This is a genomic window from Mesorhizobium sp. ArgA1, assembly GCF_053714375.1.
The window spans coordinates 1-52,000 of sequence record NZ_JBSKBQ010000023.1 but is presented as its reverse complement, the minus strand read 5'-3'; the positions used below and the strand labels follow the sequence as shown (position 1 = coordinate 52,000).

General features: G+C 58.1%; 39 protein-coding genes and 4 pseudogenes. 24 read left to right on the top strand and 19 right to left on the bottom strand.

The window, feature by feature from the left end; translation table 11 throughout:
* Positions 1-127: 127 nt before the first annotated feature.
* Positions 128-835 carry a class I SAM-dependent DNA methyltransferase gene (locus ACWGTI_RS29050; RefSeq protein WP_454590222.1) on the bottom strand — a complete coding sequence of 236 codons (708 nt, stop codon included), beginning with the start codon at positions 833-835 and terminating at the stop codon, positions 128-130.
* 976 nt (positions 836-1,811) lie between these two features.
* On the opposite strand from ACWGTI_RS29050, the gene ACWGTI_RS29045 reads away from it, so the two are divergent.
* The 7 genes and pseudogenes from ACWGTI_RS29045 to ACWGTI_RS29015 all read left to right on the top strand — a co-directional run bounded on the left by ACWGTI_RS29045 (position 1,812) and on the right by ACWGTI_RS29015 (position 9,416).
* Entirely contained in the window at positions 1,812-2,576 is a 765-nt protein-coding gene (locus tag ACWGTI_RS29045; RefSeq protein ID WP_454590221.1) for an SDR family NAD(P)-dependent oxidoreductase, read from the top strand.
* Between the two features lie 116 nt (positions 2,577-2,692).
* Entirely contained in the window at positions 2,693-3,499 is an 807-nt protein-coding gene (locus ACWGTI_RS29040) for an SDR family NAD(P)-dependent oxidoreductase (RefSeq protein ID WP_454590220.1), read from the top strand.
* A 46-nt stretch (positions 3,500-3,545) separates the two neighbouring features.
* Positions 3,546-4,568, top strand: coding sequence for a hypothetical protein (locus ACWGTI_RS29035; RefSeq protein WP_454590219.1), 1,023 nt, complete (start codon positions 3,546-3,548; stop codon positions 4,566-4,568).
* 337 nt (positions 4,569-4,905) lie between these two features.
* Positions 4,906-6,810 (top strand): HAD-IA family hydrolase, encoded by a 1,905-nt coding sequence (locus ACWGTI_RS29030; RefSeq protein WP_454590218.1) that lies wholly within the window; start codon positions 4,906-4,908, stop codon positions 6,808-6,810.
* Positions 6,801-7,516: pseudogene (locus ACWGTI_RS29025) on the top strand (SDR family NAD(P)-dependent oxidoreductase). Before ACWGTI_RS29030 ends, ACWGTI_RS29025 begins: the two are co-directional and overlap by 10 nt.
* Before the next feature lie 145 nt (positions 7,517-7,661).
* Entirely contained in the window at positions 7,662-8,474 is an 813-nt protein-coding gene (locus tag ACWGTI_RS29020) for an SDR family NAD(P)-dependent oxidoreductase (protein ID WP_454590217.1), read from the top strand.
* A 141-nt stretch (positions 8,475-8,615) separates the two neighbouring features.
* Positions 8,616-9,416, top strand: a complete 801-nt coding sequence (locus ACWGTI_RS29015; protein WP_454590216.1) for an NAD(P)H-binding protein — start codon at positions 8,616-8,618, stop codon at positions 9,414-9,416.
* Positions 9,417-9,661: 245 nt separating this feature from the next.
* On the opposite strand, the pseudogene ACWGTI_RS29010 reads toward ACWGTI_RS29015, so the two are convergent.
* Both ACWGTI_RS29010 and gabT (ACWGTI_RS29005) read right to left on the bottom strand, forming a co-directional pair.
* Positions 9,662-9,891 (bottom strand): annotated as a pseudogene (locus ACWGTI_RS29010) (integrase core domain-containing protein); the annotation flags it as partial.
* A 176-nt stretch (positions 9,892-10,067) separates the two neighbouring features.
* Positions 10,068-11,381, bottom strand: a complete 1,314-nt coding sequence (gene gabT, locus ACWGTI_RS29005; protein WP_454590215.1) for a 4-aminobutyrate--2-oxoglutarate transaminase — start codon at positions 11,379-11,381, stop codon at positions 10,068-10,070.
* A gap of 712 nt (positions 11,382-12,093) precedes the next feature.
* On the opposite strand from gabT (ACWGTI_RS29005), the gene ACWGTI_RS29000 reads away from it, so the two are divergent.
* Positions 12,094-12,333 carry a hypothetical protein gene (locus ACWGTI_RS29000; protein ID WP_454590214.1) on the top strand — a complete coding sequence of 80 codons (240 nt, stop codon included), beginning with the start codon at positions 12,094-12,096 and terminating at the stop codon, positions 12,331-12,333.
* A 181-nt stretch (positions 12,334-12,514) separates the two neighbouring features.
* On the top strand, positions 12,515-12,964 hold the full coding sequence (locus tag ACWGTI_RS28995; RefSeq protein WP_454590213.1) for an N-acetyltransferase family protein: 450 nt from the start codon (positions 12,515-12,517) through the stop codon (positions 12,962-12,964).
* A gap of 254 nt (positions 12,965-13,218) precedes the next feature.
* Here the strand turns inward: ACWGTI_RS28995 and ACWGTI_RS28990 are convergent, their stop codons facing one another.
* From ACWGTI_RS28990 to ACWGTI_RS28970, 5 genes are all read right to left on the bottom strand, one after another.
* Positions 13,219-14,871, bottom strand: a complete 1,653-nt coding sequence (locus ACWGTI_RS28990; RefSeq protein ID WP_454590212.1) for an ABC transporter substrate-binding protein — start codon at positions 14,869-14,871, stop codon at positions 13,219-13,221.
* 529 nt (positions 14,872-15,400) lie between these two features.
* Complete coding sequence (locus ACWGTI_RS28985; RefSeq protein WP_454590211.1) at positions 15,401-15,898, bottom strand: hypothetical protein; 498 nt, start codon at positions 15,896-15,898, stop codon at positions 15,401-15,403.
* A gap of 63 nt (positions 15,899-15,961) precedes the next feature.
* Positions 15,962-17,266, bottom strand: coding sequence for an amidohydrolase family protein (locus ACWGTI_RS28980; RefSeq protein ID WP_454590210.1), 1,305 nt, complete (start codon positions 17,264-17,266; stop codon positions 15,962-15,964).
* 125 nt (positions 17,267-17,391) lie between these two features.
* The gene (locus tag ACWGTI_RS28975) at positions 17,392-17,574 is read right to left on the bottom strand and encodes a tautomerase family protein (RefSeq protein ID WP_454590209.1); all 183 of its coding nucleotides are present in this window, start codon (positions 17,572-17,574) and stop codon (positions 17,392-17,394) included.
* Between the two features lie 45 nt (positions 17,575-17,619).
* Positions 17,620-18,723 carry a mandelate racemase/muconate lactonizing enzyme family protein gene (locus ACWGTI_RS28970; protein ID WP_454590208.1) on the bottom strand — a complete coding sequence of 368 codons (1,104 nt, stop codon included), beginning with the start codon at positions 18,721-18,723 and terminating at the stop codon, positions 17,620-17,622.
* Positions 18,724-19,041: 318 nt separating this feature from the next.
* On the opposite strand from ACWGTI_RS28970, the gene ACWGTI_RS28965 reads away from it, so the two are divergent.
* The 3 genes and pseudogenes from ACWGTI_RS28965 (at position 19,042) to ACWGTI_RS28955 (ending at position 22,745) form a co-directional block, all read left to right on the top strand.
* The gene (locus ACWGTI_RS28965; protein ID WP_454590207.1) at positions 19,042-19,803 is read left to right on the top strand and encodes an SDR family NAD(P)-dependent oxidoreductase; all 762 of its coding nucleotides are present in this window, start codon (positions 19,042-19,044) and stop codon (positions 19,801-19,803) included.
* Between the two features lie 9 nt (positions 19,804-19,812).
* Positions 19,813-20,643, top strand: a complete 831-nt coding sequence (locus tag ACWGTI_RS28960; protein ID WP_454590206.1) for an SDR family NAD(P)-dependent oxidoreductase — start codon at positions 19,813-19,815, stop codon at positions 20,641-20,643.
* 60 nt (positions 20,644-20,703) lie between these two features.
* Positions 20,704-22,745 (top strand): annotated as a pseudogene (locus tag ACWGTI_RS28955) (hydantoinase/oxoprolinase N-terminal domain-containing protein).
* A gap of 38 nt (positions 22,746-22,783) precedes the next feature.
* Here the strand turns inward: ACWGTI_RS28955 and ACWGTI_RS28950 are convergent.
* The 7 genes from ACWGTI_RS28950 to ACWGTI_RS28920 all read right to left on the bottom strand — a co-directional run bounded on the left by ACWGTI_RS28950 (position 22,784) and on the right by ACWGTI_RS28920 (position 30,990).
* Positions 22,784-23,839 carry a GlxA family transcriptional regulator gene (locus tag ACWGTI_RS28950; protein ID WP_454590205.1) on the bottom strand — a complete coding sequence of 352 codons (1,056 nt, stop codon included), beginning with the start codon at positions 23,837-23,839 and terminating at the stop codon, positions 22,784-22,786.
* Positions 23,840-24,042: 203 nt separating this feature from the next.
* Positions 24,043-25,563, bottom strand: coding sequence for a trimethylamine methyltransferase family protein (locus ACWGTI_RS28945; protein WP_454590204.1), 1,521 nt, complete (start codon positions 25,561-25,563; stop codon positions 24,043-24,045).
* A 139-nt stretch (positions 25,564-25,702) separates the two neighbouring features.
* Positions 25,703-26,467 carry an SDR family NAD(P)-dependent oxidoreductase gene (locus ACWGTI_RS28940; RefSeq protein ID WP_454590203.1) on the bottom strand — a complete coding sequence of 255 codons (765 nt, stop codon included), beginning with the start codon at positions 26,465-26,467 and terminating at the stop codon, positions 25,703-25,705.
* A gap of 72 nt (positions 26,468-26,539) precedes the next feature.
* Positions 26,540-27,592: a quaternary amine ABC transporter ATP-binding protein gene (locus tag ACWGTI_RS28935; RefSeq protein WP_454590202.1), complete on the bottom strand. Its 1,053-nt coding sequence runs from the start codon at positions 27,590-27,592 to the stop codon at positions 26,540-26,542.
* Positions 27,593-27,663: 71 nt separating this feature from the next.
* A complete protein-coding gene (gene proX / locus ACWGTI_RS28930; protein ID WP_454590201.1) occupies positions 27,664-28,689 on the bottom strand; it encodes a glycine betaine/L-proline ABC transporter substrate-binding protein ProX in 1,026 nt (341 codons plus the stop codon).
* Between the two features lie 18 nt (positions 28,690-28,707).
* Entirely contained in the window at positions 28,708-29,685 is a 978-nt protein-coding gene (locus ACWGTI_RS28925; RefSeq protein WP_454590200.1) for an ABC transporter permease, read from the bottom strand.
* Between the two features lie 309 nt (positions 29,686-29,994).
* On the bottom strand, positions 29,995-30,990 hold the full coding sequence (locus ACWGTI_RS28920) for a LysR substrate-binding domain-containing protein (protein ID WP_454590199.1): 996 nt from the start codon (positions 30,988-30,990) through the stop codon (positions 29,995-29,997).
* Between the two features lie 334 nt (positions 30,991-31,324).
* Between ACWGTI_RS28920 and ACWGTI_RS28915 the strand changes: the two genes are divergently transcribed.
* The 8 genes from ACWGTI_RS28915 (at position 31,325) to proX (ACWGTI_RS28880) (ending at position 43,257) form a co-directional block, all read left to right on the top strand.
* Positions 31,325-32,812 carry an aldehyde dehydrogenase family protein gene (locus ACWGTI_RS28915; RefSeq protein WP_454590198.1) on the top strand — a complete coding sequence of 496 codons (1,488 nt, stop codon included), beginning with the start codon at positions 31,325-31,327 and terminating at the stop codon, positions 32,810-32,812.
* A 1-nt stretch (position 32,813) separates the two neighbouring features.
* Positions 32,814-33,704: a dihydrodipicolinate synthase family protein gene (locus tag ACWGTI_RS28910; protein ID WP_454590197.1), complete on the top strand. Its 891-nt coding sequence runs from the start codon at positions 32,814-32,816 to the stop codon at positions 33,702-33,704.
* Positions 33,701-35,038 carry an NAD(P)/FAD-dependent oxidoreductase gene (locus tag ACWGTI_RS28905; protein ID WP_454590196.1) on the top strand — a complete coding sequence of 446 codons (1,338 nt, stop codon included), beginning with the start codon at positions 33,701-33,703 and terminating at the stop codon, positions 35,036-35,038. The genes ACWGTI_RS28910 and ACWGTI_RS28905 overlap by 4 nt, the downstream gene beginning before the upstream one ends.
* A gap of 103 nt (positions 35,039-35,141) precedes the next feature.
* A complete protein-coding gene (locus ACWGTI_RS28900) occupies positions 35,142-36,038 on the top strand; it encodes a DMT family transporter (RefSeq protein ID WP_454590195.1) in 897 nt (298 codons plus the stop codon).
* Positions 36,039-36,930: 892 nt separating this feature from the next.
* Complete coding sequence (gene gabT, locus ACWGTI_RS28895; protein ID WP_454590194.1) at positions 36,931-38,250, top strand: 4-aminobutyrate--2-oxoglutarate transaminase; 1,320 nt, start codon at positions 36,931-36,933, stop codon at positions 38,248-38,250.
* A 329-nt stretch (positions 38,251-38,579) separates the two neighbouring features.
* The gene (locus ACWGTI_RS28890; protein ID WP_454590193.1) at positions 38,580-40,847 is read left to right on the top strand and encodes a N,N-dimethylformamidase beta subunit family domain-containing protein; all 2,268 of its coding nucleotides are present in this window, start codon (positions 38,580-38,582) and stop codon (positions 40,845-40,847) included.
* A gap of 78 nt (positions 40,848-40,925) precedes the next feature.
* Positions 40,926-41,861, top strand: coding sequence for a LysR substrate-binding domain-containing protein (locus ACWGTI_RS28885; protein ID WP_454590192.1), 936 nt, complete (start codon positions 40,926-40,928; stop codon positions 41,859-41,861).
* Positions 41,862-42,267: 406 nt separating this feature from the next.
* Positions 42,268-43,257 (top strand): glycine betaine/L-proline ABC transporter substrate-binding protein ProX, encoded by a 990-nt coding sequence (gene proX / locus ACWGTI_RS28880; protein ID WP_454590191.1) that lies wholly within the window; start codon positions 42,268-42,270, stop codon positions 43,255-43,257.
* 26 nt (positions 43,258-43,283) lie between these two features.
* Here proX (ACWGTI_RS28880) and ACWGTI_RS28875 read toward each other — a convergent pair whose 3' ends face one another.
* Positions 43,284-43,541, bottom strand: coding sequence for an IS3 family transposase (locus ACWGTI_RS28875; RefSeq protein WP_454590224.1), 258 nt, complete (start codon positions 43,539-43,541; stop codon positions 43,284-43,286).
* A gap of 209 nt (positions 43,542-43,750) precedes the next feature.
* Here ACWGTI_RS28875 and ACWGTI_RS28870 point away from each other — a divergent pair, with 209 nt between their 5' ends.
* Positions 43,751-43,960 (top strand): hypothetical protein, encoded by a 210-nt coding sequence (locus ACWGTI_RS28870; RefSeq protein ID WP_454590190.1) that lies wholly within the window; start codon positions 43,751-43,753, stop codon positions 43,958-43,960.
* A gap of 183 nt (positions 43,961-44,143) precedes the next feature.
* Here ACWGTI_RS28870 and ACWGTI_RS28865 read toward each other — a convergent pair whose 3' ends face one another.
* A complete protein-coding gene (locus ACWGTI_RS28865; RefSeq protein ID WP_454590189.1) occupies positions 44,144-44,317 on the bottom strand; it encodes a hypothetical protein in 174 nt (57 codons plus the stop codon).
* Between the two features lie 436 nt (positions 44,318-44,753).
* On the opposite strand from ACWGTI_RS28865, the gene ACWGTI_RS28860 reads away from it, so the two are divergent.
* The 3 genes and pseudogenes from ACWGTI_RS28860 to ACWGTI_RS28850 all read left to right on the top strand — a co-directional run.
* Positions 44,754-45,959, top strand: coding sequence for an ATP-grasp domain-containing protein (locus ACWGTI_RS28860; RefSeq protein ID WP_454590188.1), 1,206 nt, complete (start codon positions 44,754-44,756; stop codon positions 45,957-45,959).
* Positions 45,960-46,196: 237 nt separating this feature from the next.
* Positions 46,197-47,369: a M24 family metallopeptidase gene (locus ACWGTI_RS28855; RefSeq protein WP_454590187.1), complete on the top strand. Its 1,173-nt coding sequence runs from the start codon at positions 46,197-46,199 to the stop codon at positions 47,367-47,369.
* Positions 47,370-48,006: 637 nt separating this feature from the next.
* A pseudogene (locus ACWGTI_RS28850) lies at positions 48,007-48,333 on the top strand (SDR family NAD(P)-dependent oxidoreductase); the annotation flags it as partial.
* On the opposite strand, the gene ACWGTI_RS28845 reads toward ACWGTI_RS28850, so the two are convergent.
* Positions 48,295-50,367, bottom strand: a complete 2,073-nt coding sequence (locus ACWGTI_RS28845) for a WD40/YVTN/BNR-like repeat-containing protein (protein ID WP_454590223.1) — start codon at positions 50,365-50,367, stop codon at positions 48,295-48,297. The pseudogene ACWGTI_RS28850 and the gene ACWGTI_RS28845 overlap by 39 nt on opposite strands.
* 520 nt (positions 50,368-50,887) lie before the next feature.
* Complete coding sequence (locus ACWGTI_RS28840) at positions 50,888-51,661, bottom strand: HpcH/HpaI aldolase family protein (protein WP_454590186.1); 774 nt, start codon at positions 51,659-51,661, stop codon at positions 50,888-50,890.
* Positions 51,662-52,000: the final 339 nt, after the last annotated feature.

Here is a 52,000-nt window from a genome sequence, read left to right as displayed (position 1 = left end):
CCTTTCAACCGGTAAACACCAGATGCGCCATCGTCAGACATGGCGCCCACGCTAACCCATGGCGGACGGCACCCCCACCTTTTTCATGCTCCCCAGTTCGTCGTCGGCGAGGTTTGCGGTATCGTGGTCATAGCAGCTTGTCCGTCGGTGCGCTCACCTTCTCGGGCACCTGGAAGACCCAATAGTGTGCGTCTTCCTCGGCGACGTATCTCCCATTCCTTAGACACTGTGCCGGTATAAGAACGCCTTCATCCTGCATAGACCGCACCTGGTCTTCAAAGGATGTAGTCTCCACATAGCTCTTCCGCGTGCTTGCAATGATGAAGCCGTTCGGGCGGGTGACGCGAGCCAGCTCGCGCAATCCATCCGGTCGGACGTGTCCGAGCGTTAGGACGCCGCAACAGACGGTCAAGTCATAACTCGCACGTGAGTAGTCGGAGAGCTGCCCGTTAAGATCGACATCTCCTCGGGCCTGGCGGTAGACACCGGTTTGCCGGGCCTTTTCAGCCATCTCTTCGGAGAGATCGAACCCGTCAATCAACCGGAAGCCGAGGCGTTTCAGTTCCACTCCGACGAGCCCTGTTCCGCAGCCAGCGTCCAGGATTGCGATGGTATTTCGCTCTCTAGCCAAGTAGGCCGTCTGCACGGCCCCTGCCAGCTCCGCCACGATCATCGGGCCGCAGTACCCGACCCGGCCCTGATCCAGATCGAAGGCACTCGCCCATCCGCGATATAAGTCGGCCAAGCGACCGGCGTCGCCGTCGAGGTCATGGGATCCTTTCATGCGCTTCCGTGCGGCTTCCTCCGGTGTTGTCTGCTGATCCAAGGTCTTCATTTGGTTTCTCCGTGTAAGGGCAGATGAGTGCGGCACTGCATTATTATTTGGCGCGCAATGACCATTATTCAACCACGAATGTTTCTTTTCCACTATGCGAAGCATGGTGTTTGACTATGCGAATACTTCAGAACACAAGGATTCACGCCGAGATAACACTAGCGGAGACGACATACGTTCATCCGGCTTGACCCACCCGGCGGGGTTGGCCAGCAATTTTTGAGCTGGTTGCTGCCGGTCCTATCGACGCTATCCACGATAGGAAATCGACATTCCCAAGACAGTTAGCAGAAAGAGTCGATCTGTTTATCAAGAGTGACTGTAACAGCGGATGCAGGAACAAGCTGGTAATTTCTGAGAATTTTATATTACGTTAAGTTACAACGTCGAAATATAGGTACATAATGTTCATCTTCCGCAGGAAACGGTGCGGTGACCGGGTTGCACCTCGTTAATATGACGATACGCGCGCATGTCCACCCACAAAACCTTTTTGTCCGAAACTAGACAAGAGTGCTGTAAGCCCGACAAAAAGCAGGCCGGGCTAGACTGTCTGGTTGGACGAGCGATGTGATTCACAACAGTGCAGTAGTCGGCACGTAACTTGCTCGCTCAAAGCTGACAGCCCCGCAATGATGTCAGGGAGGCCAAGAGTAGGTAATCAGCCTCTCAACTTGAACCCATGCAGCCTGGTGAACGGTGGTCAGGAAGTGCGCATAAACGGCGCCGGCAAGGAGAGGCAGGTTTCCGCGAGAAGCGCATAATTCGCCTCGGCAAAAATTCAAGCTGCTTACCCCAACGCTGTCTTCAGCGGAAGCCGTATCGGCGTGCATGCGACACAAATGTAGGAAAGCCGACGTAAGAGCAAAACCGATGTTCTTTCGGCAGGGCTATCATACTGTTTTCGCATGTTTTTCTTTTTGGCACGGCACATGCTTGGCTATCTGCAACGGTGCCAAGAAGAGAGGAGGAGAAAATGAATTTAGGGCTTGACGGCAAGGTGGCACTAGTCGCGGCCGCCTCCAGCGGCCTAGGTTTGGCTACAGCCGAGGAACTGGCTAGCGAAGGCTGCCGCTTGTCGATCTGTGGGCGGAATTCGGGGCGGCTAGAAAGAGCAGTGGATCGATTGCGCGGCGCAGGCGCCGAAGTGCTGGCGCGCGCGACCGATGTAACCGACTGCGCGGATGCGGCAGCTTGGGTTGCCGAAACAGCAGAGCATTTTCGGGGTATCGACATCTTGGTGACGAATTGCGGCGGCGTTTCTGCTGGGCCACCCTCGGCCATGACGCCTAAGGATTTCGAGGATGCGTTTTACCGAGTGCTTTTACCTTCGATAAATCTAGTTACGGCTGCTTTGCCTCATCTGCGGCGCTCGCGGGGGGGGCGAATTTTGATGCTCGCTTCCGAGGCTATAGTACGGACGCCGGTACATTTCGCGTTGTCGGGTGTCGCACGAGCAGGGCTAGTGCCCTACTGCCACGCGCTCGTACAAGAGTTGTCGGGGGAGAGCATCACGGTAAACGTGCTGGCACCTGGAGCACACAGCACCGCGATTCACGAAGCCAATCGCCTCGGCGACCACGCTGAAGCCATCCGTGCGCTTGAGGATAGGACCCCGGCCCGGCGCCTTGGCGATCCCTCGGAATTCGCGGCAGTTGCTGCATTCCTGGCCAGCGCTCGCGCCGCCTATGTCAGCGGCGCCCTGATCGTCATCGATGGTGGGCTGAGTGCAACCGTTTGAACAACTCGTCGCACCAGAAACCGTCGCATGAACGAAGTCAACGCAAACAGAGCCGTCATTGATCTCGACCGTTCAATTGGACACGGCTGTATTCATAGCTGGATTGGGTAATCTCTATGTCAGATACAGCTCATAGTTCGGCGACTGCTGCAAAAGGATACCAAGAGCTCTTCGGAGTTGATGGCAAGGTGGTCTGCATTTCAGGCTCTAGCCGCGGGCTAGGGAAGGCGCTCGCTACCTGTTTTGGACGGTTGGGTGCCAAGATAGTCCTTTCGTCGCACAATATTGAAGAGCTGACTGAAGCAGAGGCCGAACTTGGGGGCCAGGGAATCAACGTGGCAGCCATCCGTTCTGATGTGCGGTCGCACGACGATTGTAAGGCGCTCATCAGCGGCACGGTCGACCGGTTTGGGCAGATCGATGTGATGGTCTGCAACGCAGGCACCGACGTCATTAAGCCAGCACATTCATTCGAAGAGGCGGAATGGGACGAAATTGTCGACACCAATCTGCGTGGCTACTACTATTGTGCGAAGTTTTCCGCCCAAGCAATGTTCGATCGAGGCGGCGGCAGCATCATCATGACATCGTCAGTCGCCAGTTCGCTCGGCATACCGGGCCTGACTGTCTATGCTGCGACTAAAGGAGGTGTCAATCAACTGACGCGTACCATGGCGGTAGAATGGGCCGACAAGGGCATTCGCGTAAATGCCGTCGCACCTGGATTCATCAACAACTTCATGGATGGGGTCCATCCTAACCTCGACACCCCTTACCAGCGCCGGGCAATGGACCTCACTCCAATGCGGCGCCGGGGCAATTTGTCCGAATATTTCGGGCCTTACATTTTCCTCGCAAGTCCAGCTGCATCGTTTGTGACCGGCGAGATTCTCTATGTCGATGGGGGCTACGCCGCAAGCTGATCCAAGACGGCCAGATGTGGTGCTGGCGTCAGAAGGAAGTAGGATAATGTTTAGCACGATACCGGATGAAGTTAACCTCCTAGACTGCACCCTGCGTGACGGCGGCTACTACACGGATTGGGATTTTGCACCAGGATTGGTCTCGGACTACATCGCTACCATCAACGCTCTCCCGGTACGCATGGTCGAGTTGGGGCTAGCAGGAAAGCCTGAGAGCCGCGGATACTTCGCCAGTATGACGAGCTCTAAGGCCGAACAGGTCGCCGCTGATCTCTCGGTCGACGCATGCGTGATGATCGATGCCAAGGATGTGTATGCGGGCGAACTGCCCATATCTCTTGCCGTGGACCACCTAATAGAAGGACTACTGCCAGGGCGGATCACGACCATACGCTTAGCGGCGCATTACAGCAAATTGGATGCCTGTAGGGACATTTGCGCTGAGTTGTCTCAAAGGGGCTTCCGTGTGTTTTTGAACCTCATGCAGATCGATGCAGCCGATGCAGCAGAACTTGAGACGTGCCTGAAAGAGTTAGAGCAGATCGACACCTTTGACGTGCTTTACATCGCTGACTCGTTCGGCTCGATGAAGCCAAGCCGCGTCCAGGAATTTATCGGCCGGTTTGCGGGTCGGCTTAAGAGTGACGTTGGATTTCACGGCCATGACAACCGGGGCTACGCACTGATCAATTCAGTTGCAGCCGCGATGGCGGGAGCGAGATGGATAGACTGCACCATGGGCGGCATGGGCCGCGGGGCCGGAAACACAGCTAGCGAGCAGCTCCTGCCGATTCTCGGTCACCTCGATACACCCGTCGAAAAGGTGCTTCTGGATCACGTCCGGCGTCACTTCGATCCACTTCGCAAACAGTATGGCTGGGGAAGCAGCGCGGCATATCAGTTCGCGGGCTCAAACTTCATCCATCCTTCCTATGTACAAAAGCTGCGCGAAGAGGGGGCCTTGTCTGATGCCGCGATTATCGACCTCCTTTCGAATCTCAGCGCCGATCAACGGCTAAGTTTTGCCGACGACAAACTCTCGGAGCTAATGGCGCAGAAGATCGCCTGACCACAGTTGGCTCCGCCCGTTTCCCAATTTGGAGGTAGCCATGGCTCTACGAAATGCGGCTGTGAAACCATCCGTCCTCCCGTCCGATCCGCGGTTTTCATCAGGCCCTTGCCGGAAACATCCTGGTTGGAGCGTGCCCCCAACCATGCTCCGATATGTTGGACGAAGCCACCGGAGTCCCGAGGGAGCAGAAAGGCTGAAAGGGGTAATCAGGCGCATGGCCTCTTTGCTAGAGCTGCCTGATAGTTGGCTGTGCGGAATCGTGCCCGGTTCGGGCACTGGGGCTTGCAGCATGGCCCTACAAAATCTGCTAGGCCCGTTCCCAGTCGAAACATTCGTGTCAGATAGCTTCTCGCGGTATTGGGCAAATGAGATCGACACGTTAGGGCTAGCCTCCCAGAGGCGCCACGTCTGTGCTTTCGGGGAATTCCCGGACACCAGCGGGATCGATCCCAATCACGACATTGTTCTGGTATTAAACGGCACCAACAGCGGCGTCTGTCCTCCTGATCTTGATTGGATTTTTCCGGACCGTGCCGGGATCGTGATCGCAGATGCCGTCTCGGCAGCTTTTACCAGGCGCATCGACTACGATCGAACCGACGTTCTGTGCTGGTCATGGCAGAAGGCACTTGGCGGCGAAGGCGGCCATGGCATGATCGCGCTCTCGCCTCGGGCCCAGGCACGGCTGAAAGTCAGCAGGGTTAAGCCCGTAGCCAGGCTCATGAAACTCCACAATGCCGATGGGTCTGTGAACGAAGCATTCTTTGGCGGCCGCACGATTTCGACACCCAGCATGTTCGCCGTCGAGGATATCCATTCTGCGCTCGACTGGGCCGAAGCGTGCGGTGGACTACCCGCGCTTCTGAACAGGGTTGTCGATAACTACGCTGTCATGGCGGACTGGGTCGACTCCACTCCCTGGATCGATTGGACTTGCCCCGATCCCGCTTCACGCTCGGCCTGTTCAATCACCCTCCGGCTTTCAACAGAGCGACGAGCTGCCGGAGAGACGGAGAACGATGGCAAAATCGCCGGGCGGATGAGCCATCTGCTCGAAGCGGAGGGCGCGGCTTTTGACATTTGGAGCTACGGTGACGCGCCCCCGGGATTTCGGATATGGGCGGGCCCCACTGTCGAGTCAGAAGATCTTTCGATATTATGCGAATGGCTGGCCTGGGCTTATGGCGACGCGTGCCAGGGCGGCATACCACCCGAAGCGAGCATCTTGCGTCACGGCTGTTTTCCGTCCTCTGAGGCGCGCACATTTCAGCCAAGCACGGATTCGGCTTGTCTCCCCACCGCCGCTCCCGAACGCCCACCTCCCCAGACGCTGGCAGATTGCTATGACGCGATACTTTTCGACGCGACGGGAGTCCTGATCATTGGAGATGACGCCCTCCCAGGCGCTGCTGAAATCTTGGCCCGGCTTAATAAGTCTGGTCAGCCATACTACATTGTGACGAATATTAGCAGTGGATCGGATAAAACCATACTCGCACGTCTCCGCGGTGCCGGACTTCCGATTCCGGCGGTGGACCAGATCGTGTCGGCCGGAGGTGTCGCACGACGTCGCGTGCTCCAAGATCTGGCAGCCGGACGGCTACTCTCGTATGTGGGCAGTTCACACGCTGCGCATGACATTTTCGGAAAGCATCCGAACCTTCGTGGCGCTGAGACAGCCGAGACATTCGACACGCTCGTGGTGCTCGACGACGAAGGTTTCGACTTCAAAAGAGTTGCCGACCGCATTCTGTCGGTCTTTCACCGACGGCTGATTGAGACCGGCGAAATGCCCGGTATGATCGCGGCAAATGCGGACATCATTTATCCCAGCAATGACGGCTCGTTGATCTTTGGACCAGGCATAATAGGGCCAATGCTTGACGCCGGACTAGCACCGTTTGGAGCTCCTCCGATCCCGGCGGAGTTTATGGGCAAGCCAGGAAAAGCGATTTTCGAAGAGTGCATCGCTCGGGCAGGTAGCGAGCGTCTTTTGATGGTTGGCGACCAGATTGATACCGACATCAAGGGCGCAAAGGCTGCCGGGCTCGACTCACTTCTCCTGTCCACTGGCTTCAACGACTGCCGTGAGTTGCGTCAAGGCGAGAACGACGCTCCCGATTATGTAGCAAAGGACCTTTGTCAAATCTTTGATGGCAGTTTGTCTCCACACCTTCGATCAGTAGCTTGCACAGGCGGGCACCAGAGCGGCAGAACGGTTGATGGGAGATGGCGATGATTGTTTGGATTATTTCGGCCGAAGGTTGTGACGGTGAGAGGTGCGCCACGACTAACCCAAGCGTTTGTAAAACTGACACCGCGTTCGGCATCTTGCTGACCAGCCTTCAACCCCTAGACCTCATTATTTCTAATGGGCAATCATTACCATGCCTGCATTCCAAGAAAGTAGTTATCGTTACGGGGGCAAGGTGGGGGATAGGGGGAGGCTGTCGTAGAGGCCTTCGCCGCGGCAGAGGCGTCACTGGTTTGGTCGGCCGCTTGATGCAAGGCGATGTGGCTGACTCCTCCTTCGCCGGCCAGGTGATTAATTCCAGCGTAGAGCGGTTCGGAAAGGTTAGCGTGTTGGTGAACAGCGCTGGGATTATCCGGCGTAGGAGCGTCCCCGATACCACGGACGATGATTGGCGTCAGACATTCGACGCCAATGTCAGCGGTGTTTTCTACTTCAGCCGCGCTGCCGTGAAGGCTATGAGGAAAACGGCGGCAGCAGCATTGTTAACATCGTCTCGAATGTGGGGTTGGTTGGCGTCCCGGGCTGGCTGTCTATTGTGCGTCAAAGGGGTGCCGTCGTTCTGTTCACAAAAGCGATGGCGCTCGATCATGCCAAAGAGCAAATCAGTGTCAACGCGGCCTGCCCGGTGCTGGCCCCATGCTTGTTTCTGCCCATAACAATACAGTTAGCATTGACGAGGTCCTCCAGATGAACATTGATTCAACCCTCAGGGTTCGCGTTGCTTACTGCGAATGAATCGTAGGTCTGACGATCTACCTCGCGAGCGAGGAAGCTAGGCACATCACAGGGATTGCTATTCCAATAGATGACAGTGTCACGCACGATAGGAGGAATTTTTGGGTAATCGGCTAACAGGCAAAGTTGCCATTGTCACCGGTGGTAATCGGGGCATTGGGCGGGCGATCGCAGAAAGGCTCGCTGATGAAGGCGCCGCGGTTGTCGTCGGCGACTTGCGTGACCATCGCGCCGTACATTCCGGCGGCGTCGAGAGGCTCACGTTCATATCTCTTGACGTCACAGAAGAGGTCTCGGTTCGGACATTCGTTGACGAGGTCCTCGAGAAGTTTGGCAGGATCGATGTACTGATCAACAATGCCGGCACCGTCATTCATAAGTCGATCGACGAACAGACCGCCGAGGATTGGGACAGGCTAATGGCGGTCAATCTCCGTGGCCCGTTTTTAATGGCCAAGTATGTGGTCCCGGAGATGAGACTCGTGGGCTCAGGCACGATCGTCAACATCGGGTCCGTAGAGGCCTATATGGTCAACCCATGGCATACTGCCTACGCGGCCACGAAGGCCGGCGTCCATGGCCTTACACTAGGACTGGCCGTTGATCTCGGGCCTGATGGGATCCGTTGCAATACCGTATGCCCCGGCTGGATCGATACCGATCTGAACCGTGCGTACGTCGAGATGCACCCGGACCCAAGCTTGATCGAGAGGGAGTTGGTTCAACTTCATCCGGTCGGACGAATCGGAGCTCCAAAGGAGATAGCCAATGCGGTCCTGTGGTTGGCCAGTGAGGATTCCAGTTTCGTCAGCGGTGAAATCATCTCTGTCGACGGAGCGCGAACCAAAAAGATATCCCTCCCCGCCATTTTGGATGAAGAGTATCGGGCCAAGCTGACGAAGACCCTTCTATAGTGGTGCGTTGGCAACCTCGAACGGGTGGATCGGGGTTGTCGACTGGAGCGGGTAAGTTCGGCGGGACCGTGAAAATGACCTGGGCCCTCATCGACAAAGCTTGGAGCGCCTTAAGTGCCTCCATCCATGGAAGGAAGAGCCATGATCCTCATCACCGGAGCCTCAGGGCAGTTGGCATCGCAGATCGTAAGACGGGCGCGGCAGCAGGGCATTGCCGTTCTGACCGCCAGCAGAGCCGCCGGTGCTGACCGGAACATTGACTTCGACAGACCTGATACGCTTGACTTCGCCGGCGCCGAGACCGTGCTCCTAACCTCGGCCGGCTCTGCCGAAGACGATTGCATAATGCGTCGACACGGTGCCGTTCTCGCTGCTGCCCGCGCGCAGGGCGTGAAGCAAGTCGTTTACACGAGCGTTACCTGTGCGAGCGATCATCTCGGCTTTGCCTTGGCCCACCGCTGGACCGAACGCGAGCTTCAGGCAAGCGGCATGGCTTGGACCATCCTCCGCAACGGTCTCTACGCAGAACTGATCGGCTCTCTCGCCGCGCCGCGCGACGGGGTGATTTTCACCCCTTTTGGCGAGGGTCGGATTTCCGCGGTTGCAAGAGCGGATCTGGCCGAAGCCGCGCTTGCGGTGCTCGGCGATCCGGCTAGGCATGCCGGCCGCTGCTACGAGCTGTCGGGAGCTAGCGCCTTTTCCATCGCGGACCTCGCGCAAAGGATAGCAATCCCTTATCAGCCGAGCAGCTTTGAGGAGGAACGCGCGCGGCTTTCGGCTCTGCCTCTGTTCCCTTTCCAACCTCCTATGCTGATGTCCATTTCGTCGGCGGCAGCGGCCGGGTTTTTGGAAACTGATGCAACAGACCTCGCGGCGTTGGTGCCTACTCCACTTGATGCTCTAGAGATTGCCTGCGCCGCCGCTCGACAAGCGGCACAATAGCTTCTGGTTCACACGAGAAGCCTGACAAGTCGTCTCTCGCTTGTGGTCCACGAACGTCCCTCGCACTCAGCATGACAAGTAGACGCCGGCATCCCAACCGGCTTGCGGGATCGCCTTCATGCGCGCGCGAAGCTTGCGGTCGTTGGGGCCTCCTGGTCTCGTCGCGAGTTGTCATGCGGCGACAGGACATCGCTTGTTACGCTCAGCGGTCGCGGAGAGCGGACAGTGACGTTGCCCCCCAGTTTTTATCCAATTTTGGGTTCGTTTCCGGCGTGGGTTGTGTAGTGCTGGGCGGGTGAAGTGACGGGCGCTGGCGCGGAGCCTTTGAATAGCCCAGAGCGAGCGACCGTCGCGGATTGAAGGTGGTGGCGAACTCGGCCGGTGTCTGCTAGGCGAGGGAGTGCGGCCGCGCGGTGTTGTAGTCGGCGCGCCACAGGGTGATGGCTACGCGCGCCTGAGCCAGCGAGATAAACAGCATGACCTCGTGATTGGCAGCCGACGCCAAAGGATCCCGCGGTTCTTCTCAGCTCTCTCGCGGCAACCGGCTGTCGGAGACAGGGCTAGCTCGTCAACTGTGGGAGAGAATCGGCGTCAAAAGAGCTGCTGTGGTTGTGGCGCGCAAGCTGGCGGTGATAATGCATACGACCGAGCCTAAGCGGCCGCTGGGTTTTCGGGCGCAAGATTATCGACCACAGCATCAATTGAATCTTCGATGATACTCAAAGCTTCGTCAATTAATGCATCAGATAGGGTTAACGGGGCAAGGAGGCGGATCACGTTGAAGTGTCGGCCGGCCGATACGAGTAGCAAGCCGCGATTGGCCGCTTCCTTGATCACTTTGGCGACCAGGGAGCGGGCGGGTTTGCGGGTCCTTTGATCTTCGACAAATTCCACGCCGATCATCGCGCCCAGGCCGCGGATGTCGCCAATCAGCGTACGATTCTTCTTCTGGATACGCTGAAAACCAGCGATGAACCTGGCACCGATCTCCCGAGCACGCTCAAGCAGATTTTCATTGTCCAACACGTCCAGAACTGCCAATGCGGCGGCGCATGCCAGCGGATTGGCGGCATATGTCCCGCCAAGGCCGCCGATCCCGACGGAATCCATCATCTCCGCTTTTCCGACCACTGCGGAAATGGGCAGACCGGCTCCTAGGCTTTTGCCCATGGCGATCAAGTCAGGCTCAATGCCGGTATGTTCAACCGCAAACAGACGACCGGTTCTCCCGAAGCCAGATTGAACCTCGTCGACTACGAGGACGATACCATGCCGGTCGCAAAGCCGCCGGATACCTTCCATGAACTCAACGGGTGCGGGAACAAAACCACCTTCCCCTTGAAGCGCCTCGATCACGAAAGTGGCGACCGCACTTGGCTCAATCTCGGTTTCAAAAATCGTGTCCAACGCTGATAAGCAGTGCTCGACCTCGACGCCCCGATACAGATCGGGGAAGGGCGCGCGATAGATGCCCCCAGGAAAGGGCCCGAATGACTCTTTGTATGGATTTACCTTTCCCGTCATCGCCATCGTCAACAGCGTGCGACCATGAAATGCGCCGCCGAATACAACGATTCCATGCCGATTGGTGTAGGCGCGGGCAATTTTGACAGCGTTTTCGACCGCCTCCGCACCGGTCGTGACGAGCAAAGTCTTGGCCCGCCCGCCCACCTTGCAACGCTCGTTCAAGCGCTCCGCGAGGGCAATGTAGGTCTCATAAGGAATAGTCCCGAAATACGTGTGGCTGAACCTATTAAGTTGAGCCTGTACGGCAGCGAGAATGTTCGGATGCGAGTGTCCGACCGCGAGTGCCCCTGCTCCACCTACGAAATCAATGTATCGTCGTCCTTCGACATCCCAAAGCTCTGCATTCTGACCTCGCTCAATGTATATTGTATTGTCGCAAGATACTCCTGTAGGAAGAGCTGCTTTACGACGCTTGTCCAAATTACCGTTAGATTTCACTATAATAAACTCCTGTTGATATAAGGTTTATATTGAATAGAAACTCACGCTGATCTTCCGAAAACTCACACCCTATGGAACGTTCGCTCCGCCTTCTGGGGGAGACTGCTTAGAGTTTCGTATTGGCCCGAAGGGCACATTCCAAGTCGCTTAAATACGGTCCGCCATGCCGGCCTCTTCGATCCTCCATATCTGCTCGGCAAACGAAGACGACAATGGCGACTGTATCCAGAGCAAGCGCCGTGCCAATTGACGTATGGCTATGCAATCACACTTGCTTTTGCGGCGACGAGAGGGGGCTGAACAATTGCGCAACCCTTTTTGTTCGAAGTTGGACAAGAATGTCGGAGGCCCGACCAAAATAACGCAGGAATTTGGCCGCGGCGACGGACAAGCGACGTGACCTACCCTGAAGTGCCCCTAGGTCTGCTCTTTAGGCAGCATGTGCCACTCGGCGTGTCTCGATCGCCTGCAGCGCTCAGTTGGCACGAGTTTTGAACTTCCTCGTAGCGAGGCAACAGGAGCTGCTGGTGACGGATGGCAGAAGACACCTCGCGTATTTGTCAAAACTTGGGGCCAGAGGAAGCCTAATGAATGAGAGAATGTCCTGCGCGTCGAACGGCAAAACTCAGGCGGGACGCGCAGATCTGGGGGAATGCATCACACGATGCGCTGAACTGGTTGATACGATGCCTGTTCGGCGAGGATCTTCTTGGACGAGACGGAATGCTGTGGGCGTCCGTTGGCCACCAAGCCTGGCTTCCTCTTTGGACGCGTCGCCCGGTCCTGCGTTTCACTGACCTATGTCGAGCCCCTGCCGGAACCCGCCTTCTTTCCGAAATTCGTCCAGCGCTACGCCGACATTGAACAGACGAGTCTCGGCTCCTGCATCGGCTGCACCAACCCCACCCTGCATTCCGGACATGCGGTCGATGATATTGAGGGACATTAAACCTGCAGCCCTTACGCCATCCTATCGCGCTTTGCATATGGCGAGGGGTTGAAAGCGCAAGGCGGCATACTTGCAGATGGGGGACAGTTGAGCTGATCGGCACAGTCGCCGGTAATAACCCAAACCCCAGGGAAGCCATCAGGTCGAAGGTGTTTCCCGTTCTTTCATTTGAGGGATCGCCATGGCGCTTGAAATCACGGATGCACGACCGGACCACGAACGCGCTTGGCGGAAACTTTGGGACCGCCACGTCCACTTCTCTAGGATGACGCTCCGTCCCGAGGTAACCGCGTCAACATGGAAGAGCATCCTCGATCCCGCCTCGCCGGTCAACATGCGTGTCGCCGAGCAGGACGGTACGCTTGCAGGCTTCGCTATCCATCTGTCCCACCCTTCATCTTGGGTCATGAGCAACGACTGCTATCTCGAAGATCTTTATGTTGACGAGCATTTCCGCCGCTCTGGCATTGGCCGGTCGCTCGTCGACGATCTCGTCGTAGTCTGCAAAAAGAACGGCTGGGAGCGTCTCTACTGGCACGCCCACGAACGCAATATCCGCGCCCGCAAACTCTACGATTCTTATGTCGAGCATGATGGGCACGTGCGTTACCGTATTCGCATCTCGAAGTAAGACGGCAACGTCCCGTTGCCTTCACTGTTCGGACGTGGGTTATGCTGGCAAAATTCCGCTGTGTCTCGTCGGAATTAAGCCAGGCACGGCCTACCCGTGGATCCGCAAGGTACAGCTGTTGTACGCCCACAGTTCGCCTGATGCCACCCGCATCGCCTCCAGGAACACTGCGGTGATCGCGTCCGGGAGGGGGGACGCGCAATTCTGAGCGCGAACCTGACAAAGGTCAAGGACGACCGAAATTTTGGCCGATCTCATGCGGTCCCGTCGAGCCACACCTTGCCAAGATCAATCTCGAACGTCGGGTGCATTGCATAGCCCCTGACGTGCTTTGTCGCGTGGTTAAACAAAGATAGCCAATAAGGCTGGATGATAATGCCTGACTCTTGCAGAAGCATTTCAATATCCTGCATTAGAGCTTTGCGCTTCTTGGGATCCGGCAATGTCAATGCCGCGTCCACTTTTTGGTCGAATTCCGGGTTGGCCCATCCCGTCTCGTTCCATGCTGCTCCACTGCGGTAGGCAAGCACCATCGTCTGTATTCCTAACGGCCGATGATTCCAGTCTGTTATCGAAAGAGGGTATTTCAACCAATCGTTATAAAAAGTGCTAATTGGTACAAGCGTACGCTTCACCTTGAATCCGGCCTCGCGCCACTGTGCGGCAATCGCGTCACCCGTGTTCTTGTGCCAATCCTCGTCACTACTAATAATATCGTGTTCGAAATTCATCAGGCCAGCTTCGGCCATAAGCCGCTTAGCTGCTTCGAGGTCCCGTTTCTTTTCCGGGACGGGATAAAAATCGGGTTGCAATGGTGCAACATGATAATTCGCGGCGACGGTGCCGTCGCCATTGACGGCAAGTTTCAACACAGCACCATTGTCGACCGCCAACTGCAGGGCATTGCGCACACGCTGATCGTCGTAGGGTTTAGCAGCGACGTGAGTGCGGCACACTACCGTGCTCGCCGTTTGAGATTCAGACTTCACCAAACCAAGGCCATCAAATATGGAGACATAATCCGCGTACGTTTGATAGTTTGCATCAACTTCGCCTGATTCGAAAGCACTCGTAAGAGCGGAGGGATCGCTGCCATAGTCGATGAATTGCACTTCGTCCAAATACACTTCACCGCCCCACCAGCTACCGTTTGTTCGACGCTTCAGGACGGCCTTTTGGCCCACCGCCCATGAAACCAGTTCGAACGGTCCTGTGCCCACAGGATGCACAACAATGTCGGACCCGTTTTTTTCGTAGTCGCGATGAACGATGAGCGCGGGATAATCAGCAAGCCCGGGAATGATAGTAATGTCGGGTTTCGGCAGCTTCAGTTTAATGGTGTAGTCGTCAACCTTTATGATGGTGCCATCGCTTGCCTTGCCTGTCTTTTGATCGATAAGCGTGGCCATTCGTCCGGCCATTGAGTTTCCAGGCACGTCTCTTTCACACCAGCGCAATAGGTTGAACATCACATCATCTGCAGTGAAGTCGTCACCACTGTTCCACTTCACGCCTTTTCGCAAGTGAAGAACGTATTCGGTCGCCTCATCATTTGTATCCCAACTTTCCAGAAGCTTGGGTTCAAATGTATATTCCGGGGTGTACTTAACCAACGGCTCCAAGAATTGGCGATGGATATTTGCTATCTCAGAATAATCATTTACGCGCGGATCCTTCGCACCATAAATCACCATGGCAATTCGCAGAATCCCACCTTTCCGGGGAGTTTCTTCCGCCTGCGCAGCCGGCATCGCACCCAGCATCGAATAGGCCATCGCAGTCGACGCACCAAAGATTGAAGCGAGTGCTAGGAATTCGCGCCGATCCATCCCGCCCTTATTTACATCGTCGGAGAGGCCGTCGAAGAGCTTGGGCATAGCCTTGCCATGCCTATTGAAATATCCCATCTGAACCTCCAAAGAGTTATTAAGAGACCGCAGCTTGAACCAGCACGGGTAGCCCGTTTCGGCAGCGTCAAACCGCTCAAATGTTCATTTCGAACAACAGCCGCTGGCTACCCGAAAAGTACAGGTAAACTTCCTGGCCGACTGGATGGTTAGGGCAGTTGAAGAGTTCCAACTCTTCTTATTTCGGAACGCTAGCGACGAGGGAGTAACAAAACAACCGGACAAAAAGTCATGCCTCGCAGGACTAAATGTTATAGGAAGATAGTGGCTATTTAGCGCTACGGATGTGTCGTAGCCGCGCGGAGCCCAGACGTATTTTGCAGCCGCCGCCGGCGGGGACGGAGAGGTCTGTGGCTTCGTGATTAAGGCGGAACCGGTCAGAATAGTTTCTTTCTGGGCCTTACGCGGCTCGGATACATCCTCAGGCACCTTCCGGAGTCATTGGTTTCTGTTGGAGTAACGCTGAGCCGCCTTGGGAATATGGTCGTTGACTTTGACGTAGCCGGAGCGGAGCTTCGGACGTGCCTGGCTATCGAGGGAGATCTCGGCCATCCGACCGCCCCCTGGAGGCATAGGGGGAAACCGAGTGGACGTTCCTGTCGACTTCGATTGGTGGTTGGGATGGGCGTCCGGTGCCAAGGCGCCGGTTCGATAGATCTTGAATCGAAATGGTCAGAGTGTCGCGCGATGGATGACCTGTGCCAATAAACCCCAGCAAGCGGGGAAGTTGGTCGATCATGTCCGATTTGAGCATGCGGGGAATTTGAGCGAAGACTTCGGGGATATCAAAACTATTTGCTGACAGCGCGAACGCGAACGGGATTTTTCGCCGCAGGAGGTGTTCTGCCACGACGAAGCATTCTTCGCCATGGATGCAGACGCTCAGGATGGCCGCACCGATTGCTGAGTACATCACCGCATCGAGCGCATCCTCAAGGGTCGCGGCGGGATGGTAGACATCCGCTGCTGCGGCGACCGAGGCGTCACTCAGCGAAAATCCAAACGACAGGTCGGCGGCGGCGATCAAAATTTTTGGCGTCGATGCCGGGCGCGTCTGGGGGTTCGCGGGCGCGTCGCACCCGACAGGTGTTTAAGTGTTCCGCGCATTGGGAAACAATTCCTCGGCGTTTCCATGCATGAGGCGTCGGATCAGGTCCAGGACGCCACCCCGATCAATCCAGCCATGGCCGACAACCTGCGCAAGGGCCGCTGTAATTCCTTGGCGGGCGATTACGCTATGACCGACAATGTTTTCGACGATAGAATAATCACCGCCGAACGTGAGAACCTTGTGGCAAGGAACGGAAACCAGGAATTCGGCAAGGAAACGAACACAGGCCTGGGGATTGATGATCCATGCCCAGCACATGTCGACGTACGCGTTCTTGTAGTGTTTGCAAAGGGCGAGATATTCGTCTTGGTAAGGATAGCCGATGTGCATGAGCACGAAGCGTATCCCCGGATAGGCCTGTAGCAGTTTGCAGATGTCACTTGCGTTCTTGTGCACCTGCGCAAGCGGCATGAAGTCGGAACCGGCCTGATACCCGGTGTGAATTTTCACAGGTAGTCCGTACTCCTGCGCTTTCCCGAGGCAGTAGTGCACGAGATAATCCTCAAGCGCCTGATAACCGTCGGTACCAATAAAGGGCCGGTCGGAGATCATCGTTGCGAAGAAGCGCTCGGCGGCGTGTCGACTGACATGTCCGAAGTTCAGCCGCCGGTAATAGGCGCCGACATACTTGACCGACACGGCTTGCCGGCCAAACCGTTCGAAATACTGATCAATCGCCGCGAGCCATTCTGTCAGGTTGCCGATCTCAACGTCGAGTTCTTGTTGCACCTTCCGGATATCGGTCAGGCTGCAGCGGCTCAACTCCATGATACTGATGTCATTCTGGAGCAGTTGGGGCTGCTCTGTTTCCATGTAGACCTTTTCAAGGGAGTTCACATGGCATTGCGAGAGACGGCATACGTCTTTCAAAATGTGGGCATAGAAGCCTGGGCGTCGCATTTCTTGATAACGAGCGGACAATTGCTCGACATTGTGTGGGCTGAAGGCATCAATGCCGTAGAGTTCGCGAAGGGTGAGACTGAGCGCCCTGGCGTAACCAGTGTGTTGTACAGTAGCCCAGTAGGGGCGCACTATCGTAAACTTCGTCTGCGCCGGGGTATCGGGATCGTAGAACCTTTGGCTCTCGGCGGTCGTCATGCCGGCGCAGGAAAGATCGTCTTGTAGGTAGTTTTTGAACAGCAGCGACCAGTCATCGCAAGGCAATATGCCATCAAAATGCGGGCTTGTGCGCCGCGACTCCTCGACGAGGTGCTCATGGGTGTCGGCAAGAACGGTGTGCTTGACCTGTTCCCCAATCCAGCCGGATACTTCCGTTTCATTCAAGATCACCTCCGAGAAAAGCATTGGGCGGAAGGAAGCCCGCGCTGGGCAGGCTCGATCCGCATGTTAAATACAGGTTATGCAACCGTCGGTCAGGCCCGGCAGCGGCCGTCATAGCGCTCGGTGTGCTACATCCGTGACCAAAGCTTGCCGCCGGTGGCCCAATTGTTGGGCGTATACTCGTCAAAAACGACGTGGATCTGCTCCGGCCGAAGGTTCATCTTCTGAACGAAGAGGCTGGTGATTTCGGCAGCGATTTCCGTCTTTTTGTCATCGTCCGTTTTGAAAGTCTCTATATGAATAACGGGCATGGGCCTGTCCTCTGCGTGAGTTTGTCGTGGCTATCTCCACAAGTCCTAGAATGCGGCGATCGGATCGCCGAACAGACTGGGATCGATCGTCAATCCCAGCCCGGGACCTTTGGAAACCGGGATATGTCCATCAATGACTTGTAACGGATTTTGCGGATCATAATGGCTGTCTTCCGAGATGGTTTGCACCCAACTGCACCCCTCAAAAAGGTCGGGTCGGACGGTTGCTCCGAGATGGGTGCAAGCGGATCCAATGATGTCGCCGCCCCACGCATCATCGCTTGTGTGCGGAAGCGAACGAGCCTCGCAGATATCTCTGAAAGTCGCCATCGGCTTCAGGCCGCCGATGCGAGTGACCTTCATCCCAAAGCCGTCGCACAAACCGCTTCCGATGGCCTGAATGACGGTGTTGAGGTCCACGCCGCTTTCATCAAGATAAATGGGGTGCCGAACCTTCGATCGGATCACGCCGATTTCCTCCAGCGTGTTGCAAGGCTGCTCAAGCACGAACTGCAGGTCTTCACACTTCTGACTGAGAAAAATGGCGTCCCTCGTGGTGAGGTTCCGGTTGCCGTCAACCGCCCAGCGCATACCCTTGGGTAGGACCTCGCCCACCTTGCGTAAGACCTCAAGATCTTCTTCGATTGGCCGGCCCCCGATCTTGGTCTGGATCCGCACGTAGCCGCCGGCTCCGGCTTCCTTTGCCAGACGCACGGCTTCGTCAGAGCTCATGATTCCGATGAAAAAATAAAATGGCACCCGCTCGGTCGCGATGCCGCCGAGCAGCTCGGCCACACGCTTTCCGGTTTTCTTTCCAAGCAGGTCATGCGCGGCAATATCGACGGCTGCCTTTGCATAGGAGTGTCCGGTGAGTAGTGCATCCATCTGACGGTGGAGCAAGACGGGCTCAAGCGACGCCCCAATCAGACCCGGGCCCATTTCGGTCAGGGCAGCACGAGCGCCTAGCGAATGACTTGCCGAATAGATCGGGCCAATCGGGCAGGTTTCACCCCATCCGGTTAGGCCGTCATCCGAAGTGAGCTCAACGATGGTTGAATCTACGTCGGAGATAGTAGCCTTTCCAACCTTGTATTTCCCTCCGAGTATGGAAAACCGCTTATGGAAGACCCGCAAACGCTTTATCTTCATAAAATCCCTCTTGATAAAGAGCCGGGCTCGGATCCTCGGCAGGTGACGAAGCCGGGAAGACCCTAGGCGTGACCTATAAGGAACCGCGAATTCCACTTCAAATGAGTATTGATGCGCCTGCCCGATGACCTAAAGTTATGATCGTATAGAACGCGGCGAACTGTTTCGGTTCAAGTGTCCAACCCGAAGTGACCATGACTCTAGTTTGTTGCGCCCATGACTTTTTAGGAGCTTGCGGCCCGGCAAGATGCGGTCCTAGATCAAGCCAGTGCCGATCCGATTGGTGACGGCGACACCGATATAATAGGCAATTGAAGAATGAAGCATGCGGGGAAAGTTGTTGTTATCACGGGGGCCACCTCCGGCATCGGCGAAGCGGTCGTTAAAGCATTTGCCGAAGCCGGTGCCTCGCTGGTCCTGGTGGGTCGTGACCAGGCCCGCGGTGAGGCGGCCCGGACTGTTGCACAGAGTTTCGACCGTCCGGCGGAGTTGTTGCTCGGTGACGTTGCAGATCCGGCATTTGCAGAACAGGTCATCGCGGCAACAGTGGAGAGGTTTGGGAAGGTCGATGTGCTGGTCAACAGCGCCGGCATTATTCGCCGTGGCGACGCAGTCCAGACCTCGAATGAGGACTGGCGGGATACGTTCAAGGCCAACGTTGATGGCGTGTTTTATTTCAGCCGCGCTGCCGTCAAAGCCATGCGTAGGACCGGGGGGGGGAGCATCGTCAACATCGCCTCTAATGTCGGTCTTGTCGGGTGCACCGGCTTGGCCGCCTATTGCGCATCAAAGGGAGCGGTTGTTCTGCTGACACAGGCAATGGCTCTCGACCATGCCAAGGAAGGCATTACCATCAACGCAATTTGCCCCGGGGCAGTCGATACTCCGATGCTGGTCTCGGCACATTCCAAGCCGGTTTCGGCTCAAGAAGTGCTCCAACGGAACCGCGATTCCACGCCTCAGGGGCGTGTCGCCAAGCCATCAGAAGTCGCAAGCCTTGCGGTATTTCTATCGAGTGAGGATGCGGGGCACATTACCGGCGTCGCAATACCCATCGATGGCGGCTTCACAGCAGGATAGGAGACACCAGTGGTTCATCGGCTGTCGAATAAGGTCGCTATCGTTACCGGGGGCAACCGGGGTATTGGTCGGGCTATCGCGGAGATGTTGGCCGCCGAAGGTGCCAACGTTGTGGTAGGCGATCTCCCCAATCCGAAATCGACACCTACCGTGGCGGAACGAATTCTGTCGTTGCCCCTTGATGTCACGGACGAATACTCGATCCGCGCATTTGTCGACGAGGTGATCGAGCGGTATGGCAAGATCGATATCCTCGTGAACAATGCTGGCATGGTCATTCACAAATCAATTGATGACCAAACCGCTGAGGATTGGGACCGGCTTATGGCCGTTAACCTGCGCGGGCCCTTCCTGATGGCGAAGTACATTGCCCCGGAAATGAGGCGTAACGGATCGGGCTCGATCGTCAATATCGGCTCTGTTGAGGGCCATATGGTCAATCCCTGGCATACGGCTTACGCCGCTACCAAGGCGGGCGTCCACGGGCTAACTCTTGGCTTGGCGGTGGATCTCGGTCCCGACGGAATCAGGTGCAATACGGTTTGTCCGGGCTGGATTGATACGGATCTCAACCGAGCCTACGTCGACATGCACCCCGACCGCACACTCATCGAGCGCGAGTTGGGAGAATTGCATCCGGTCGGCCGGATTGGTGCCCCGCGGGAGATAGCCCAGGCGGTTTTATGGCTGGCAAGCGATGATTCCAGCTTCGTCAGTGGCGAAAGAATCTCGGTCGACGGTGCCAGGACCAAAAAAATCCCCCTTCCCGCAATTTTGGACGAAGAGTATCGCGCCAAACTTACTAAGCCGGTGGCGGCTGCATCGGCGGCCGAACTCTAGCCGCCGAAAGCCGGGTGAATTCTGCACCAGAGCAGCCGCCAAGACGCGGAATGGTGATTGATGACCTCTGACGGCAACGGCCTCTTCCTCGGCATCGACACCGGCGGCACCTACACCGATGCCGTGCTGTGGTCCGAGACCGAAGGTCCCCAGCCGGGGCCGAACAAGGGCAAGGTGCTGGCCAAGGCCAAGGCGCTGACCACGCGGCATGATCTGGCCGTCGGCATTTCGGGCGCCGTCGATGCGGTGCTAGAAAAGGCGGGTACCGATCCGGCTGACATCAAACTGGTCTCGATGTCGACGACGCTCGCCACCAATGCGCTGGTCGAGGGCCAGGGCGGCCGCGTGGCGCTGGTCATGATCGGCTTTTCCGAGGCCGATCTTGCCCGTGATGGGCTGAAGACGGCCCTTGCCACCGATCCGGTGGTGTTTTGTCCGGGCGGGCATGATGTGCACGGCAATGCGGCAAAGCTCGACCTGTCCGGACTGGAGGCGATGCTGCCGGAACTCGGCGCTTCGGTGTCCGGCTTTGCCGTCTGCGCCTATTTCGCCACCCGCAATCCCGCGCACGAGATCGCAGCCCGCGAGCTGATCCGCGACAGAACCGGCCTGCCGGTCACATCGAGCCATGAGCTGTCGGCCAAACTCGGCGGTCCGCGCCGGGCGCTGACCACGCTGCTCAACGCCAGGCTGATCTCGATGATCGACCGGCTGGTGGCGGCGACCGAGGGGTTCCTTCAGGCGCGCAACATCGCCGCGCCCCTGATGGTGGTGCGCGGCGATGGCGCGCTGGTTTCGGCGGCTTTTGCCCGCCAGCGGCCGATCGAGACGATCCTCTCGGGTCCCGCCGCCAGCCTCGTCGGCGCCCGCCACATGACCGGGCTCGACAACGCGGTGGTGTCCGACATTGGCGGCACCACCACCGACGTCGCCGTGCTCGATGGCGGCCGGCCGCGGCTCGATCCGGAAGGCGCGACCGTTGGCGGTTTCCGCACCATGGTCGAGGCGGTGGCCATGCGCACTTTCGGCCTTGGCGGCGATTCCGAGGTGACGCTGGAGGATGGCGCGCTCAACCCGAAGATCCTGCTCGGGCCGCGCCGCCTGGTGCCCTTGGCGCTGGCCGGCATGGCGCATGGCGAGGCGGTGACGGCGGAACTCGAACGCCAGTTGCGCGCCCCCAACACCGGCCGCATGGACGGCCGGTTCGCGGTTCGCACCGGCGTGCCGGATCGGCTCGCCGCGGGGCTGACCGCACCGGAGGCAAAGCTCTACGAGGCGATCGGGGCGACGCCGCTTGCTCTCGACAGGCTACTGACCTCGAATGCCCAGAATGCCACCTTGAACAGGCTGGTTTCGCGCGGGCTGGTGCACATCTCAGGCTTCACCCGTCGGACGCCGCGCATGTGCTCGGCAAGCAGGCGACCTGGGATGCCGCCGCCGCCCGCCTCGGCGCCGAACTGTTCGCCCGCAGGCGCGATGGCCGTGGCCAGTCGATCGCGGCTTCGCCGGAAGCGATCTCGGAGCGGGTGCTGGTGACGCTGACGCGCTGGTCGGCCGAATACATCCTGGAAACCGCCTTTGCCGAGGACGGGCTCGATGGCGCCGCCACCGTCGCCCATGCGCTGGTGCAGCGCGCAGTCGACGCCCATCCCGGCATCGCACGCCTCAGCGTCGCGCTCGACCGCCCGGTCATCGGCCTCGGCGCTTCGGCGCCGCTGCATTATGCCGGCATGGCCGAGCTGGTCGGCAATGAGTGCGTGGTGCCGGAAGATACCGACGTCGCCAACGCGCTTGGCGCCGTCGTAGGCCAGGTGCGGGTGTCGGCGGAAGCCCTAATCAATCAACCCAAAGAAGGGCTTTATCGGTTAACCGCCGGCGGCCGTGTTCGCGATTTTATGGACGAGGATGCGGCTATCGTGGCTGCAGAAGCAAGCCTCAGGGAAGTCGTTACCGAGGAGGCCAAAAAGGCCGGGACTGACGATGCAGAGGTTCAGATCCACAGGGAGTTCAAGGTCTCGATTATTGAGGACCAACGCCTGTTCGTTGAAGCGCATATTGTAGCGGTGGCGTCAGGCCGTCCGCGGATCGCATCCGTTTCTTAAGTCTGCCTCGAGCGCAGATCCACTGAAGGTTTGCGATCTCAACCAAGACCGGGACCCACCCATGCCGGTACTGAAATCCGGCATTGCTGCGGTGTAATCCCGTACACACTCCGGAAGCATTTCGCAAAGTGCGAGGGTGAAATAAAACCACAGGCGACGGCAATGTCGATAATCGGCATGCGCGTGCCTTCAATAAGTCGTTTGGCGTGGTCAACGCGGATCCGCAGGTAATGGCGCAAGGGGGGATGCCCGACGTGGATGCAAAACAAGCGTTCCAGCTGCCGGCGAGAGACACCCGTCTGTTCAGCGATCAGTCTCATGCTGAGGGGCGTTTCGACGTTGGCTTCCATGATTCGCATGGCCATCAGAAGCTTGTCACTTACGCCTGCAAACGCAAGACCGGAAGGACCTGTCTGTCGATTAGATCCCGACCTCTGCCCTTCCACGGTCGCGTGTCGGCAGACCTCATGGGCGATGAAGCCGCCAGCCGTGTTTGCGATCAGGTCGACGGCAAGGTCAAAGGCTGACAGTTCACCGGCACAGGTTGAGAACTGTCCGTCCTTGACAAAGAGCGAGTCCCGCACTTGAGGCTGGCTAAACACTTCCGAAAAAGCCGCTAGGCGAGACCAGTGGATGGTGCACTGCGAATTGGCCAGGAGGCCTGTCTGCGCCAGTAGCCAAGTGGCGGTCCCAACCGCGGAGATCGGTATCGACCTGCGTACTAGCGCGCGCATGAAGGTGTTGAATTGAGGTGGAACCTGTTGCGCCACGGGTTCGCCGGCGATAACGGCGAGGTGGTCAGGCTTGCGGCCTCCCGAAAGGAGCGTTGGATCTCCGATCGTCAAGTCGACATCGATCGCAATGCCATTCGCACCTTCCACGCGGCCGTCGTGGAGCCCAGCAATCCGCCACCGGAACATCGTGGGGCGGGAAACGGTGTTTGCGATCCGGAATGGCTCAAGGAACGCGTGCAGGGCAAGGTGCGAGAATCCTGGTAAGACCAAGACTACGACCTCAAACGGCGTTCCCACCGAAAACGCCGTTTCGGGCAGGCTTAGGACCCGAGCCGCGTTGATGTAAGGAGGTGCATTCATCGAAACCCGTCCATGCATTCGCAAGTGGTGAAGCCGAGCGTGCCCGAACCTAAAACAGATCCATGCGGTATCCGGTGCCAACGAACTTTAGTTCGGATCGTCCTCAATATCAGGCCCGACACCCGCCGGTCGGGCCGATCTGGATTGCGCGCCTTGGCAGAAGGCCGCGTTAAACGTTCGCACAAGCCTAAGGCTGCGAGCGGTCACAGGACAGCGTCGCCGATCTCGAGTTCACGACGTTTGATGAAATCGAGCAATGCTTCATCAAGAGCCTCGTCAATGGGCGGCGCCTGGTAATCCTGCAGGGCCCTCACGGCCGCATCGAGCCCGCGCATATTGGCATCCTTTGCCCCGGCTACCGACCATTGCTCGAAGCTATCGTGGTTCATCAGGTCCGGGACGAAGAAAGCCTTTTCGAAATTTTTGAGCGTGTGTTCCGTCCCCAAGTAGTGGCTGCCCGGCTCGCTCTGGCGCATCGCGCCGAGCGTCTCGTCGAATTCATTCAAGTTAATGCCTTGGCCGAGCCTGTGGAACATGATCATCTGCTCTGAATCGAGCATGAACTTGCTGTAGCTCTGGGTGAGAGCTGCTTCGAGGTAACCGGTCGACGACAACACGAAATTTGCTCCCGCAATGAGGGCGCCATACATGTTCCTGGCAGCCTCGTAGCCCGCCTGCGCATCCACCAGCTTGGAACTGGTATTGCTGCCACTGCAGCGCCAAGGCAATTTGTAATGCCTCGCCAATTGACCGACGAGCATGTTCATGTGGCAGATCTCCGGCGTTCCAGCCATGGGAGCGCCACTCTTCATGGAAACCGTCGCCAGCCACTGGCCATAGATGCAAGGGGCTCCAACCCGGACCAGCTGCGCGAACGCGACACCTGCCAGGGCTTCGGCATTTAGCTGGGCCACGGCGCCCACGGTACTTGCCGGGGTGCTTGCACCGCCCAGCACGAACGGCGCCAGGATCATCGCTTGGTTGTTGGCCGCGTATACCTTGACGGCATCGAGCATCGTCGCATCCCAGACCAACGGCGAGTTACAGTTAGCTAGAGAGATGATCACGGTGTTGTTCTGGATGAATTCCTCACCGAAAACGATTTTCGCCATCTCGATGGTGTCTTCCGCCCGTTCGCGGGAGGTCACGGCACCCATGAACGGCTTGTCGGAGTAGCGAATGAGGCTGTAGTTCATGTGCAAATGGCGCCGCGGCACAGCGATGTCCATCGGCTCACAGAGCACGCCGCCGGTCATGTGCATCGCCGGAGATTGGTAGGCCAGTTTCGCGAAGTTTACGAAGTCGGCGATCGTCGCGTTACGGCGCTTGCCCTCCAGGTCGAGCACGTTCGGTGAGCCATAAGCCGGCGTGAAGATCGTCTTCCGCCCCCCCAATGTTACCGTCTTAGCGGGATTACGGGCGTGAACGGTGATCGTCTCCGGTGCCTTGGACACCAGGTCCATGAGAAGCCCACGGTCGACCCGTACACGTTGCCCGGTAACATCTGCGCCCGCCTTGCGCCAAAGGTCGATCGCCTCGTCGTCGCGGAACTCGATTCCAATCTCCTCAAGTATCTGCATGGAAATGTCATGCAGATGAAGCAGCTTATCTGGACTTAGTACATCCATGTAAGGAAGGCCACGTTCAAGGACAGGCAACAAGGTCACTGTTCTGTCATTGCGTAACTTCTGGCGAGCCTCTCGCCCGCCTGATCTTGACGACATTTCAATCATACCCTTGATGTTTTACAAGAATATATAGGAAAATGTACTCACCAACCAATAATAAAAGATGATGCAAGTTATGCCTTCAGGTCATGACCGGATGTTTGGCCGCTCGGCCCCCTCAGGACACTGACTTCGGTCAGTAGACGGCTTTAGCGCCGGCCACCTCAAGGGTGGTCCCCGCGATGAATCTGGCCTCCGGGGAGCTGAGAAAATAGACCGCATCGGCGATATCCTCTGGGTCACCCAGATGGCCAAGCGGATTGGATTTGCTAAGCTCCGCAACCGCGGTATCCGGATCAAAACCGCGATGAATGAAGCCTGAGCGGAGCATGGGAGTGTCGATCTCTCCGGGGCAAACGGCGTTTACCCTGATGCCGCTACCGGCATGGTCCCTTCCGAGGCACCTCGAGAATGTTGCGACCGCGGCTTTGCTGGCGCAATAAGCCGCATGGCTGGGACCCGGATAGATTCCCCAGGTGGAAGAGATGTTGACGATCGATCCGCCCCCATTGGAGCTCATGAACGCTATCGATCTCCGGCAGGTGTAGAAAATCGCCTTGAGGTTGATGTCGAAGGTCCTGTCCCAGTCGTCGTCACTGGTATCGAGAATGGTGCCGCGTGTGATAATGCCTGCATTGTTGACAAGCGCGTCAAGGCGGCCGGTGGATTCAATGGCCGTGGCGACGAGGTCCTCGCAGTAGCCTTTGCTGCGGAGGTCTCCCGCTTTGGCGAGGACGTTCTGTCCGTCGCGATTGAGGACCTCCGCCGTGGTCGCTAGGCGATCCTCGTTGGTATCCCCCGCCACAACATAATAGCCATTGGCAACGAATTTCCGGCAGATGGCCTGCCCCATACCGCCAGCAGCGCCAGTTACAACAACGGTTTTCTTTTTGGCGGTCATGAGCGTAGAGCCATTGCTTGAGGAGGGAACCCTGCGGATTATGCAGAGCGGGGAAAGGGCACGCGCGAGGGGTCAGATCCTCTCGTGAATGCCGCGTAGGATCATGGATCCGGTGATGATCCCAACATCCGCGCCATTTGCGTCGACCACAACCAGCGGTCCGTTTGAGTGTTGGGTGGTGAGGCCGAGCATGTCCTTGAGGGCTGTTTCCACGCCAATCCGCGGAGCATTGTCCAGATTCAGGGTACCGCCGACGCCCGCGAATTCGCTTATGGGTACCATAACCGATTCAGCTTTAAGCAAGCCGAGGCGGCTGCTTCCCTGCACGAACCTCTCGACATACGGGTCTTTTGGGTTGCCGATGATCTCGTCTGCAGAGCCAATCTGGAGCATCTTGCCGTCCTTCATCACGCCGATGTGGTGGCCGAGGCGCACGGCCTCCTCCAAATCATGCGTAATGAACAAAGTCGTCTTCCCGAGTTTGGTCGACAGCTCCTTGAACTGGTCTTGGAGATCGCGGCGGATCAGCGGATCGAGGGCCGAGAACGGCTCGTCCATCAATAGGATTGCCGGGTCCGCGGCAAGGGCGCGCGCCAGCCCGACACGCTGCTTCATGCCACCGGAGAGTTGGTCCGGGTACCGGTCACCCCATCCTGAAAGCTGGACCAGTTCAAGCTTTTCTTCTGCAACCTCGTGGCGTTGCTTCAGCGGAGCGTTGCGCAATTCGAGGCTCAACGCGACGTTGTCGCGCACCGTACGGTGGGGCAGGAGGGCCACGTTTTGGAATACCATGCCCATGGTTCGGGCGCGAAGCTCGCGCATCTCGTTTTCGGACTTGAGGTTGATGTCTTCGCCGCCGATGATGACTTGGCCCGCGCTGGGCTTGATCAAGCGGTTGACGTGGCGCACGAGGGTGGATTTGCCGCTACCCGAAAGACCCATCACGCAGAAGATTTCTCCCGCTTCGACGCGAAACGAAACGCCGGCAACGGCTGCTACACACCCATGCTTCTGGAGCAGGGTTTCTTTTGACAGGTTTTGGCGTTGGACCGTGGTGAAATCAAGCTTGGAGCCGGTCCCGAAAACCTTCCAGACGTCCTTAAATTCAATGGCGTGCGCTTTCACCGGGAGCTCCAAACTGTGAGGTGGCGCCCGGCTAAGAAGGCCGGCCGGGCGCGTAACTTGTGCGGCAAGCTTTACTTCGCCGCCTTCTTGGCTTCCTCGAGCCACGCGTTCCACTGGTCGAGATGGGCTGCCTTCCAGGCTTCGGCGTGCTTATGGATGTCTTCGTTGTTCTTCTCCCCCTGATGGATCAGGAGGTTTTCGGCATCGACGTCCGCGATCGGCACTTGGACCAATTCGAACCATTTGGTCGCGACCGGGTTGTCATTGAGGAACTTGGTGTTGGCGATGACGTGGTGGCTGTTCACCGAGAAACCGAGGTTGCCGATACCCGCCACCGTCGTATTTGCGCCAGCCTGTTCGTCCGGTAGCGCCGTGAAGGGGACGGTCAGCCAAACGACATCCCTGCCATGCTTCAGCACACCCTGGATCCAGTTGGGGGTCCAGCTGTAATAGAGGACGGGGCTTCCGGACTTGACGCGTTGGATGACGTCGGGGAGCAGGGCGAAGTACTCTCCCTGCTTGTGGGTCACGGTATCCCGCAGGCCGTAGGCATCGAGATTGTGTTCGATGATGCGTTCGCATCCCCAGCCGGGATCACAACCATAGAGATCGGCCTTGCCGTCCCCATCGATGTCGAACAGCTTGGCAAGCTTGGGATCCTTGAGCTGGTCGATGGTCTTGATATTATATTTGTCAGCCGTAAGCTTGTCGATCGAGTAGCCTTGGATCGAGTCGCGCACGAGGGTTCCAACACGACGCAACTTCGCCTCGCCACCAGCCTTTTCGGCGAAGGCGATATGCAACGGGTACCAGTGTGGCGTGTAGTAATCCGCGTCACCATTGCCGACTGCGATGTGGGCAAGGGGGACCTGCGCCGCCGATGGCTCGTTGACCGTGTATCCAAGGTCTTCAAGCCCCAGCTTGACGATATAGGCCTCGAACAATTCCTCGGCCTGGCCGAGGTATAGGGGTCGTACCGTGACGCCTTTGCCCGGCAGATCCTGCGCGACGGCGTGGCTGATGGACATGCCGAATATGGTGGCCAGGGCGACGGCGGTCGCTAACTGCAGAACCGTTTGCTTCAGATGAACGTTCATGAAAACTCCCATTTTTGCTTACCGTTGATTGCCGGCTAATCCTTGCCTTCCAGTCCCCGCCGGGGAGTTCTGGAAGTATTTGACAGCGCGGGTAATCACTCCGGCTGGGCCACGCTCATACCAGGCAATATGCGCATCGCGGTCCCGCTGGATCATCGCGGATTGGGTCATGCGATCGAGGATAATGGCAAGGAGGACGATGCCTAGTCCCCCGGTGGCCGCGAGGCCGATATCTAACCGGCCGATGCCGCGCAGAACCATCTGGCCAAGGCCGCCGACCGCAATCATGGACGCCACCACAACCATAGACAGGGACATCATTAGGGTCTGGTTCACGCCGGCTACTATGCTGGGCAGCGCGAGTGGCAGTTGGGCTTTGAACAGCAGTTGTCTGTTCGTGGCGCCGAAGGCCCTCATCGCCTCGACCACCTCCTCAGAAACCTGCTGGATCCCGAGGGTGGTGAGGCGGATCACGGGAGGCAGCGCGAAGATGATCGTCACGATGACGCCGGGGACGTTGCCGATCCCGAACAACATGACGACGGGAACGAGGTAAACGAACGACGGGATCGTCTGCATCGTATCGAGGATTGGCCTGCAGATCGCAGCTGCGCGGTCGCTTCTTGCAGCGAGAACCCCGAGGGGAATGCCGATGATGGTGCACACGACAACGGCGGTGAATACCAAGGCAAGGGTGATCATTGTTTCTGGCCAGATGCCGAGGAAACCGATTAAAGCGAGCAATCCGACGACCTGAGCTGCCAGCCGCCAGCCGGCGATCTGCCAGGCGATCAGGCCAAAACCCAGAATCGTGAGTAGGGGAGGGATGCCGTTCAAGGCGATCGCAAAAGCCGTCAAAAGCTGGTCAACAGGCCACTTCAACGTCTGAAACAGGGGCCGGTATTGCTGGACGACCCAGCCCAACCCCACTTCCACCCAGTCTCCCAACGGTATGCGGAGAGTTTTGAATGGATCGAGGATGTCTTCGGGCTTCACCAAAATTCCTTTCAGTCATGACAGACAGTCGATGACCATAGCCTGCGTGACCGCCCGCGCACAGCGGGATGGCATCCTGACGACGGCCAGAGATTTCCTATAGATGCGGGGCTTTTGCGAGCGGCCGATAAAAGTGGCGCTAGTGTTGTGTTCCCATTTCCAGCGGTAACTTCAATTTAACCGCATCCCTTCGCGCTCCGCATGTTCAAAGACATCCGTCTGCTGTCAGGACCGTCCGTCTACCTGCAGATAAACGCTAAAGACGGCGGGAGATTAAAACAACCGAACAAAAAGTTATGCTTTCCAGGACTAAATGTTATCCGCTGTCGGTATGGCCGCACTGTTTTGCACCGAGACTCCGGCGTCCACCCCCGCGCTTTCAGGTGGATTGAGACCCGCAACCTGCGCAATCATCCAGTTACGGAAGACGGTCACGTCTTCCCGTCCAACGGCCGAATTCGGGACCACGAGATGGTGCTTCCGCCCCGTAAGGTAGCTTTCCTTCAGCGGCCTGATCAGCGTGCCTTCCTCCAGATAGTCGCTCACCAGGTGGCGCCACCCAAGCCCGATACCGGCTCCCCGCAGTACGGATTGGAGATGCGTCGGATAGTTGTTGAAAGTTATGGGGCGCTTGAAGGGGGTTGCGATCCCGAACTGCTCTAGCCAGTGGGCCCAGTTGAAAGGCGACCATGGATAGGCGGTCCAATGCTGATCGTCCATGTCGAGGAGGACTTCATTCAAGAGGTCCGCCGGCGTTGCGATATTCGGGGAATGAGGTTGGTAGGTCGTGCTGCAAATGGGAAAGACTTCCTCGCTGAACAGCTCCGTTGCTGTATATTCAGGGCGGGGCAAATATCCCATGACAACGGATACGTCGAAGCCGTCGGTCGCGGGGGTTGGGCTCCGTTCGAGAGAGACCAGGTGCAAGTCAATATTCGGATTGCTGGTGACAAACTCGCCGATCCGGTGACTCATATAGAGAGTTGCAAACGAACTTGGCATGCCGACCGTAAGGCGTTGCGGTTTCTGCCGTCGCCGGACGCTGTCGAAGGCAGCGCCGATATGCGCCAGGCTCAGGGCGGTAGCCTCGAAGAGTTCCTCACCTGCTGGAGTTAGAGAGACCTTCTGGTTTCCCCGATTGAACAGCTGGGTATCGAGGTGGTCTTCAAGCGTCAGAATGTGCCGGCTTACCGCCGCCTGGGTTACAGACAGCTCATTGGCAGCTTTCGTGAAACTTAAGTGCCGGGCCGCTGCTTCGAACGCACGAAGCGCACTAAGTGGGAGACGCCTGTAGTCCTTCGACATGAGTAATTGTTATCCTGCGCCCTGAGAAAAAGTAAATTGCGCGGTTTGCCGTTATCTATAACCATCGGGACGTCAAAGATCAAACAAACGGGCAGCAGCTGGTCCGTTCAACAACCCCGCGCGTGAAGCGAGCGCAATAAGCCGAACCGCGGGCACCCACTATTGAGCACAACGCCCTACCGCCCACCGGCCGGCTCATTTGTGCCATCGCGAAGGCTGCAGCTTCCAAGGCTTCCTTGGTCGGCTTCGGCGCGCAGATACGACGCTGATGAACACTGACTGGCGCCCGAAGGCGCCGGAAAGACACGGCCTGCGTACACCACAGGAGACCTGAATGCACGGTAAAGTCGACTACAGAACGCAGGCGCAATCGATGAAACTGCCGACCAAGATGGTCATTGACGGCGAGCGAACCGGTGCGGTGTCGGGAAAGACATTTCCAACGGTCAATCCAGCGACCGGTGCCGTCCTGGCTGACTTGCCGGCGGGTTCCTCCGCCGACGTCGATAATGCGGTTGCGGCGGCCCGCCGAGCCTTTGAAGATGGTCGGTGGTCCAAGCTGCCGCCAATGACCCGCAAACAGGGTTTGCTCAGGCTGGCCGCGCTCATCGAGGAGAACGCGGTCGAACTGGCCCTGATGGAAAGCCTCGACAGCGGCAAGACGATCACTGATTGCGTGAACATCGATGTTCCGGAAACAGTCAACACCCTAAAGTGGCACGCCGAAGCTGTCGACAAGATCTACGACCAGGTCTCGCCCGCCACGGACCAATCCCTTGGACTGGTCGTTCGGGAGGCCATCGGCGTCGTCGGGATCGTGCTTCCGTGGAATTTTCCGCTGCTCATGCTGGGATGGAAAATCGGACCGGCCTTGGCTGCCGGGTGCACGGTCGTCGTGAAGCCCGCCGAGGAAACCTCATTGACTACGCTGCGCGTGGCTGAACTGGCCTTGGAAGCGGGTTTTCCCTCAGGGGTTTTCAACGTCGTAACCGGGGACGGTCCGGAAGTTGGCGAGCCGATCGGCCGCCATCCGGACATCGACGCGATATCCTTCACAGGCTCTACAGAAACCGGCCGACGCTTCCTCAAATATTCGGCGGAAAGCAACCTGAAGGAGGTCGTGCTTGAGATGGGGGGCAAGAACGCCTGCATCGTGATGGATGACGCCAAGGATCTGGATGCAGTTGCCGCTCATATCTGCAACGGCGCGTTTTGGAACATGGGCCAAAACTGCTCAGCAATTTCGCGTCTGCTGGTGCATAAGGACGTTAAGCCGCGCCTGCTCGCCAAGCTCGAGGAGGTGGCCAAAACCTGGATAGTTGGCGATCCCCTCGATCCGGACACCCGCATCGGCCCGCTCATTTCCCCTACGCATTTTGAGAAAGTCAGCGGCTATCTGGGCGCAAATGGTAAGCTTATCGTTGGTGGCAACGCCTCCAATGGCACAACCATCGAGCCTACTATTATCGAGTTTGATGCTCATGAGGGGAAGCACGTCACGGAAGAGATCTTCGGGCCAATCCTCGCCGTTATTGAGGTGCAATCCCTGGCCGAGGCGGTAACGCTCGCCAATGCCACCGAATATGGTCTGGCAGCTTCGGTGTTCTGCGGCGACGGCATCCGCGCGCTCAGGGCCGCCAGGGCACTTCGGGCAGGTACAGTGACCGTCAACTGCTACGGGGAAGGGGACGCGGCAACCCCCTTCGGCGGCTATAAACAGTCCGGTTTCGGGGGCCGCGATAAGGCCTTCCATGCGCACGACCAGTACACACAAACAAAAACGCTTTGGGTCGACCTGAGCACCTCCCACGAAGGTTTTTAAGATGACCGCTTTTGCATTCCCGGGCCTGAACCTGGCCATCACCACACCTTTCAGCTCTAGTGGCAATGTGGATTTCGAACGCCTGGACGACCTCGTGGAACGCTACTTGGCGGCGGGCGTCGATGGCATCGTGTTCAGTTCTGGAACTGGGATGCATGTCTACCTGACTGCGGAGGAATCGAAGGCTGTCATCGAGCATGGCGCCCGTGTCGTATCCGGGCGGGCCAAGGTTATCGCGCAGACGTCGGCCCTGCTTACGGCAGATGTGGTGAGACGGACCCAAATCGCCAAGGATGCCGGCGCCGACGGCGTCATGGTGCTGCCGCCCTTCTTCGAGGGGCCATCCGATGACGACGGGATTTTCGACTTCTACGCTGAAGTGGCAAAGGTCGGGTTGCCGATTATCGGCTACAACGTGCCGCAGGCTGTCGGCGTGCGCATCACGCCTGACCTGCTGCGCAAACTTTGCACATTGCCCGAGTTCCAGGCCGTCAAGGACAGCAGCGGTGACCTGATTGCGCAGGTGAGCCTGATCGGCACGGGGCTGGGTGTCATCAACGGGGCCGACCCGCTGGTGCCTTTTTCGCAACTAGCAGGATGCTCGGGTTTGATCTGGGGGGGCGCGAATATTGCCCCTCGCGCCTGTGTGGCTGTTGTCAAGGCTGCTCGCGAGAAGAGGTGGGACGATGTCCGGGCGCTGTGGGTGCTGCTGGAACCGCTAATGTCGTTGCTGTGGCAAGGCGACTATGTGCAAAGCGTCTATGCCGCAGCCCAATTGACGGGCTATTCGCCGGGCAAAGTCAGAAAGCCGTTTCGGTCGTTGTCCGGCGAACGGGTCGAAGCCCTTCGTGCCGCACTCGGTCCCCTGATTGGGCAAGAAACTGCAAAATGACCGCAAGAGTTTTTCACGCGCGCCTGCTGCCGGACCATGGACCGGGCCCAGCCTGGACGGCATTGCTGCCCCCAAGGATCCCGAAGCCGGAATTGGATCGGACGATCACTGTCGACGTCGCAGTTATCGGGGCTGGTTTCGCAGGACTCGCGACGGCCGTCCGACTTGCACAGCTTGAACCGCAGCTGTCCATTGCGGTTATTGACGCCGACAACGTTGGAAATGGTGCGAGCGGGAGGAATTCCGGATTCCTGATCGATCTGCCACATGACATTTCAACCAGCGATTTCGCCGGGGATGCATTGGCCGAAAGCCGGAACGACATCGTTGTCGCGCGTTCGGCGATCCAGCTTTACGCCGGTTTGGCGGCTGAGCACGGCTGGGCGAAATCGGTCTTCGACCCGTGCGGCAAATACAGCGTGGCCATGACGAATTGGGGATCCGGCCATCTCGCGGAATACTCCACGAAACTCAACGCACTGGGCGAGCCACATCTGGTCCTGAACGCCGCCGAGATCGCTGACGTTACGGGCACGAGGTCGTTTAAGTCCGGCCTTTTCACTCCGGGCGCTGTCCTGATTCAGCCCGCCGCGCTGGTACGCGCCGTTGCGGACCAGCTCCAGGAGCCGGTGCGCGTATTCGAGCAAACCCCGGCCCTTTCTATCGAGAGTTCCACAAGCGGCTGCAAAATCATCACCTCCAAAGGTCAAATTAACGCGGCTCGCGTAGTTCTTGCCGTCAATGGCCATGCCACGAGCTTTGGAATCGGGCAGCGTGAACTCCTGCATGTCTTCACCTATGCCTCGTTGAGTGAACCGTTCGAACCGGGAGGGCTCGGTGGTGCCCGCAAGTGGGGCGCGACGCCTGCTTCGCCTATGGGGACAACTGTACGGCGTGTGGACGGACCGGCGGGCGATCGTATTTTGATCCGTTCCCGCTACACCCATAATCCGGCCATCACGGCTAGCGCCGATGTGATCAGAAGCGCCGGCAACCTTCACGATAGGAAGTTTGCTGATCGTTTTCCGGATTTGCGTCACCTGAAGATGCAGTACCGGTGGGGAGGGGCCATGGCACTGACCTGGAACACGGTACCCCTCTTTGGCGAAATCGAGCCCAATCTCTTTGCTGCCTGTGCGTGCAACGGAATTGGTGGAACTAAGGCTACAGCGACCGGGATCGCGACCGCTGAACTTCTGGCTGGGACGAGTTCCAAGCTCGGTGACATTTTCTCTGCTTATGACAGTCCTCAAGGTTTGCCACGCCAACCGATGACAGCGATCGGCGCCAGGCTGAACCTCAAATACAGGGAATGGCGGGCGGGTAGGGAATAGTACCGCCAGAACCGTAGTTGATCTGCCCGTCGCCTTGGCACCTGATGAGGCAGCCCCTGGCCTTCACCCCCGGCGAAGGCACGTTTCACGCACGCAAAGATTTATGAAAAAGCTTTTCAACTATCGTCTAGCCCTTTTAGATCTCGGCCTCGTGGCAATGTGGAGCTCGGGCTATATCGGCGCCAAACTCGCGTCAGAAACAGAGTCGGTCATGCTGGTGCTGTTCTGGCGCTTTTTGCTTATCACGCTGGTGCTGGCGCCAATGTCAGTGCGTTACGTGCTCAGAAGCGGTCTCCGCGCGTTATGGGTCAACGGGGTGTTGGGCGTCTGCGCGATGTTCCTCCAGATCGGTTGTGCTATCGTCGCGATCGACATGGGCGTGCCTGCCGGAACCGTCGCGATTATCTATGCCATGCAGCCCTTGCTAACCGCCGCTGTGGCCGGCCCCTTATTGGGCGAGCGGGTCACTGTGCGGGAATGGGTCGGGCTGGCTGTGGCCGTTATTGGTGTATCCCTTGCGGGCGGTTACGGTGGTTTGGCCGCACCGGCACTCGCTTACGCTTTGACGATCCTCGGGACAGCTGGAATCGTTACGGCAACAGTGGTCGCCAAAGCTGTCGCAGACGATACCCCTATCCTACCAGGAATTGGCATCCAAAGCGCATGCTGCGCAATGTTGTTCTGCCCCTTGGCGTGGATGGATGTGGGGCTTCCACCGCCGTTCCTGGATCCATCATTCTGGTTCGTGGTCGGCTGGTTTATCATCTTCTCAACCGTGGGTGCCTACGGGTTCTACTGGCTCAGTCTTCGCCGCTCTTCGGCCGTCCATGTTGGCACGGTCCTTTACCTTACTCCGGTCGTCACGATTGCGATTTCAGCGATCTTCTTCGATGAACCTGTTACTGCGGCCAAGATTGGGGGGCTCGCCATCTGCCTGGCTGGTGCGGCGATCTCGCTTAGCCGGCCTCAGGCCGTCGTTGTTGAAGCCAAAACAAACTGACGAAGATTCAATGCGGAAATCTATGTCAACCAGGTTAGCCTTGGGGATTGTCAGCCTTGTCAAAGGGCTCCTTCGCGTCTGGTCTGAGCGCGGAACTGAAATTGGAATGACCTACGCATTTCAGCGTCTTGCGATTTTATAACCATGCCGGCGACCCAAATGACGAAAGCAATCGGCTGAAAAGGTGAGCTGCCAAGGCATAATCACGGTGGGCGCCGCACGATGGTCCACGTCGACAGTCGCCGACCAAATCGAGGACAATGCAGGCCGGGGGATGTCCGGTGAGATCGGACTTGAATTGCACCAGTGCCCTCTAAGATCGATTATGTGCACTAAGTGATTGTTATGATTAAATATTCTAGGTTATTGAACTTTGCCGTATCCTGATTTTGCTCGATGCCCGCGTGTCAGAAAGTCTTTGCTCGATAACTTAAGCTGCTGTGCTACATGAGTTTTTATCCGGTTGTTTTGGCTTTTTCGCACAGATAGCGTGGATGGCAAGTGACATGGCTTCCATCGTAGCGGTCCCGGCGAGGAGTTGGCCGACTTCGACCGTCCGCTACGGGATTTGGCCGGGTCGGTCCCGATGCGCGTCGGACCAACGCGCTGGGACGTAACCTTAGGATCTCGGTTATCCTCCAAACGCGGCAGCATTCCGTCCCGATAACGAAAGGCCATCAAACGAGCGGAACGAATAATGCTGACGAACAGATGATGTGAATTGCTGTAAACAACAGTTTGATTTTTTTGCTCGGTACGGCCGATTGAAGTTCACTGCGCATGGCCATAATGGTTTTATGCGAAACAACAAACCGATACGCTGGCACATCTCAAGCTGCGTATTATTCGAGTCAACCAGCGGGCTGCCGCCGTGCATAGGGGAATTTGCGATATGGCTTCCAATAAGACTTTGGATGAGCGGCGGAAGGCAGCTCTCCCGGCAGGCGTTTCTTGCTCGAACCCCATCTATGCTGACCGCGGTAAAAACGCAGAAGTGTGGGATGTTGAGGGTCGGCGTTATATCGACTTCGTGGGGGGGGCCGGCGCGTTGGCCGTGGGTCACTCGCACCCCCGAATTGTCGCTGCGGTGCAGGAACAACTGACAAAGTTCAGCCACACCTACTTTGGCAACATTCCTTATGAAGGCTACATAGCTGTGGCTGAGCGCTTAAACGCCCTTTGCAAGGTCGGCGGAACGGCCAAAACCCTTCTGGTCGCCACCGGTGCCGAAGCTGTCGAGAATGCCGTGAAGATCGCTCGTGCCTATACGAAGCGCCACGGCATCATTGTATTCGGCGGTTCATTCCATGGACGCACACTCCTGACCATGGCCATGACGGGTAAGGTGAAGCCATACAAGGAACTGTTCGGCCCGTTCCCCGGCGGCATCTATCGCGCCCCCTTCCCTGACCTTTACCACGGGCTTAGCGTGGAACATTGCCTTTCGGCTTTGGACACCGTCTTCGAAACGGAAATTGAAGCTGCCGCAGTGGCTGCCTTGGTCATCGAGCCCCTCCAGGGTGAAGGCGGGTTTGTCCCCGCCCCGTCTGAGTTCATGGAAGGTCTGCGGCGGGTCTGCGACCGCAACGGCATTGTCCTCATCGTCGACGAGGTCCAGTCCGGATTCGGGCGTACCGGCCGCCTCTTTGCCGTCGAGCACAGCGGTGTCGAACCCGACTTGATTGCGATGGGCAAAAGCCTGGGCGCCGGCCTCCCGATTTCGGCAGTCGTGGGCAAGGCCGATCTTATGGATTGCGTTGACGCTGGCGGCCTGGGCGGCACCTACGCTGCGAATCCGTTGGCCTGCGCGGCCGCCTTGGCGGTTCTGGACGTCTTGGACGATGAGAAGCTGCTCCCCCGTGCAAATGAGATCGGCGACAGGTTCAAGGCGGGGTTCGAACGGATCAGGCAGCGATCGAACCGGTCGGCTATTGGTGACATTCGTGGCCTTGGTGCCATGGTGGGTGTCGAGTTCATTGAAAACGACGACGTCAGCAAGCCTGCTCGCGCCATGACCGCAAAAATCATCAAAGAAGCAGCGAGCCGGGGCTTGTTTCTGGTCTCCGCCGGTCGCCACTTCAACGTGATCCGGCTTCTGGTGCCGTTAACTCTTTCAGACGACTTGATCGACGAAGGCTTGAGTATCATCGAGGCCTCCATTGACGCCGTCGTCGGCAACGAACTCAAGCGCGAAACCACTGCGGTCGCTTAGGCGCCGGTGAAACGTATGAACCTTGCAGACCCCTTAGAGTCACTCCATCTGGCCGCCGAATTCCGCCGGGCACCGTTCGGGCACCACAGCCCGAACCTGCAACGTCTCCTACGGACGTTTCGGAGTTTTCCAATCCCCGGGAAACACGCCTTGCTTACAATCGAGCAAAACCGGCGTTGGATGCTCGTGACCCTGACGGGAATACCGGGGCGTCCCTTGGTAAGACATGAGGATGTGATCTTCGATGATCTGGGCTCGGCGGAATGGTACGTATTCCGCCAGCGCTGGTTGCAACATTTTGGAACCGAGCTTCCGGATGGAGACGACGCATGAGGACGTTGTCGGGCTATGCCAACATCCTCAGTGCGAAGCCGGGGGACGTTGTCGACTTCAAAGTCAGTTCGCTCGGCGAGGCTAAGTCGTTTTCGGCCCGTCTGGTGAGGCTGATCACCACCGAAGACCACCCCCAGGCCGCCGCTATGGTCGAGCGTGATCTCGACGCACCGTTTAACGGAGTATACCCCGGGAGACTGCAACCGATCCATATCGGCTCGTATGGCCAGGTCGAGCACGCAACCGCCTTTTCCGGAATGGAAGACTTCACGTTCACTGCATGGATCTGGCCCACGCTTCCGGGACAGAAGCGCCAAACGATCGGCGGGACATGGCAGGAAGACCGACGCAACGGATTCGCGGTGGAGATCGACGAGTTCAGTCGCCTGACGGTAAGACTAGGCGATGGCGAAGGCAATGTAACGGCGGTGTCCCTCGATACCCCGTTGCCCGAGCGGCGGTGGATGTTGGTCGTGGCCAGCTACAGCCACAAGGAGTGCGCGTTGATCCTGCATCAAAGCCTGCGCGGCGATGTGGGTGATCTTGAGCTCGTGGAAACGCGACGCTTTGAACTGTCCGCGGGCCTAGGTCGCCGGACAAAGTCAGCGTTTCTGCTCGCTGCTCATGCCGTATCCCGCAGCTCAGAGGGTACGGTGTCCGACGGCCATTATAACGGAAAGATCGATTCCCCGAAGCTGTACGCTTGCGCCCTCCCGTTCGACGAAGTCGCCGTGCTGCGCGATGGCGCCCTCGACATTGCCTGGCAGCAACACTTAATCGCCGCCTGGGACTTTAGTGTTGAGCAGGGCTCTGATCTCATCAAGGATGTCTCAGGCAATGGTCTTGACGGTATTCTGATCAACATGCCGACCAGGGCCATGAAAGGCCACAACTGGACCGGCGCATTTCATGATTGGCGATCCGCCCCGCGCGAGTATGGCGCGATCCATTTCCACGAGGACGACCTTTACGACGCAAAGTGGTCCACGGACTTCTCATTCAGGGTGCCGGAAGGGCTTGAGAGTGGCGTTTATGCCGCTCGCCTTGATGCCGACGGCGCCACTCCGGCTTATGTTGTTTTCTTCGTACGACCGCCGACGGGGCAGGCCACCTCTGAAGTGGCTTACCTTGCGTCCACGGCCACCTACATGGCCTACGCCAACCAGAGATTCATCGCGCGAGACGCTCTAGATGAAATGAGCATGGGCAGCCTGCCGATTTTCGGAGAGGATGACGTTTTTCTCGACGAACATCTGGACTACGGCAAGTCGCTCTACGACATGCATACCGATGGCAGCGGCGTGTGTTACTCCTCGCGGCTGCGGCCGGTACTGAACATGTCGCCGAACGCGAAATATTGGTCTTTTGGCGGCGACGGATACCTGACCGGATGGCTCGACGTCATGGGCATCCAGGCGGATGTGATCACCGACGAGGATCTCCATCGGGAAGGCGAGAGCCTCTTGGCGCCTTACCGCGTGGTGCTTACGGGATGTCATCCCGAGTATGTGTCGCTGGCGATGTGGGACGCCCTGAGGACCCATCTCGGCCGCGGCGGCCGTCTGATGTATCTGGGTGGCAACGGCTTCTACTGGAGAACGGCGTTCCACCCGACGCTTCCCGGCTTGATCGAGGTCCGACGGGCCGAAGACGGTTCGCGAACGTGGTCAGCGGAACCGGGTGAGTACTTCATGAGCTCGACCGGCGAATTTGGCGGGCTGTGGCGCCGCCAGGACCGCACCCCTAACCAGCTGGTTGGAATCGGCTTTTGTGCCCAAGGCTTCCAGTCAAGTTCCTATTATCAATGGAAGCCGGAGAGTGCCAACTCCCGGGTAGACTTCATCCTGGCGGGTATCGACAGGGATGCCCTTCTCGGGAACTACGGCCTGTCCGGCAACGGTGCTGCAGGACAAGAGTTGGATCGCTACGACGTGGACTTGGGATCGCCCAAACATGCGGTCGTGGTCGCAACGTCCACTAATCACACCGATTATATGGTATACGCGAAGGAAGAGTTCGGCGCGATGCACTGGATGATCGGCGGGAGTGAAAATGAAAACGTGCGATCCGACATCGTTTTCTTCGAAACCAACGGCGGAGGAGCGGTATTCTCCGTGGGTTCGATATCCTGGTGCATGAGCCTGCCGATCGATGGGTATGACAACGGCGTGTCCCGCGTGACCCGCAATGTTCTCGAGCGCTTCCGAAGCGCTGAGCCTTTTGCGCCGCCGTCGACCCAAGCACTTCAGGTCGACGTCGTCTAAGTCCTGCGCCGACTGCCGCCAGCAGTTTCTGGCAACCTGTCGGTCATGCACCTTGGCCGACCATGAAGGTCACGTCGCATGCCACGCTGGAGCTATGAACTTCCCTCCCTGACGGCCCTGCGAGTGTTCGAAACGTCGGCCCGGCACGTGTCGTTCACGCGTGCCGGGACAGAACTGAATGTCACTCCAGGGGCGGTCAGCCGGCAGATCAAGGCCATTGAGGACGAACTCGGTATCCCTTTGTTTGTCCGGCTGGGTGCGGGGGTTGTCCTGACGAGCGCTGGGGAAGACCTTTACAGCGCCGTCGCGACCAGCTTCTCCAATATGTCGGCAGCGGTACGCACTATTAAACGCGGCGGCGGTTCGAATACTGTCACGGTTGCCTGTTCTGATGCCTTCGCCACGCTGTGGTTGCTGCCGCGGATGGTGGAGTTCTGGGCGAAGTACCCTGACATTGTCATTGATCACCTGATTTCGGATGAAGCGCGCGACTACAGGCGCACCGAGATCGACCTGCGGATCCGCTACGGCTCGGGAATCTGGCCCGACGAGACGGCCGAATTTATATTCGATGACACGCTTTACCCGGTCTGCGGATCCGAGTTCGCGCGAAATCATGCCGCGACGTCGCCCGACCAGCTTTCCGAGCTTCCGCTTCTCCATGTTGACTGGGTCAACCCGAAATGGATTGACTGGCCCGATGTCTTCCGGATGTTCCGGATCCCTTATGGAACCGGCGAAGGCCGCCGGTTTAGCCGGTTCAGCGCAGCCGTGGCTGCAGCTTCCGCCAATATGGGGGTCGCCCTGGCCTCGCATCGGCTCGTACAATCGCTGATTGCCGATGGCAAACTCGTCAGGTTCACGAGCTTGGAAATCCCGGCGTCCGGCAGCTACTACCTTACACTTAGCAACCTGAAGACTCCATCCCTGGCGTCCGCGACGTTCACCGACTGGTTGAGGCAGCAATGTCCGGTTGCCGCGGCCTCCGGCGGTCCCTCCTATCCGCCGGTTTAATCCCGGCTATATCTCGCCGTCGCACCGTGGACGTCATTGGATGCCGCGTTATTCAGGCGCGACCGGCCAACCCTGTCACGATTCCGAAGCGCCATCCGTCAAAAGCACCCGATTTATAATCCGTAGCCTACGTCCCTGATAACATTTTGGTCTTGCGGAACATGACTTTTTCTACGGTTGTTTTGCGGTGTCCGCGCCGGTAGCGTTTCTGACCGACGCAACTCTCTGGCCTCGAACATGTCCCGGTCCAGCCATGGGGAGTGGCAAAACACTGGACGTTGCTTCTGGCCCTTTGAGTCCGGCGACGGGGATGCAGGCGATGCCGTCCGGCTGACGAGTCCTGCCGGGTGTATCGCGCCGGATTTGAATTCAAAAACCAGACTATTGTCAACGAAAAGGGGAACCAATGTACAGACAATCACTACTTTCAGCACTTGTGCTCACCGCAGCCACAGGAATCGCCAGCGCGGACTGCAAGGTCGGTGAGGGCCGCGAAGTCCGGCCGATGGAAGCCAGCGCGAGCATGGTGGAGAAGTTCACCCACAAGGTGGTCTACACGGCTTTGGAGAAAATGGGCTACAAGGTCGCCGAGCCGCTTGAAACCGAATACGCCGCCCTGTTTATTTCGCTGGCCAATGGCGACGGCGATTTCACGGCCGCCTACTGGAACCTCCTGCACAAAAGCTTTTATGACAAGGTCGGTGGCGCCGAAAAGGTGACGATCGTCGGCAAGGTCGTGCAGGGCGCCGTGCAAGGCCTGCTCGTCGACAAGAAGAGCTATGACGAAGGCGTTCATAATCTTACTGATTTCAAGGACAAGGCTGTCGCCGCCCGGTTTGATGCCGATAGCAACGGTAAGGCCGATCTCGCCGGGTGTACGCCGGGTTGGGGCTGCGAGAAGACTATCGAGCACTATCTCACCGCGTTGGGCCTGCGCGACACCGTTACCCACAACCAGGGCTCCTATGACGCTCTGATGGCCGATGTCATCGCGCGATACAAAGCAGGCAAGCCGATCTTCTACTTTACCTGGGTCCCGTATTGGGTGTCGGGCGTTCTCGTCCCCGGCAAGGATGTGGAATGGCTGGACGTGCCGAAGACCAAAGGCGACGATGCGTTGTACACGGACTATCAGGGCAAGAACTTGGGATTCGGCATCGATTACGCCAGCTTCCTAGTCAACAACAAGTTCCTCGCCGACAATCCGCCCGTGAAGACCCTTTTTGAAAATATCACTATCGATATCAATGATCTTTCGGCGGAAGCGATGCGACAGAAAAACGGGGAAAGCTCCGTCGAAGATGTTCAGCACCACGCCGAGGCTTGGATTGCCGCGCATCAGTCGCAGTTCGACGGGTGGGTCAATAAGGCCTGCGCTGTTCCTGCGAAAAGCTGACCACAGGAACCGCCTCTACCAACGAGCTAAAAAATTCTCGGTGGCCGATCGCTCCCTCGGCCGCCGATTTTTTTGTAGCTTGCAGGTTGGTCGGGAGCGCGAGGGGCGGTCCAAGGGACCCGTCGCCCTGGGGCTTCTGGCCGGCCTATAAAAAGGCCAGGACATTGCTGCCGGATCTTATGGTTGACCAGGTGCCCGCGCCTGCGCAACTCGTGTGTCACCCGCCGATAGCCGTAGCAGGGCAGTTCGTCCTGGATGTCCTCGATGATGGTGACGAGTTCCATATCCGAGAGTTTGGCCGTTCTGGTCGTGGCACGATAGTAAAAGGTGCTTCTTGGCAGATCGATCACTTCGCACCCCCGCCTGACGGCGCAGGCCGAGGGCCGGTGACGATGAAGGATCTCTCGCTGTCGCCGGCGGTCGGTTGGCGCGGCGTTTTTTGGCAAGGTCCAACTCCATCGTGAGTTGGCCGACCTTGCGCTCGAGAGCCGCGATGCGCGTTTTCGTATTCTGCGATGACGCTGGCCTCGGCTTCCTCGTCATTTATTTCGCCCCGGTCGAACTGTGTCAGCCAAAGCTGAATGAGGTTTGCCAAGACGCTATATGTGCGGTGGGCATCGCGACGTCCGATGACGCCGCCGCGGATGTCTTGGCAGAGCTGCAGTTTGAATTGCGTCGAGTGCCGACGGTATGGACCGCGTGACTTCATGAGCCTTCTCCGTTCAAGGCCCATCGAACGTATCAGCTTTTCGGCCCCGCCTGGTCCAGCTCACGGGGTTCACTCCAGCCTTTCTCAGCGCCGCAAGCGGGCTCTCGGTGGCACCTTCCTGCGCGACCCTTTGGCCTCTAGCGCCTTGAGACGCTCTTTCATGGTCTCATGGCGCTCTCACACCCCACGCACGCCGGCCGGCGAAGTCGAGTGGCCGAGCTTGCGCTCCCCGTTGGCGATGCGGATCTGGCTGAAGGCGGGCAGCTCCAACGACAAATCTAGGATGATCGCCTCGAGTCTGCTGGCGTGCGGTTGGCCAGCAGCTGCGGACGCCACGGCAAAGTCGGTCACTGCGCGTCGGATTAAACGGCGTCGTCCGTCAGGTAGTCGAACGAGACGAAAGCCGGAGCGCGCGCAGACCGAGACGAAACGAGTTCCAGACGCTGACCCGCAAGGCCGTGACGCGGGTCGACGACCGTCAAATAGGACACCACTCCGTCGAGAATGGCGGCAGCCTCTGATGTTTGGTCTATGTACGCGGCTCCCGCTACACCGGGTCGGTATCGTCTCGAACCAAGGGGTGACCCGGCGGAAGCCCCTATGCAGCACCGCTGGTGGACTCGCGAACGGCAACGCCGCTGTAACAAACTCGCATATAAAATTCGCAGATTCTTAACGCCGCAAAATCGGTGACGATGGTAGCCTCGCGGCAATGTCTGAGGTCAAGGGCGGCTGCAAAAAGCTGCCCCTCCATCAGACCTCTGACGGCAGCAGGAGTCCACACCCGATGGCAAAAGCGCTGGTCCTGATTGGAGGCACGGTAATGGGCTCGGGCCTGCTCTACGTCCAGTCTGCTCAGCGTCTTGGTCTTCAGCCGATTACCCTTTCGGCCGATCCAAGTCAGCATGACCATTTCGCGGCAAAAGGCGTCGAAACAATCCGTGTCGATACAAACGATCTGAATGCGCTGCTCAGAGAATGTTCCCGGCTCCAAAAGACCTATGAAATTGCTGGCATCACGAGCGCTGCTGACTCGTTTTATGCGACAGTTGGCAAGCTCTGCCGTCATTTCGATCTGCCGGGACCGAACCCGGAAGCTATTGAACAATGCTGCGATAAATACACTCAGCGTCAACTCCTCGCGGCCTCAGGCGTTCCGATACCAGCTTATCGCTTGGCGACCAATGAGACAGAGGTTGAAAGCGCGGCCGCGGAGATCGGCTTACCGGTGATTCTAAAGCCAGCATCAGGCAGCGGGAGCGTCGGTGTCCGATTGTGCCGCACTGCCACCGAGGTAGCCGACCATACGATGCATCTATTGGGCGCGCATAGGTCGCGCCTCTCGCCAAGGATACTGGTCGAAGAATTCGCACAAGGTTCTCATTACTGCGCTGACGTAATGGGAAGCGAGGTCATTGCGATCGCTACCCTTGACTTCGGCCCTCCACCGCATTTCGTCTATCGTGGGGCGACTTACCCAGCACCGCTGAGTGATGGCGAGCATGAGCGTTTAGCCGACATTTCGCTGAGCTCTGTGCGCGCGCTCGGCCTCGACTGGGGGCCAGCGGGCATTGAATTTCGGTGGACGAAGCGTGGCCCAGTTGTCATTGAGGTCAATCCACGCCTTCATGGCTCACCAAATCCCCAGATGGTTCATCTGGCCTACGACGTTGATCTGATCACGGCGCACATTAAGCTTGCCACAGGGGAAGAATGGGATTTGCGTAAAGGGCGTTCGCAGACGGTAGGCGCGCGATTCCTAGTTGCTGACCGTGATGGAACGCTCGACTGGATCGGGGGGGACAGAGAGGCAGCTGCTCTATCGGGTGTCGCTGAAGTTAAATTCTATGTTCAACCCAAAACCCCCGTTGTCAGAAAAGGCGACTATAGAGACTGTTTGGGACATGTCATCGCCGCTTCACCCACTCTTCCTCGTACCGAGGCTATACTGGAGCGTGCCGTCAACTTGATCGGTTGGTCCATCACGCCCTAAGGGCGATAGTTGAGAGTGGCTAAAGTATAAATTGGCCTGGTTCACGTCCTAATTCCTTTGCCGACCGGGGTTGCAAAGTTGCAAATCCGGTCAGCGTGATTTCGTCGAGTGGTTGCGGACTTGAGGTCGACTGGAAGCGGCCTATCTGATCGCCGATGTGGTTACACAGGCTTCCGCAACTCTCTCAGGATTTCCTTCGATAAGCGCGTACCACGAAATTTGGAGGAATAGTTCTGTATGAGCGGCAGGAACATTGTCCAGGCGTTTGAGACGTCGGAGTATCGGGCTCGTCTCGATAAGGTACGTACCTTGATGTCCAATGCTGGGATGGACGCGCTGGTGGTCATCTCACCAGCGAATCAGTGTTATCTCCTGGGGTATGAGTCCTTCTCCGGTGACGAGCCGCAGGCGGTGCTGGTGACGTTGGACGACGACCCGTATTTCATCCTGCGCAAGATGGACGCCGACGCTGCGGCGGACGCAGGATGCTGGCTCTCGCAGGATCGGGTTGTCGGGTACGCGGAAAGCTTCGTAGCCGGCACAGGTGTGCAAAGCGCGTGGGAAGTGATCGGCCAGTTCGTGAGGAACAAGGTGGGGGCGTCTGCACGCATTGGCGTCGAAGCGTCTGGGATGAGCGTGTTCAACTACAAGCTCGTCGGCGCTTTGGGAGTTCAGGAACCGCTCGATGCCGGTGACCTGGTGGCAGCATGCAGGCTCGTTAAGTCAGAGCGCGAGCTTTTGTATATGAGCGAGGCGGCCGCAATAGCGGACCGGGCGATGCTGGCTGGCCTCGACAAGATCTCAGTCGGCACCAGACATTGTGACGCAGCGGCCGCGATCCTGTCAGCTCTCTGCGCCGGGACCGAGACCATTCCCGGCGGGCCGCCACCATCTCCACCGTTCATCCGTGGTGGAAGGTTCGCCAACGCACCGCACCAATTTTGGATTGACGACGTATTTGCCCTCGGCCACCAGTATTACCTCGGGATTGGTGCCAGCCGGCATCGATATGTGGCTCCGATGACGAGGACTGCTCATCTCGGCCCCATCACTCCACGCCGGAAGAACCAACATGAGGGTGCACTGGCGGGATTCCACGCCGCCGTCGACGCACTGCGCCCCGGCGCGACCTGCGCGGATGTTGCGCGGGCGTTCCAAGCGGCTATCCGGCCGTACGGCCTCACCAAGGACTCGCGCCTAGGCTACTCTGTTGGCCTTGACTGGCTAGACGGCCCGAGCCTGGGGACGCAAAACGACACCGAGGTCCTGGCCAACATGACCTTTCTGATCCACATTGGTTTCTACGAGCGCGGCGAACTGTACATGTTGAGCGACACCGTCCGGGTCTCCGCTAATGGCTCTAAAGCGATGAGCAAGCTTCCGCGGATCCTTTTCGAGCGTCCCGCATGAAAATGCAGGAGCAGCGATGCCTCGCGCAATAAAGTCGCCGATCTGCCGGCGCCGCTCATGTTGATCACGGATCCCGCTGACGGCCTATGGGGAGAAAGGAGGGCGGCCAAGGCAGTTTCTCTGTTCGGCCGAATGGTCGAGCGGCAACGTTCGTCCCTGCGCTGATGTTTGTCCCTGCAGGCTCTCGCGCCTCTCCGGAACGGACCACGGGCCTATCCAAAGAATGGAGCAGAACTATCTGGTGAGCATCCTCCGGATCGTCGCTCCGAAGGCAAAAGCTGCCATGCGAACTCTCTTCGTTCCGCGTCCGGCGACGAAAAACCGCCGCTTGGTCCGGAGTTGAATGATCTCCTTTCAGGCCAACGGTTTGTTCAGCGCGGCCAACGTATCGAAGTGCATTGTGACTATGTAGTGGGTCCGACATAAGAGCAAATCCGATGTTTTGTCGGTCGCGTATCGTATTGATTTAGGAAGACCTTTGGCTTTGGCACGGCACATGCTTTTCGCTTGGTACGGGGATCTTTTTTTTCTGCAGCTGTGCCAAGAGCGTAGCGGTAGCGATATCAAGTGGAGTGAAGATGGATTTAGAGCTTGACGGCAAGGTGGCGATGGTCTCGGCCGCTTCCACCGGCTTGGGTTGGCCACCGCTGAGGAGTTGGCCAAAGAGGGCTGCCGCCTGTCTATTTGTGGGCGGGATACGGGGCGGCTCGAAAGCGCAGTGGATCGGTTGCGCAAGACGAGCGCCGAAGTGCTGGCGCGCGTGACCGATGTGACCGACTGCGCTGATGCAGCAGCTTGGGCTGCCGAAACAGCGGAGCATTTTCACTGTATCGACGTCTTGGTGACGAATTGCGGCCGGGTTTCTGTCGGACCACCCTCGGCCATGATGCCCAAGGATTTCGAAGATGCGGTCCAGCGAGTGCTTCTACCTTCGATAAATCTTGTGACGGCTGCCTTGCCGCATCTGCGCCGCTCGAGCTCGGGGCGAATATTGATGCTCGCTTCCGAGGCTATTGTCGAACCCCAGTACATTTCGCGCTGTCGGGCGTCGCACGAGCGGGGCTAGTGCCTTCTTATGAGACCAGTGCGCGCCATCGTCGAGGCTGAAGAAAACCCGGTCTCGGTGCCGGCGAAGAGTAGGCCTGGACGCACCGGATCTGCGCGCACCACGCGGGTGATCTCGCCCTTCGGAAGTCGCCAGCGATCGACTGCCGGCTCTTGCCACCGTCCTTCGTACGGAAGAGGTAAGGCTGGTAATCGGCAAGCTTGTAGCGCGTAGCCGCAAGATAACGGTGTCAGCGTCATGCGGTGAGATTTCGACGCACCCAACATAGGCGAGCTCGGGCATGGCTTTCGGCGTAACGTTGCTCCACTCGGCCCCGCCATTGCGCGTCACATGCACGAGGCCGTCGTCGGTGGACGCCCAGATCTCGCCCTTGCGGTGCCGGGATTCCACGACCGAGGCGCACGTTGCATGGACCTCCGCACCCAGGTTTTCACGGGTCAAGAGGCCGCCCGAGTAGTCCTGCCTAGCAAGGTCATTGAGGCTAAGATCGGGCGAGATCTCGGTCCAGCTCGATCCTTCGTCGCGGCTGCGGAAGACGTGGTTACCGCCGGCATAGAGCGTCTTTGCATCATGGGGCGAGAAGGTGAGCGGGAAGGTCCATGCAAAGCGGTATCGCATGTTCTTCGGCGCGATACCGGTCGTCTTTTCCGGCCAGACATTCACAAGTCGGATCTGCCGCGTACGGTGGTCATAGCGTTGCAGCGGACCCGCGCCGTCTGCGCTTGAGCCGATCGCGCCGCAATAGACGATATCGGGGTCCTCGGGATTAACAACGATGAAGCCGCTCTCGCCCGTGCCCGGATAGGTGCAGTCGCCCAGGCCGATTACGCCCCATTCGGTAGCGCTGGGGACCGAGATCGAGGTGTTGTCCTGCTGCGTGGCGTAGACCCGATAAGGGTGCCGGCCGTCGACGTCGATGCGATAAAATTGTGCCGTGTTCTGATTGTAGATCGAGGACCAAGTCCTGCCGCCATTGAAGGTGACGCAGGCACCGCCATCGTTGCCTTCGATCATACGTTTGGGATTGAGCGGGTCGACCCAGAGGTCGTGGTTGTCGCCGTGAGGCGTCATCACTTCGGTGAAGTTCACTCCACCATCGGTCGATTTCCACATCTGGAAGTTGGTCACGTAGACGGTATCGGCGTGACCCGTATCGGCGAAGACAGGGGTGTAGTACCAATGGCGGTGCATCAGATCGCGGTTCTGACAGACGTGGATCCAGTGGTCGCCGTAATCGTCGGTTCTATAAAGCCCGATTTTGTCGTCCTCCGCCTCTATGAGGGCGTAGACGCGCCCACGCTGCGCCTCCGAGACGGAAACGCCAATCTTGCCGAGGATTCCAGGCGGCAAGCCGTTTTGGCCAGACAGCTCCTCCCAAGTGTCGCCGCCGTCGAGTGACCGAAAAATTCCGCTCCCTGGCCCACCGCTGTTCAGGTGCCAGAAGCTCCGCCGCGTCTGCCAGGTCGTGGCGAACAGGATGCGCGGATTGTTGGGATCCATCCAGATGTCAACGGCCCCGGCGTCGGGATTGCGGTAGAGAATCTTCTGCCAAGTCTTGCCGCCATCCTTGGAACGGAACACGCCGCGGTCCTCGTTCGGCCCGAACGCATCGCCTAGCGCCGCGACATAGACGATGTCGGGATGGTGCGGATGAACACAGATTTTGCCAATATGGCGGGTCTCTTTCAGGCCCAAATGAGTCCAGCTGCGGCCGGCATCGATCGACCTGTAGACTCCGTCGCCGTAAGAGACGTCGAGGCGGATCGTTCCCTCACCCGTCCCGGCATAGATGACATTCGGGTCCGAGCGGGCGACGGCGATCGCGCCAACACTGGCGCTCGTGAAGAAACCGTCCGATACGCAGCGCCAATAAACACCGCCGTCAATCGTCTTCCACACACCGCCCGCGCAGGCGCCGAAATAGAACACCATCGGCTCGTTGGCGTCGCCTGCGACCGCAACAACGCGGCCGCCTCTCGCCGGCCCGATGCAACGCCATTTGAGGGCCTCGAGGGCCTTTGGGTCATTCACACGAATCTGCGTCGACACAGCACTACACACCCTGACTAGGTTGTTTGTGCAAAGCTCTGATCGAACTTCCACGTTTTGATCGACTTGGATGGCTGGATCACCCTCGGGGACGGCGCTTCCGCGATGATCACGCCAAGTCGGCATACAGGTGTGTTCTTGAGCAGTTTGTGATCATCGCCTTCAGGCCTTCGGCCGTCGTGCCGCGAGTTGCAAGGCGCTGAGCCTGCCCCACGAGCCCCGATCATATCCACACTGCCGCCGCATTGGGCTTATAGCGTCAATCCCTCAATTGACCTCCGAAGCGTGCCTATCGAGCGGAATCCCAAGCCGCTAAATTGTCACCTACGGCCTAGAAGTATTGCGCTCTGACGGCTCGTGTCAGCAAGATTTCCAAATCCTCGCACTTACCTGGACTGACGCTCTATCTAAGAAGAAACGCATTATGGAAATCTTTCGCTACAGCGCGACCGCCGTCTAGAACAAAGCCAGAGTCCGCTCCGTAGGTGAACAAGCTGAGGCCAAGCTCCTGGAATCGCTTGATATCGTCTATGGACCCCACATCAATACCCGATCCTATGCGGTACTTTTTAGCGGCAGCCCCGACTGCCCGACAGGCATCCAGCAACTCAGGCGTGAGCTTTCCCGGTTCCATGCCAAAGGCAAGCGCAAGGTCTGCCGGGCCGATGAAGAGCGCGTCGACACCAGGCGTTGAGGCTATGTCGTCCAGATTGTTGAGGGCCTCTCTTGTTTCAATCTGAAGTACGACGGCCAAGCTGGAATTCGCATCCCTGCGATACTCCGCATCCCTTTGGTAGTAGTTCGATGCTCTCCACGCCCCGGACCCGCGCTTTCCCGCAGGCGGATATTTTGCGGACGACACAGCTTCGATGGCTTCGGCACCAGAGTTCACCATTGGCACCATGATCCCGTTCGCACCATGATCCAACGCGGCCTTAATGAGTTCAATTCTATTCCAAGCGACTCTGTAGAGTACAGGCATATCGTGTCGTTCGGTCGCAGGAAGAATCTCCAAGAGGCCGTTAGGCGCAATGGGCGCATGCTCGCCATCGACCAGAAGAAAATCTAGGCTTGTCTGCGCCAGCGTCTCTGCGACGATTACATGTGGAATGTGCATCCAGGCGCCGATTTGGGGTTTTCCCGACCTGATCGTTTCAGCGAACGAATTTCCTGCCATTTTTCACAATCCTTTGCGTCGTCTAAGCCGTAATTCTTCGTCCGCAGCAAGCCGCGTCTGGACGAGTTCATTCCAGCCTACCTGGTCGGAGGGAGCTATAGAATTGCGCTGCTGCGCACCAATCAATTTGTTTCTATGGGAAGATGGCAGTTTTTTCGGCATCCTAAAACATACAGTTTGTGCAGAAATTGCCTATCACACCAAACGATACCGTGGTGGCACCGTGTGCGCTCCGGCGAGGGGTGCTTACAGGCGAAGTTTAGCCCGACTTCAACAGTTGTTTTTGAATAGATCTTTATAATCAATGAGATGTGCGGCCCCCAAGTTTCCTTAGCACCA

Excerpts from the sequence above, each read along its gene's own strand:
- ACWGTI_RS29050 (WP_454590222.1), bottom strand. The coding sequence starts at position 835 with ATGAAGACCTTGGATCAGCAGACAACACCGGAGGAAGCCGCACGGAAG.
- ACWGTI_RS29045 (WP_454590221.1), top strand. The coding sequence starts at position 1,812 with ATGAATTTAGGGCTTGACGGCAAGGTGGCACTAGTCGCGGCCGCCTCC.
- ACWGTI_RS29040 (WP_454590220.1), top strand. The coding sequence starts at position 2,693 with ATGTCAGATACAGCTCATAGTTCGGCGACTGCTGCAAAAGGATACCAA.
- ACWGTI_RS29035 (WP_454590219.1), top strand. The coding sequence starts at position 3,546 with ATGTTTAGCACGATACCGGATGAAGTTAACCTCCTAGACTGCACCCTG.
- ACWGTI_RS29015 (WP_454590216.1), top strand. The coding sequence starts at position 8,616 with ATGATCCTCATCACCGGAGCCTCAGGGCAGTTGGCATCGCAGATCGTA.
- ACWGTI_RS28995 (WP_454590213.1), top strand. The coding sequence starts at position 12,515 with ATGGCGCTTGAAATCACGGATGCACGACCGGACCACGAACGCGCTTGG.
- ACWGTI_RS28990 (WP_454590212.1), bottom strand. The coding sequence starts at position 14,871 with ATGGGATATTTCAATAGGCATGGCAAGGCTATGCCCAAGCTCTTCGAC.
- ACWGTI_RS28975 (WP_454590209.1), bottom strand. The coding sequence starts at position 17,574 with ATGCCCGTTATTCATATAGAGACTTTCAAAACGGACGATGACAAAAAG.
- ACWGTI_RS28970 (WP_454590208.1), bottom strand. The coding sequence starts at position 18,723 with ATGAAGATAAAGCGTTTGCGGGTCTTCCATAAGCGGTTTTCCATACTC.
- ACWGTI_RS28965 (WP_454590207.1), top strand. The coding sequence starts at position 19,042 with ATGAAGCATGCGGGGAAAGTTGTTGTTATCACGGGGGCCACCTCCGGC.
- ACWGTI_RS28950 (WP_454590205.1), bottom strand. The coding sequence starts at position 23,839 with ATGAATGCACCTCCTTACATCAACGCGGCTCGGGTCCTAAGCCTGCCC.
- ACWGTI_RS28945 (WP_454590204.1), bottom strand. The coding sequence starts at position 25,563 with ATGTCGTCAAGATCAGGCGGGCGAGAGGCTCGCCAGAAGTTACGCAAT.
- ACWGTI_RS28940 (WP_454590203.1), bottom strand. The coding sequence starts at position 26,467 with ATGACCGCCAAAAAGAAAACCGTTGTTGTAACTGGCGCTGCTGGCGGT.
- proX (WP_454590201.1), bottom strand. The coding sequence starts at position 28,689 with ATGAACGTTCATCTGAAGCAAACGGTTCTGCAGTTAGCGACCGCCGTC.
- ACWGTI_RS28920 (WP_454590199.1), bottom strand. The coding sequence starts at position 30,990 with ATGTCGAAGGACTACAGGCGTCTCCCACTTAGTGCGCTTCGTGCGTTC.
- ACWGTI_RS28915 (WP_454590198.1), top strand. The coding sequence starts at position 31,325 with ATGCACGGTAAAGTCGACTACAGAACGCAGGCGCAATCGATGAAACTG.
- ACWGTI_RS28910 (WP_454590197.1), top strand. The coding sequence starts at position 32,814 with ATGACCGCTTTTGCATTCCCGGGCCTGAACCTGGCCATCACCACACCT.
- ACWGTI_RS28905 (WP_454590196.1), top strand. The coding sequence starts at position 33,701 with ATGACCGCAAGAGTTTTTCACGCGCGCCTGCTGCCGGACCATGGACCG.
- ACWGTI_RS28900 (WP_454590195.1), top strand. The coding sequence starts at position 35,142 with ATGAAAAAGCTTTTCAACTATCGTCTAGCCCTTTTAGATCTCGGCCTC.
- gabT (WP_454590194.1), top strand. The coding sequence starts at position 36,931 with ATGGCTTCCAATAAGACTTTGGATGAGCGGCGGAAGGCAGCTCTCCCG.
- ACWGTI_RS28890 (WP_454590193.1), top strand. The coding sequence starts at position 38,580 with ATGAGGACGTTGTCGGGCTATGCCAACATCCTCAGTGCGAAGCCGGGG.
- ACWGTI_RS28885 (WP_454590192.1), top strand. The coding sequence starts at position 40,926 with ATGCCACGCTGGAGCTATGAACTTCCCTCCCTGACGGCCCTGCGAGTG.
- proX (WP_454590191.1), top strand. The coding sequence starts at position 42,268 with ATGTACAGACAATCACTACTTTCAGCACTTGTGCTCACCGCAGCCACA.
- ACWGTI_RS28875 (WP_454590224.1), bottom strand. The coding sequence starts at position 43,541 with ATGGAACTCGTCACCATCATCGAGGACATCCAGGACGAACTGCCCTGC.
- ACWGTI_RS28870 (WP_454590190.1), top strand. The coding sequence starts at position 43,751 with ATGCGCGTTTTCGTATTCTGCGATGACGCTGGCCTCGGCTTCCTCGTC.
- ACWGTI_RS28860 (WP_454590188.1), top strand. The coding sequence starts at position 44,754 with ATGGCAAAAGCGCTGGTCCTGATTGGAGGCACGGTAATGGGCTCGGGC.
- ACWGTI_RS28855 (WP_454590187.1), top strand. The coding sequence starts at position 46,197 with ATGAGCGGCAGGAACATTGTCCAGGCGTTTGAGACGTCGGAGTATCGG.
- ACWGTI_RS28845 (WP_454590223.1), bottom strand. The coding sequence starts at position 50,367 with ATGGTGTTCTATTTCGGCGCCTGCGCGGGCGGTGTGTGGAAGACGATT.
- ACWGTI_RS28840 (WP_454590186.1), bottom strand. The coding sequence starts at position 51,661 with ATGGCAGGAAATTCGTTCGCTGAAACGATCAGGTCGGGAAAACCCCAA.